55 protein-coding genes (2 of these 55 running past the window's edge) are annotated in these 57025 nt (G+C 64.3%); 23 read left to right on the forward strand and 32 right to left on the reverse strand.

What is annotated here, in order from left to right; translation table 11 throughout:
• The 6 genes from SO180_RS06010 to SO180_RS06035 all read left to right on the forward strand — a co-directional run.
• Positions 1-294, forward strand: the end of a protein-coding gene (locus tag SO180_RS06010; RefSeq protein ID WP_449377900.1) for a glutathione S-transferase family protein. Its footprint begins 297 nt before the window's first position; 294 of the gene's 591 nt are visible here — the last part of the coding sequence; its start codon lies off the left edge, out of view; its stop codon occupies positions 292-294.
• A 14-nt stretch (positions 295-308) separates the two neighbouring features.
• On the forward strand, positions 309-776 hold the full coding sequence (locus tag SO180_RS06015; RefSeq protein WP_449377901.1) for a GNAT family N-acetyltransferase: 468 nt from the start codon (positions 309-311) through the stop codon (positions 774-776).
• A 159-nt stretch (positions 777-935) separates the two neighbouring features.
• Entirely contained in the window at positions 936-1133 is a 198-nt protein-coding gene (locus SO180_RS06020) for a hypothetical protein (RefSeq protein ID WP_449377902.1), read from the forward strand.
• Between the two features lie 79 nt (positions 1134-1212).
• Positions 1213-2385, forward strand: a complete 1173-nt coding sequence (locus SO180_RS06025) for a phosphoserine transaminase (protein ID WP_449377903.1) — start codon at positions 1213-1215, stop codon at positions 2383-2385.
• Between the two features lie 126 nt (positions 2386-2511).
• A complete protein-coding gene (gene serA, locus SO180_RS06030) occupies positions 2512-4101 on the forward strand; it encodes a phosphoglycerate dehydrogenase (RefSeq protein WP_449377904.1) in 1590 nt (529 codons plus the stop codon).
• Between the two features lie 300 nt (positions 4102-4401).
• On the forward strand, positions 4402-5571 hold the full coding sequence (locus SO180_RS06035; RefSeq protein ID WP_449377905.1) for a thiolase family protein: 1170 nt from the start codon (positions 4402-4404) through the stop codon (positions 5569-5571).
• Here the strand turns inward: SO180_RS06035 and SO180_RS06040 are convergent, their stop codons facing one another.
• A complete protein-coding gene (locus SO180_RS06040; RefSeq protein WP_449377906.1) occupies positions 5572-6639 on the reverse strand; it encodes an AraC family transcriptional regulator in 1068 nt (355 codons plus the stop codon).
• Positions 6640-6842: 203 nt separating this feature from the next.
• Between SO180_RS06040 and SO180_RS06045 the strand changes: the two genes are divergently transcribed.
• Complete coding sequence (locus tag SO180_RS06045; protein WP_449377907.1) at positions 6843-7451, forward strand: response regulator transcription factor; 609 nt, start codon at positions 6843-6845, stop codon at positions 7449-7451.
• A gap of 202 nt (positions 7452-7653) precedes the next feature.
• Positions 7654-9333: a mucoidy inhibitor MuiA family protein gene (locus tag SO180_RS06050; RefSeq protein WP_449377908.1), complete on the forward strand. Its 1680-nt coding sequence runs from the start codon at positions 7654-7656 to the stop codon at positions 9331-9333.
• A gap of 161 nt (positions 9334-9494) precedes the next feature.
• On the opposite strand, the gene SO180_RS06055 is transcribed toward SO180_RS06050, so the two are convergent.
• From SO180_RS06055 to SO180_RS06075, 5 genes are all read right to left on the reverse strand, one after another.
• A complete protein-coding gene (locus tag SO180_RS06055; protein ID WP_449377909.1) occupies positions 9495-10850 on the reverse strand; it encodes an esterase-like activity of phytase family protein in 1356 nt (451 codons plus the stop codon).
• Positions 10851-10935: 85 nt separating this feature from the next.
• Entirely contained in the window at positions 10936-11832 is an 897-nt protein-coding gene (locus tag SO180_RS06060; RefSeq protein ID WP_449377910.1) for a carbohydrate ABC transporter permease, read from the reverse strand.
• The gene (locus tag SO180_RS06065) at positions 11825-12781 is read right to left on the reverse strand and encodes a carbohydrate ABC transporter permease (protein WP_449377911.1); all 957 of its coding nucleotides are present in this window, start codon (positions 12779-12781) and stop codon (positions 11825-11827) included. The genes SO180_RS06060 and SO180_RS06065 overlap by 8 nt, the downstream gene beginning before the upstream one ends.
• Positions 12782-12907: 126 nt before the next feature.
• On the reverse strand, positions 12908-14245 hold the full coding sequence (locus tag SO180_RS06070) for an ABC transporter substrate-binding protein (protein ID WP_449377912.1): 1338 nt from the start codon (positions 14243-14245) through the stop codon (positions 12908-12910).
• A gap of 112 nt (positions 14246-14357) precedes the next feature.
• A complete protein-coding gene (locus SO180_RS06075) occupies positions 14358-15401 on the reverse strand; it encodes a C-terminal binding protein (protein WP_449377913.1) in 1044 nt (347 codons plus the stop codon).
• 261 nt (positions 15402-15662) lie between these two features.
• Between SO180_RS06075 and SO180_RS06080 the strand changes: the two genes are divergently transcribed.
• On the forward strand, positions 15663-17348 hold the full coding sequence (locus SO180_RS06080) for a methyl-accepting chemotaxis protein (RefSeq protein ID WP_449377914.1): 1686 nt from the start codon (positions 15663-15665) through the stop codon (positions 17346-17348).
• 305 nt (positions 17349-17653) lie between these two features.
• On the opposite strand, the gene SO180_RS06085 is transcribed toward SO180_RS06080, so the two are convergent.
• The 3 genes from SO180_RS06085 to mgtA all read right to left on the reverse strand — a co-directional run bounded on the left by SO180_RS06085 (position 17654) and on the right by mgtA (position 22374).
• Positions 17654-18589: a DMT family transporter gene (locus SO180_RS06085; RefSeq protein ID WP_449377915.1), complete on the reverse strand. Its 936-nt coding sequence runs from the start codon at positions 18587-18589 to the stop codon at positions 17654-17656.
• A gap of 191 nt (positions 18590-18780) precedes the next feature.
• Positions 18781-19713 carry a DMT family transporter gene (locus SO180_RS06090; RefSeq protein ID WP_449377916.1) on the reverse strand — a complete coding sequence of 311 codons (933 nt, stop codon included), beginning with the start codon at positions 19711-19713 and terminating at the stop codon, positions 18781-18783.
• A 162-nt stretch (positions 19714-19875) separates the two neighbouring features.
• Complete coding sequence (gene mgtA, locus SO180_RS06095; RefSeq protein ID WP_449377917.1) at positions 19876-22374, reverse strand: magnesium-translocating P-type ATPase; 2499 nt, start codon at positions 22372-22374, stop codon at positions 19876-19878.
• Positions 22375-22743: 369 nt separating this feature from the next.
• Between mgtA and SO180_RS06100 the strand changes: the two genes are divergently transcribed.
• Together SO180_RS06100 and SO180_RS06105 are read left to right on the forward strand one after the other, a co-directional pair.
• A complete protein-coding gene (locus SO180_RS06100) occupies positions 22744-24036 on the forward strand; it encodes an adenylosuccinate synthase (protein ID WP_449377918.1) in 1293 nt (430 codons plus the stop codon).
• A 37-nt stretch (positions 24037-24073) separates the two neighbouring features.
• Positions 24074-25705 carry a hypothetical protein gene (locus SO180_RS06105; protein ID WP_449377919.1) on the forward strand — a complete coding sequence of 544 codons (1632 nt, stop codon included), beginning with the start codon at positions 24074-24076 and terminating at the stop codon, positions 25703-25705.
• 132 nt (positions 25706-25837) lie between these two features.
• Here the strand turns inward: SO180_RS06105 and SO180_RS06110 are convergent, their stop codons facing one another.
• The 4 genes from SO180_RS06110 to SO180_RS06125 form a co-directional block, all read right to left on the reverse strand.
• Positions 25838-27142, reverse strand: a complete 1305-nt coding sequence (locus SO180_RS06110; protein WP_449377920.1) for a Vgb family protein — start codon at positions 27140-27142, stop codon at positions 25838-25840.
• An 86-nt stretch (positions 27143-27228) separates the two neighbouring features.
• Positions 27229-27501 (reverse strand): hypothetical protein, encoded by a 273-nt coding sequence (locus tag SO180_RS06115; protein WP_449377921.1) that lies wholly within the window; start codon positions 27499-27501, stop codon positions 27229-27231.
• 254 nt (positions 27502-27755) lie between these two features.
• Positions 27756-27962, reverse strand: coding sequence for a hypothetical protein (locus tag SO180_RS06120; RefSeq protein ID WP_449377922.1), 207 nt, complete (start codon positions 27960-27962; stop codon positions 27756-27758).
• Positions 27963-28118: 156 nt separating this feature from the next.
• Entirely contained in the window at positions 28119-28361 is a 243-nt protein-coding gene (locus SO180_RS06125) for a hypothetical protein (protein WP_449377923.1), read from the reverse strand.
• A 146-nt stretch (positions 28362-28507) separates the two neighbouring features.
• On the opposite strand from SO180_RS06125, the gene SO180_RS06130 reads away from it, so the two are divergent.
• Together SO180_RS06130 and SO180_RS06135 are read left to right on the forward strand one after the other, a co-directional pair.
• Positions 28508-28933 carry a DUF5413 family protein gene (locus tag SO180_RS06130; RefSeq protein ID WP_449377924.1) on the forward strand — a complete coding sequence of 142 codons (426 nt, stop codon included), beginning with the start codon at positions 28508-28510 and terminating at the stop codon, positions 28931-28933.
• A 79-nt stretch (positions 28934-29012) separates the two neighbouring features.
• Positions 29013-29552 carry a DUF4112 domain-containing protein gene (locus SO180_RS06135; RefSeq protein WP_449377925.1) on the forward strand — a complete coding sequence of 180 codons (540 nt, stop codon included), beginning with the start codon at positions 29013-29015 and terminating at the stop codon, positions 29550-29552.
• Between the two features lie 63 nt (positions 29553-29615).
• Here SO180_RS06135 and SO180_RS06140 read toward each other — a convergent pair whose 3' ends face one another.
• The 4 genes from SO180_RS06140 to msrA form a co-directional block, all read right to left on the reverse strand.
• A complete protein-coding gene (locus SO180_RS06140; RefSeq protein ID WP_449377926.1) occupies positions 29616-29903 on the reverse strand; it encodes a hypothetical protein in 288 nt (95 codons plus the stop codon).
• Positions 29904-30103: 200 nt separating this feature from the next.
• The gene (locus SO180_RS06145; protein WP_080586674.1) at positions 30104-30268 is read right to left on the reverse strand and encodes a DUF3309 family protein; all 165 of its coding nucleotides are present in this window, start codon (positions 30266-30268) and stop codon (positions 30104-30106) included.
• A 105-nt stretch (positions 30269-30373) separates the two neighbouring features.
• Positions 30374-30793 (reverse strand): peptide-methionine (R)-S-oxide reductase MsrB, encoded by a 420-nt coding sequence (gene msrB / locus SO180_RS06150; protein ID WP_449377927.1) that lies wholly within the window; start codon positions 30791-30793, stop codon positions 30374-30376.
• Between the two features lie 30 nt (positions 30794-30823).
• Complete coding sequence (gene msrA / locus SO180_RS06155) at positions 30824-31534, reverse strand: peptide-methionine (S)-S-oxide reductase MsrA (RefSeq protein WP_449377928.1); 711 nt, start codon at positions 31532-31534, stop codon at positions 30824-30826.
• Positions 31535-31778: 244 nt separating this feature from the next.
• Here msrA and SO180_RS06160 point away from each other — a divergent pair, with 244 nt between their 5' ends.
• The gene (locus SO180_RS06160) at positions 31779-33464 is read left to right on the forward strand and encodes a caspase family protein (protein ID WP_449377929.1); all 1686 of its coding nucleotides are present in this window, start codon (positions 31779-31781) and stop codon (positions 33462-33464) included.
• Between the two features lie 108 nt (positions 33465-33572).
• Here SO180_RS06160 and SO180_RS06165 read toward each other — a convergent pair whose 3' ends face one another.
• The 6 genes from SO180_RS06165 to napE all read right to left on the reverse strand — a co-directional run bounded on the left by SO180_RS06165 (position 33573) and on the right by napE (position 39072).
• Entirely contained in the window at positions 33573-34688 is a 1116-nt protein-coding gene (locus SO180_RS06165) for an ATP-dependent DNA helicase (protein ID WP_449377930.1), read from the reverse strand.
• 191 nt (positions 34689-34879) lie between these two features.
• Positions 34880-35545: a NapC/NirT family cytochrome c gene (locus tag SO180_RS06170; RefSeq protein ID WP_449377931.1), complete on the reverse strand. Its 666-nt coding sequence runs from the start codon at positions 35543-35545 to the stop codon at positions 34880-34882.
• Positions 35542-36012 carry a nitrate reductase cytochrome c-type subunit gene (locus tag SO180_RS06175; RefSeq protein ID WP_449377932.1) on the reverse strand — a complete coding sequence of 157 codons (471 nt, stop codon included), beginning with the start codon at positions 36010-36012 and terminating at the stop codon, positions 35542-35544. Before SO180_RS06175 ends, SO180_RS06170 begins: the two co-directional genes overlap by 4 nt.
• 2 nt (positions 36013-36014) lie before the next feature.
• Positions 36015-38519 carry a nitrate reductase catalytic subunit NapA gene (gene napA, locus SO180_RS06180; protein WP_449377933.1) on the reverse strand — a complete coding sequence of 835 codons (2505 nt, stop codon included), beginning with the start codon at positions 38517-38519 and terminating at the stop codon, positions 36015-36017.
• 30 nt (positions 38520-38549) lie between these two features.
• Complete coding sequence (locus SO180_RS06185) at positions 38550-38864, reverse strand: chaperone NapD (RefSeq protein ID WP_449377934.1); 315 nt, start codon at positions 38862-38864, stop codon at positions 38550-38552.
• 25 nt (positions 38865-38889) lie between these two features.
• Entirely contained in the window at positions 38890-39072 is a 183-nt protein-coding gene (napE, locus tag SO180_RS06190; protein WP_027523184.1) for a periplasmic nitrate reductase, NapE protein, read from the reverse strand.
• 272 nt (positions 39073-39344) lie between these two features.
• On the opposite strand from napE, the gene SO180_RS06195 reads away from it, so the two are divergent.
• From SO180_RS06195 to SO180_RS06235, 9 genes are all read left to right on the forward strand, one after another.
• Positions 39345-40553 (forward strand): LLM class flavin-dependent oxidoreductase, encoded by a 1209-nt coding sequence (locus tag SO180_RS06195; protein ID WP_449377935.1) that lies wholly within the window; start codon positions 39345-39347, stop codon positions 40551-40553.
• Between the two features lie 235 nt (positions 40554-40788).
• On the forward strand, positions 40789-41955 hold the full coding sequence (locus SO180_RS06200; protein ID WP_449377936.1) for a cytochrome P450: 1167 nt from the start codon (positions 40789-40791) through the stop codon (positions 41953-41955).
• Positions 41956-42170: 215 nt separating this feature from the next.
• Complete coding sequence (locus tag SO180_RS06205; protein ID WP_449377937.1) at positions 42171-43121, forward strand: sulfonate ABC transporter substrate-binding protein; 951 nt, start codon at positions 42171-42173, stop codon at positions 43119-43121.
• 37 nt (positions 43122-43158) lie between these two features.
• On the forward strand, positions 43159-44112 hold the full coding sequence (locus SO180_RS06210; RefSeq protein ID WP_449377938.1) for a sulfonate ABC transporter substrate-binding protein: 954 nt from the start codon (positions 43159-43161) through the stop codon (positions 44110-44112).
• Entirely contained in the window at positions 44109-45287 is a 1179-nt protein-coding gene (gene ssuD / locus SO180_RS06215; protein ID WP_449377939.1) for an FMNH2-dependent alkanesulfonate monooxygenase, read from the forward strand. Before SO180_RS06210 ends, ssuD begins: the two co-directional genes overlap by 4 nt.
• On the forward strand, positions 45284-46090 hold the full coding sequence (locus SO180_RS06220; RefSeq protein ID WP_449377940.1) for an ABC transporter permease subunit: 807 nt from the start codon (positions 45284-45286) through the stop codon (positions 46088-46090). The genes ssuD and SO180_RS06220 overlap by 4 nt, the downstream gene beginning before the upstream one ends.
• A gap of 7 nt (positions 46091-46097) precedes the next feature.
• Entirely contained in the window at positions 46098-46922 is an 825-nt protein-coding gene (locus tag SO180_RS06225) for an ATP-binding cassette domain-containing protein (RefSeq protein ID WP_449377941.1), read from the forward strand.
• 31 nt (positions 46923-46953) lie between these two features.
• Complete coding sequence (locus SO180_RS06230) at positions 46954-47535, forward strand: flavin reductase family protein (RefSeq protein ID WP_449377942.1); 582 nt, start codon at positions 46954-46956, stop codon at positions 47533-47535.
• 88 nt (positions 47536-47623) lie between these two features.
• Complete coding sequence (locus SO180_RS06235) at positions 47624-47779, forward strand: hypothetical protein (RefSeq protein WP_027523194.1); 156 nt, start codon at positions 47624-47626, stop codon at positions 47777-47779.
• A gap of 166 nt (positions 47780-47945) precedes the next feature.
• Here the strand turns inward: SO180_RS06235 and SO180_RS06240 are convergent, their stop codons facing one another.
• The 9 genes from SO180_RS06240 to SO180_RS06280 all read right to left on the reverse strand — a co-directional run.
• Positions 47946-49094 carry a M20 family metallopeptidase gene (locus SO180_RS06240; RefSeq protein WP_449377943.1) on the reverse strand — a complete coding sequence of 383 codons (1149 nt, stop codon included), beginning with the start codon at positions 49092-49094 and terminating at the stop codon, positions 47946-47948.
• Positions 49095-49428: 334 nt separating this feature from the next.
• Positions 49429-50814, reverse strand: coding sequence for a sigma-54-dependent transcriptional regulator FlbD (gene flbD, locus SO180_RS06245; RefSeq protein WP_449377944.1), 1386 nt, complete (start codon positions 50812-50814; stop codon positions 49429-49431).
• Positions 50815-50861: 47 nt separating this feature from the next.
• Positions 50862-51212, reverse strand: coding sequence for a flagellar motor switch protein FliN (fliN, locus tag SO180_RS06250; RefSeq protein WP_449377945.1), 351 nt, complete (start codon positions 51210-51212; stop codon positions 50862-50864).
• A 3-nt stretch (positions 51213-51215) separates the two neighbouring features.
• Positions 51216-51836, reverse strand: coding sequence for a FliH/SctL family protein (locus SO180_RS06255; protein WP_449377946.1), 621 nt, complete (start codon positions 51834-51836; stop codon positions 51216-51218).
• Positions 51836-52930, reverse strand: a complete 1095-nt coding sequence (gene fliG, locus SO180_RS06260) for a flagellar motor switch protein FliG (RefSeq protein WP_449377947.1) — start codon at positions 52928-52930, stop codon at positions 51836-51838. Before fliG ends, SO180_RS06255 begins: the two co-directional genes overlap by 1 nt.
• 18 nt (positions 52931-52948) lie before the next feature.
• Complete coding sequence (fliF, locus tag SO180_RS06265; protein ID WP_449377948.1) at positions 52949-54571, reverse strand: flagellar basal-body MS-ring/collar protein FliF; 1623 nt, start codon at positions 54569-54571, stop codon at positions 52949-52951.
• Between the two features lie 179 nt (positions 54572-54750).
• The gene (gene sciP, locus SO180_RS06270; protein WP_002714638.1) at positions 54751-55026 is read right to left on the reverse strand and encodes a CtrA inhibitor SciP; all 276 of its coding nucleotides are present in this window, start codon (positions 55024-55026) and stop codon (positions 54751-54753) included.
• A gap of 230 nt (positions 55027-55256) precedes the next feature.
• Complete coding sequence (locus SO180_RS06275) at positions 55257-55976, reverse strand: flagellar hook assembly protein FlgD (protein ID WP_449377949.1); 720 nt, start codon at positions 55974-55976, stop codon at positions 55257-55259.
• A 12-nt stretch (positions 55977-55988) separates the two neighbouring features.
• Positions 55989-57025: the 3' portion of a flagellar hook-length control protein FliK gene (locus SO180_RS06280; RefSeq protein WP_449377950.1), read on the reverse strand. The gene runs 559 nt beyond the window's last position; 1037 of the gene's 1596 nt are visible here — the last part of the coding sequence; the start codon falls outside the window, past its right edge; the stop codon is at positions 55989-55991.

Genomic DNA, 57025 nt, shown 5'->3' on the forward strand with positions numbered 1-57025 from the left:
AGCCACGAGCCCTATGTCGCGGTGTGCCGTTTCCAGATGGTCTATCTCGGCAAGGACGTCTCCGAGCTCGACCCGGAGAAGATCAAGCGCGGCTATGCGGCGCTTGACCGCATGGAGCAGCATCTCGTCACCAGCCGCTGTTTCGTCGGCGAGTCGACCTCGCTCGCCGACATATCGCTGCTGGCCTATACCCGTCTCGCCCATGAAGGCGGTTTTGATCTCGGCCGCCATGTTGCGATCCGGCGGTGGATTGCGGAGACCGAGAGCTGTCTTGGTCTTCCGCCGGCACGCTGAGCTCGGAGCCCGTCATGACCGCCGATATCATCTCGATCCGCCGCGCTCGCCGCGAAGACGTTGCCGCTGTTGTCGCGATGCTCGCCGACGATCATCTCGGCCGCGCACGCGAGCGCCTGGAGGAGCCGCTGCCCGAGTCCTATTTCAGGGCGTTCGATGCGGTCGACAAAAATCCCGGTCTGAGGCTCGTGGTCGCGGTGGACGGCACGGGCAGGGTGGTCGGCTGCCTGCAGCTCGCCATCCTGCCGGGCCTGAGCTCGCAAGGCGGTTCGCGTGGCCTCCTGGAAGACGTGCGCGTCGCCTCGGACTGCCGCAGCCGCGGCATCGGCGAGCAGCTCGTGCAATGGGCGGTGGCGGAGGCGCGCGCGAAGGGATGTAACCTGGTCGAGCTGTTGACGCATCAGAGCCGCGCCGATGCGCAACGCTTCTATAAGCGGCTCGGATTCACCGCGAGCCACGTCGGCATGACTGTCCGTTTTTGACGCACCTTCCGCGCGGCCGTTGCATCGTCTGCAAAATCTGCCTGCACATCCGTTTCGGTTAAGGGCTGATAAACTACCGGGCGTTCGTTCATGTTCGTCGGGGAACGATCGGTGCTAGGTTGCGTCTTGACACCGGGCTCGGTCGGTTCGGGGATTTCAATGACAAGCTATTCATTGATCAAGGTCGGCAACGACTACGTTGTGCAGGCCGACGACAAATGCATTTTAAAAGTCGCCAGCCGGCGCCGAGCGGCGCAGCTGATCAGCGAGGCGACGGGCTTGCTGAATGCCGTGGAAGCTCCTGAGAAGACGACGGAAACGGCATCACTCCACCGTGAGACGCCTAAACTTCCTTGACGATTCTGTCTGTTTCCCGTATTAGCCGCGGCGGGACACCTCCCCCCAACGGGAGGCTTACTATCTGGAAGGGTAGATCATGACTGCAGCGAAGCCCGCTTCGCGGCCCCTCGTGCCGCATTTCTCCTCCGGCCCCTGTGCCAAGCGCCCCGGCTGGACCGCCCAAAATCTCAAAGACGCAGCTCTCGGCCGTTCGCATCGTGCGAAGATCGGCAAGACCAAGCTCAAGCTCGCGATCGATCTGACGCGCGAAGTGCTCGAAGTGCCGGCCGATTATCGCATCGGCATCGTTCCGGCCTCCGATACTGGCGCGGTCGAGATGGCGCTGTGGTCGCTGCTCGGCGCACGCCCCGTCACCACGCTCGCGTGGGAATCGTTCGGCGAAGGCTGGGTCAGCGACATCGTCAAGGAATTGAAGCTCAAGGACGTCACCAAGCTCAATGCGGCTTATGGTGAGATCCCGGATCTTTCCAAGGTCGATCCGAACAGCGACGTCGTCTTCACCTGGAACGGTACCACCTCTGGAGTGCGCGTGCCGAACGCCGACTGGATCAGCGCGACTCGCGAAGGCCTGACCATCTGCGACGCCACCTCGGCCGCGTTCGCGCAGCCGCTCGATTGGTCCAAGCTCGACGTCGTCACCTTCTCCTGGCAGAAGGCGCTCGGCGGCGAGGCGGCGCATGGCATGCTGATCCTCTCGCCCCGCGCGGTGGAACGTCTCGAGACCTACAAGCCGGCTTGGCCGTTGCCGAAGATTTTCCGCATGACGAAGGGCGGCAAGATCAATGAAGGCATTTTCGTCGGCGAGACCATCAACACGCCGTCGATGCTCTGCGTCGAGGACTATCTTGACGCGTTGAACTGGGCCAAGTCGATCGGCGGCCTGAAGCCGCTGATCGCGCGTGCCGACGCCAACACCAAGGTGCTCGCCGACTGGAAGGCGAGGACGCCCTGGATCGACTTCCTGGCGAAAGACGCTTCGATCCGCTCCAACACCTCGGTGTGCCTGAAGTTCACCGATCCCGCGATCACCTCGCTCTCGTCCGACGCGCAGGCCGAGTTCTGCAAGAAGCTCGTCGCACTGGTCGAGAAGGAAAATGCGGGCTTCGACTTCGCGTATTATCGCGACGCGCCCGTGGGTCTGCGCATCTGGTGTGGCGCCACGGTGGAAGCGAAGGACGTCGAGCTCCTGACCCAGTGGATCGACTGGGCCTTTGCCGAGACCAAGGCCGCGCTGCCCAAGGCAGCGTAAACGCCTCGGCCCAATCATTGTCATGGCCGGATTTGATCCGGCCATCCATCGATCAAGAGAGATGGACCCGCGGGTAAGCCTGCGGGCGACACTCCGTAAATGCAGCTCGCACCACGGAACATTCCCATGACCAAACCGAAAGTTCTCATTTCCGACGCGCTCTCGCCCGCCGCCGTGCAGATCTTCAAGGATCGCGGCGTCGAGGTCGACTTCCAGCCCAACCTCGGCAAGGACAAGGACAAGCTGGCCGAGATCATCGGCAATTATGACGGCCTTGCGATCCGTTCGGCGACGAAAGCGACCGCCAAGATCATCGAGAAGGCGACCAACCTGAAGGTGATCGGCCGCGCCGGCATCGGCGTCGACAACGTCGAGATCCCGGCGGCCACCGCCAAGGGCATCATCGTGATGAACACGCCGTTCGGCAATTCCATCACGACCGCCGAACACGCCATCACCCTGATGCTGGCGCTGGCGCGCGAAATTCCGCAGGCTGACGCCTCCACCCAGTCCGGCAAGTGGGAGAAGAATCGCTTCATGGGCGTCGAGATCACCGGCAAGGTGTTAGGGGTGGTCGGCTGCGGCAATATCGGCTCGATCGTCTGCGACCGCGCGCTCGGCCTGCGCATGAAGGTCGTGGCCTTCGATCCCTTCCTGTCGCCGGAGCGCGCCAAGGACATCGGTGTCGAGAAGGTCGATCTCGATGACCTGCTCAAGCGCGCCGACTTCATCACCCTGCATACCCCGCTCACCGAGAAGACCAAGAACATCATCGACGCGGCCGCGATCGCCAAGATGAAGAAGGGCGTACGCCTGATCAACTGCGCCCGCGGCGGTCTGGTCGACGAGCAGGCGGTGGTGGATGCGCTGAATGCCAAGCACATTGCCGGCGCTGCCTTCGACGTCTTCATCGAGGAGCCCGCGACCTCGAACGTGCTGTTCGGGCATCCCAACGTGATCTGCACGCCGCATCTTGGTGCCTCCACGACCGAGGCGCAGGAGAACGTGGCGCTTCAGGTCGCTGAGCAGATGTCGGACTATCTGTTGTCAGGCGCGATCTCCAACGCCATCAACTTCCCCTCGATCACCGCCGAAGAAGCGCCGAAGCTGAAGCCCTTCATCGCGCTTGCCGAGAAGCTCGGTTCCTTCGCCGGCCAGCTCACCGAGACCGGCATCTCGAAGGTCACGATCACCTATGAGGGCCATGTTGCCGAGATGAAGATCAAGGCTCTGACCTCCGCCGTGCTGTCCGGCCTGCTGCGGCCGATGCTGGGCGAGGTCAATGTGGTGTCCGCTCCTGTCGTCGCCAAGGAGCGCGGCATGGTGGTGGATGAAGTGACCCGCGCCGCGCAGAGTGACTATGAAAGCCTGATCAGCGTGACGGTCGCGACGGAGCGCCAGGAGCGCTCGGTCTCCGGCACCGTCTATCACGACGGCAAGCCGCGGCTGGTCGACATCAAGGGCATCCGCGTCGATGCCGAGTTCGGTAAGTCGATGATCTACGTCACCAACGAGGACAAGCCGGGATTCATCGGCAAGTTCGCAAGCCTTTTGGGCGATGCCAAGATCAACATCGCCACCTTCCATCTCGGCCGTGTCGAGCAGGGTGGCGATGCCATCGCGCTCGTCGAGGTCGACGGTGCGGTGCCGGCGGAGCTGCTCGCCAAGGTGCAGGCGCTCCCGCAGGTCAAGCAGGCGAAGGCGCTGACGTTCTGACGATCACACCGGCGTCATGGCCGGGCATAGCCGTCCGAAGGACGGCGTGGCTTGCGCTCGCCTATGCCTGGCCATCCACGCGCCTCCATGCGTGCGGAAGGACGTGGGTGCCCGGGACAAGCCCGGGCATGACGAGTGTGGAGACAGTTCAGGCACGAAGATATTCCGATCTACGGAACAGACGCCGCCTCGCTTGCGAGTGCGGCGTTTTTCTTGGCACGCGCTGCCCTTTATTTCCCCGCGACCTTCGAAGTTTGTGTACCAATTGACCAACCAAGTCGTCCGACCAGGGAGAAAACAATGCGTGAAGCCGTCATCGTTTCCTATGCGCGCACGGGGCTGGCGAAGTCCGCTCGCGGCGGGTTCAACATCACTCCGCCGATGTCTCTCGCGGCCCACGCCATCCATCATGCGGTCGATCGTGCCGGCGTGGAGAAGGACTATGTCGAGGATTGCTATCTCGGCAATTGCGCCCACGGCGCTCCGAACATCGGCCGTCAGTCCGCGCTTCTCGCCGGTCTGCCGAAGACGACCGCCGGCGTCTCGGTGAACCGATTCTGCTCGTCGGGACTGCAGACCATCGCAATGGCCGCCAACTCGATCCGCTCCGATGGCGCCGACTGCATTGTCGCCGGCGGTGTCGAGAGCATCTCGATTCCTGGCGGCGGCTCGCCAAAGGAATCGATCGATCCGGAACTCTTGAAGGTTGCGCCCGACATCTTCATGGCGATGATCGACACTGCCGATATCGTCGCCGAGCGCTACAAGCTCAGCCGCGAATATCAGGACGAGTTCTCGCTGGAATCGCAGCGCCGCATGGCGGCCGCCCAGCAGGCGAACAAGTTCAAGGACGAGATCGTTCCGATGAAGACCAGGATGAAGGTGGTCGACAAGCAGACCAAGGCCGAGTCGATCGTCGATTACGTCGTCGATCGCGACGAGTGCAACCGGCCGGAGACCACGATGGAAGGTCTCGCCAAGCTCGAGCCGGTCAAGGGCCCCGGCAAGTTCGTGACCGCCGGCAACGCCAGCCAGCTCTCCGACGGAGCTGCGGCCGTGGTGCTGATGGAAGCCAAGGACGCGGAGAAGCGTGGGCTTCAGCCGCTGGGCCGCTTCGTTGCCTGGGCGACCGCCGGCTGCGAGCCGGACGAGATGGGCATTGGCCCGGTCTTCGCGATCCCGAAGCTGTTGAAGCGCACCGGCCTGAAGATCGACGACATCGATCTCTGGGAGCTCAACGAAGCCTTCGCCAGCCAGTGCCTGTATTGCCGCGACAAGCTCGGCATCGATCCCGCCAAGTACAACGTCAACGGCGGCTCGATCGCGATCGGTCATCCCTTTGGCATGACCGGCGCGCGTCTCACTGGTCACCTCTTGCAGGAAGGTCACCGCCGCAAGGCGAAGTGGGGCGTGGTGACCATGTGCATCGGCGGTGGCCAGGGCGGCGCCGGCCTGTTCGAGATCTATTAGCTAAGCAGACACCGCGGCACGCGACGACGAAGGCATGACGCTCCCGGGCGCCGTGCCTTTTTCATGCATCGCTGGCCGCACGCCCTTGCGCCAGTCGGTGATGGAGCAGCCGAAGCGGTGGCGGAACCAGCGCGCCATGGCGCTCTGCGCGGAAAAGCCGAGCTGCTCGGCGATCGCAGAGAGCGGCCGGCCGGGTTCTTCGATCAGCTGGGTGACGAGTTCGGCGCGCTGCGTGTCGAGGATCTCGGAAAAAGTGGTGCCGCATTCGGCAAGATGCCGATGGATGGTGCGGCGGGTGCAGGCCAGATGCTCGGCCACGCGCTCGACCGTGCATTCGCCACTCGAGAGCAGCGAGCGCACGACTTCGTCGACCTTCTCGTCCCAGCTCGCAGGCCGCGCATCGAGAGCCTCGATACGCTTGCGCAGATAGCTCGCGACCAGGGGATGCGCGCTGGGGATTCGGCGCTCCATGTCGTGGGCCGATAGCAGCAGCGCGTTGGCTGCGGCATTGAAGGTCACCGGGCAGCCGAAGAATTCGCGATAGCGCTTGCGGTCGCGGGGCGGCGGATAGTGGAGGTGAACCTCCAGCGGCCGCCAGTCGCTGCCGAACAGCGACTGGATGATGCGGTGGACGCTGCCGAGCGCCATGTCGATGGACTGGCGCGGCGCACGCGGACGCCGTCCGCGCAAATGCATCGTGATGGTCACGATCTTCTTGTCGCGCGTGACGTCGAGCCGCATGCCATCGTGGTGGATATGGATGAAACGCGACAGCGCCTGGATTGCATCACCAATGGTGGCCTGCTCGCGAACGATGAGCCCGACCGGCCCGAGATTGGTCAGGCCGCCGAGCTCGGCGAGGCGCAAGCCGAAATCTTCGGCACCGGAGGCTTCCGCCGATGTTTCAAGCAGGCGGCGAAGACCCGCGACGGCGATGCGAACGTCGGGCTTTTCAAGGCAGGCCAGCGGAAGCCTGACCTTGCGCATCATCTGCTTAGGATCGAGGCCCAACGACCGGGCGACCTCGGGATAGTAGGTAAGGCCTGCGCTGCGAATGAGATCGGTCATGCGAACCGCTCCTGCCAGCCATTCCCGCAGTTGTCCCGAAATGTAAAATTTCTGTCCCAATCAGTCAAATCCCGGAACCAGGCTGAACATACATATCGAAAACCGAAGCACCGGCGTGGATGCCGGTTCATGACGGCGCGGCAAGGCGATGCAGCCTCGACGCCGTCTCGGCCCTTTTGACCAAGACATTGCTGAGCAGGATGATGCCGGGAAACACGCTTTCCAAGGGTGAGGTATTCGTCATCGATACTGACGCGTCCTTCCGCGAACAACTTTCTATGGCGCTCGAGCAGCAGGCCTATGAGGTCATCTGCTTTGCCGATGGTGCGTCTCTCTTGTTGGAGGCGAAGGTGCGCATGCCGGCCTGTGTTCTGCTTGAGATGCAGGCGCCGGATCAATCCGGCCTCGACGTCCTGAAGCGACTGCGCGCGGAAAATTGCATGGCGCCGGTCCTGGTGACGTCTGCCAATGGCAGCATCGCCATGGCGGTCGATGCCATCAAGAGCGGTGCGTTCGATTTCATCGAGAAGCCGTTCGAGAGTCATGAGATTGTCGGCCGGATCGATGCCGCCATCGATGAATTCGCCCAGCCGGATGCGAACCGGCAGCGCTGGCTTGCCGGTTGCGAGCCACTCACGGGGCGCGAAAGCGAGGTGCTGCAGCACCTTGCGGCCGGTTACACCAACAAAGAGATCGCTCGGGCGATGCGCCTGAGCGCGCGGACGGTTGAGGGCTACCGCGCCAGCATTCTGAGAAAGGCCGGCGCGAAGAACGTCACGGATATGCTCCGCCGGATCTACGGCCAAGGGTGAATCAAGCGTGAACCAAGGCTGAACCGGAGCTGTGCGCTGACGCGGCCAGATGACGCGTTCCGCGGCCATGGGGCGGCCGCGGTGCCGCCGCACGGAAACCCCAATCGAACCGGTTCCTTACCTGCTGCGTCTCACCACGATGGCGAGGCGTTTTTCGCCGCATCCGGCTGGCGATGTGGCGACATTGGCAGGAGGGAAATTCATGCGAACGATCGCGAAGAGTCTGGCGACGACGAGCCTGGTCCTGGTCACGTCGGCGATTGCGCTGCCGTCATGGGCGGCCGATCTGGATGCGACGTCGGCCATCGATGCCGTCACGGTCTACCCGGACGGCGCGAGCGTCACCCGCGTCGTCACGCTGGACCTGCCGTCGGGTGACTCGACGCTGGTCGCAAAGGATTTCCCGCTCGGCCTCGACACGTCCTCCTTGCGGGTTGAGGGCGAGGCGGGTGCAAAGCTCACCATCGGCACGATCGACGCGCGGCCGCCACGCCTAGCACCTCCGGTCAATCTGCCGGAACTCGACAAGCGCATCGAGACCTTGAAGGACGAGCGCGCGGATTTGCAGGGCGCGATCGATGCCGCCAATGCCCGACGCAAGTTTGCCGAACGCTTTGCCGAGGCCTCTCCCGCCGGCATCGGCGAGAAGGGCGAGGCCCGGCCGATGACCGAGTGGCGCGCGGCCTTCTCCGCGGTTGCCGAGGAAATCGCCACTGCCGATACCGCGATCCGCGATGCCATGCGAAAGCAGCGTGAGATCGATCGCCAGATCGCCCAGCTCGAAGCCGATCGCGCGGCCAAGCCGCCGAGCAAGCTGGAGGTGCGGGCCGAAATCGCCTCCGCAGCCGCGACGAAGGCGACGCTGCGGGTGACCTACAACGTGCGCAATGCGCGCTGGGCGCCGCTCTACGACGCCCGCCTCGACACTGGCGCCAGGGACCACAAGCCGCAACTCGAACTGGTACGCCGCGCGGAAATTACCCAGTCGACCGGCGAGGACTGGTCGAATGTCAGCCTCGGAGTCTCCACCGTTCGAGTCAGCCGCGGCGGCAGCGCGCCGGAGCTGAATTCGCTGGTCGTCCGCTATCCGCAGCTTCCGAAGCCGCTGGCCTTGGGAGGGCGGTCCGACGTGGCGATGCCTGCGCCGGACATGACGCGGCAGGCGCAGTCGCCGGCAATGGCCAAGGCCATAGAGGCCCCGGAGCCCCGCGAGCGTGCGGATGAGCAGCAGGCCAATGCCGAGATCGGCGATTTCCAGGCCGTCTACCAGATCGCGGGCCGCGTCAGCCTTGGGGCCAACGAAGGCGCCAAGAGCCTGCTCATCTCCACCATGACGGTCACGCCGGACCTCGCCATCCGCGCCGCGCCGGTGGTGGATCCGACCGCCTATCTCGAGGCCTCGTTCAAGCTCTCCGACGACACCAATCTTTTGCCCGGCAAGGTCGCGATCTTCCGCGACGGCGTGTTCGTCGGCCGCAGCAAGTTCTCCACCGCCGCGCGGACGGAGGCGATCCGCCTCGGCTTCGGCGCCGACGACAAGATCAAGATCGAGCGCGCGGTGATTCGGCAGAACGAGGGCACGGCGGGCGTGATCTCTTCGTCAAAGACCGACGCGCGCTCGTTCCGGACCGTCGTGCGCAACGGTCACGATTTCCCAATCCGCATCGCGATCGAGGATCAGCTCCCGGTCAGCGAGAACGAGGACATCGCGGTCGAGATGCTGTCCGCGACCACGCCGCCCACGTCGACCAATCTGCGCGACAAGCGCGGTGTGCTGGAATGGGCGTTCGACGCCAAGCCCGGCGAGGTGAAGGAGATCAAGTTCGGCTGGCGCGTGCGCTGGCCCAAGGACAAGGGCATCGTCATGGTGCCGGCGGGCTGAGGCGTTCTTAACCTCGCCCCGCACTCTCTGTTTGTCATGCCCTGGCTTGACACGGGCATCCAGTACGCCGCGGCTTCTCGATTCAAGCTCAGGCGTCTCTGGAATACTGGATCGCCCGGTCAAGCCGGGCGATGACAGCTTGGGTGTGGAGATGGCAAACCTCACTTCGCCTTCAGGAACTCGCCGACCTCGAGCAGCACGAACTCGTCGTCATCGGCCTTGTTCGGCTCGCGGCTGGAGGAGAACGGCAAATTGTTGTCGTTGCCGACGATGATATGCGTCTCGTCCACGCGATCGACATTCTCGATGGTGAAGAACGGGAAGGTGAGGACGCCGTCATTGAGCGGCTTCCGCGCCTTCTTTTCGGGATCCTTGATCTTCATCAGGTCGATATAGCCGATCTTGCGCACGGGCTTGCCGACATTGGCATCCGAGAGCTCGATCTTGTAGACGCGCTTGAACTTCGCGACGTCGGGGAAGCAGTTCTCGCCGCGCACGCCTTGCGGGCAGGCCTTGTCGGCGGTGCCTTCGCCATTGTCGCGTTCGATGACGAGACCGCTGGCCGGGTCGATCATGTTGAAGTCGCCGATGGCGTTGCCGTTCTGCTCGAATACATATTGCCAGTAGCGGCCGGTGAACTTCTCCGCGCCGACGTCGAATTCGAGGATGCGCGAGGCTTCCTTGCCGTCGACCTTCTCCCAATCCTTCTTCTCGGCGTCCCACAGCGGGCCTTCCAGCAGGCCGTAGAGGAACTTGCCGTCCTTCGACGACGCAAAGCCCTCGAAGCCCTTGGAGCGGCGCAGATTGACGTTGGTGTAGCTCGCGCCCGGCGCACCAGGGGATTGCACCGCCCAGTGGTCCGGCGAGCGCACCGGCTTGCCGTCAGCGATCGTCTCGAACACGCCAAGGATCTTGCCGGTCTTGTCGGCCTTCAGGATGTAGGGGCCGAACTCGTCACCGATCCAGAAGGTGTCGCCAATGATCTGGAAGCCTTCGGTGTCGAAGTCGGAGCCGGTGAGATAGCGCTTCTCGGTGTCCTCATGCACGATGCGGAAGGGCACCTTTTTGTCGGGATCGTGCAAAAACACCGTTTCCTGCCGCTCGATCTTGCCGCTGGTCCAGTCGATCTTGTAGTGGTTCAGGTACAGCATCGAGTCCGTCGAGTTGTAGCGCGAGCCCATGCCATTGTCGGTGATGACCCAGAAGGTGCCGTCGCCCATCGACTTGATGCCGGAATGGCCCTGGAGCGGCTGGCCTTTGAACGGCAGCGACACGCCGGTCGAACGCTCGGCGGACTTGCCCATGACGGTACCGAGCGCGTCGACGCGCTTGCCGGTGGTGTATTTGCCTGACGTTTTGAGGTCGGCGGGCGCGTCAGTCGGCGCATCGATGAAGGACTCGGCCGGCATCACTGCGTGGGCAGTCAGCGTCGCCGGGAATTCGCCCTCGTTTTGGGCAAGCGCGGCACCCGCGGTGAAAATGATCGTTGCGACGGAGGCAAGAAAGGTCGCGCGCATATGCGTCTCCTGTTAACGGACGCACGCCTTATGCGGACCACATATTGCAGTTTTGTGAAGCCGGGCAAAACCCCGCAGGCGCGGTTTACTCTTTTACCGCGCCGGTGAGCGAGGATACGTAGTAATCCACAAACAGTGAATAGAAGATCGCAACCGGCAGCGAGCCGAGCAGCGATCCCGCCATCAGCGCTCCCCATTGATAGACGTCGCCGGTGACGAGCTCGGTCAGGATCGCAACCGGCACCGTCTTGTTGGCGCCGCTCTGGATGAAGGCGAGCGCATAGATGAACTCGTTCCAGGACAGGGTGAAGGAGAAGATGCCGGCCGAGATCAGGCCGGGCACCGCTAGCGGCAGCGTGATCCGTCGCAGGATCTGCAGTCGCGTCGCGCCGTCGACCAGCGCGCATTCCTCGAGCTCGTAGGGGATCGACTTGAAATAGCCGATCAGGAGCCAGGTGCAGAACGGCACCAGGAAAGTCGGATAGACCAGGATCAGGGCAAGGGGGCTGTCGAACAGGCCGAACTGCACCACGACGGTTGCGAGCGGAATGAACAGGATCGACGGCGGCACCAGATAGGCGAGGTAGATGCCGAGGCCGACATAGGGGCTGCCGCGAAAGCGCAGGCGCTCGATCGCATAGGCCGCCAGCGTGCTCGCGAATAGCGACAGCGTGGTCGCGCCGATCGCGACGAACATCGTCGTCTTCAGCCAGCGCGGATAGGCCGTGTCGAACAGGAGGTGCTTGATGTGGGCCAGCGTCGGCGAGGTGATCCAGAACGGATTGTGCGCCTTGTAGTTCATCAGCTCGGCGTTCGGCTTGAACGCGGTGATGGCCATCCAGTAGAACGGAAACAGCAGGATCAGCACGAAGCAGCCGAGCGGCAGATAGATCATCATCACCCGCCGCGCGCGGGAATCCCAGGCCATCGTATCGGGCGTTGCGTTGGCAATGGCGGACGGGTGGGCGACAGCGTCAGTCATTGGCCTCTCCCTGCTGCCATTTGCGCCGCGCCAGGCCAAAATAGGAAAACAGCGTCGCGAACACCAGGAACGGGATCATCGAGACCGCGATTGCCGCGCCTTCGCCGAGCTCGCCGCCGGCGATGCCGCGCTGGAAGGCCAGCGTCGCCAGCAAATGCGTCGAGTTCACGGGGCCACCGCGTGTGATGGCGTAGACGAGCTGGAAGTCGGTGAAAGTGAAGATGATCGAGAAGGTCATGACGATGGCGAGGATCGGCATCATCATCGGGAAGGTGATGTAGCGGAAGCGCTGCCAGGCGCTGGCGCCATCGAGCATCGCGGCCTCATAGAGCGCGGGCGAGATGGTCTGCAAGCCCGCAAGCAGCGAAATCGCGACGAAGGGAATGCCGCGCCAGATGTTGGCTGCGATCAGCGAGAAGCGCGCCGGCCAGGGCGTGCCGAGGAAGTCGATGTTGGTGGTGCGCCAATGCAGCACGTCGACCAGCAGATACGAGATGATCGAAAATTGCGGATCGTAGATCCACCAGAAGGCGAGTGCGGAGAGCACCGTCGGCACGATCCAGGGCAGCAGCACGATTGCGCGTAGCACGCTCTTGAACGGGAAGTGATTGTTGAGCAGCAGCGCCAGCCAGAAGCCAAGCGCGAATTTCCCGAACGTCGCGACGGCCGTGTAGAAGATACTGTAGAACACGGCGCCCCACCACAGGGGATCGGTGAGCAGATACTGGAAATTCTCAAGACCGACGAAGACGCCGCGCCGGCCGATCGTGGTGTCGGTGAAGGCGAGCCAGATGCCCAGACCCAGCGGATAGGTGAGGAAGACCGCAAGCAGCCCGATCGCCGGTGCGAGACACATCACGATCAGGAACGGTTTGTAGTCGAACAGGCGCACGAGCCGTGATTGCTGCCGGTGGGCAAGCGCGGCGGAGGGCAGTGTGGTCACGGACATTGGCTGACTGTCCTCTCTCGAACTGTCACCACACCGTCATTGCGAGCGAAGCGAAGCAATCCAGTCTGGCTCCCCGGATGCAGTCTGGATTGCTTCGTCGCTTCGCTCCTCGCAATGACGGTCTTGCTACCTGCGGAAATACCGCTTCGCCCGGCGCTCGGCTTCCGCAGCAGCTTGCTCCGGTGTCGCGGCATCGGTTGCGACCGAGGCGAACATCTGCACCAGCACGTAATCGGCACGGATTGCGCCGGTCGCGGTCGAGATCGGGCCCTCGTAACCGTCCCAGTACCGGTTCGACATCGTGTCCTTGAAGATCTTCAGCTTCGGATCGCCGGACCACACCGCGGACTCCGCGTAATTGGCGAGCGGCTGCGCCCAGTAGCCGCTGTTGGCGATCAGCCAGGGGTCGTACTGCTCCTTCTCCATCATGAATTGCAGGAACGCCTTCGCCGCGTTCGGATACGGGCTGTGCTTGAACACCATCGCGTTCAGCGTCAGGCCGCCCATGGGCGATGACTTGGCGACCCCCTTCGGCAGGAACTGATGTTCCGTGTCCTCGGCGATCTTCGCGGTCGCCGTGTCGTTCTTCAGCGAGAAGTACAGTGAAATGCCGTTCGCCGTCAGCGAGATTTCCTCGGACGAATAGGCACGGTTGTTGCTGACGTCGTTCCAGGACGCCGTGCCTGCGATGAACGTCGGAAAGAGCTGCTTCACATATTTCAACGCTTCCACGGTCGCCTTGCTGTTGATCGTGAGATTGCCGTCGGCGTCGAGCAGTGATCCGCCGAACGACCACAGCATCCAGCTTGCGAAACCGTTGCCGTCGCCGACGGCATTGCCGAGCGCGAACCCGGCCGGCTTGCCCGCCTTGTGGAGCTTTTGGCAAAGATCGAGGAAGCCGGCGTGATCGTCCGGCACCTTGTCGAAGCCGGCGGCCTGGATGATCGACTTGCGATAGACCAAGGGGCCGCCAGTCGCGCCGAACGGCAGGCCGATCCAGTTGTTGCTCTTGGCTCGCTTGCCGTACTTCTCCGCCAGGAACAGCCAGCCACCGTAGCGCTTGCCGAGATATTCGGCGACGTCGGACAACTCGATCAGCTTGTCGACATAGATGTGCGGGGCGTCGGAAAAGCCGATGATGATGTCGGGGCCGGCGCCGGAGTTGGCGGTGACCGCGGTCTGCTGGTTGATGTCCTCCCAGCCGACAAAATCGACCTTGACTTCGACGCCGGTCGCCTCGGTGAAACGTCTTGCGTTGGCACGGAACACGTCCTCATCCGGCTGCACGAAGCGCACCGGCCGCAGCATGCGCAAGCTTGCGCCCTTCTCGATCGGCAGCGACGGCGCTGCGACGTCGGCAGCCTTGATGCTGGATGGCGTTTGCGCTGCAGCGCCGGCGGCTGCAAACGCCGCAACGGACAGCCCAAGCCCGAGGGCATCACGACGGGTGATGTCATTCCTCATCAGTTCCTCCCTTTTTGTCCCTTCCCGGCGTTGATCGCCGGTGAAGGGTCTTCCATGTGGCTTATTCTTTCACGCGAACCGGTCTCCATTCATCCGAAGGTGCATCGCAGGCTTAGCTGTTCGGACCGCGATCCATGCTGAAGGGTTGCCAGCGTCGCAGCGCCGTGTTCTGCAGCACCGACGGATTGACGCAGCTTACCGGCCACATCCCCTGAAGCACCAGTGACAATTCGTAGCCCACGCGCCGCTTGCGCGCTTCGTCAAACCGTGCCGAAGCCGATGCAACGTGCGCGGTCAGGGTCACGTTCTCCATGCCGAGCAGTGGGTTGTTGTGCGACGGCGGTTCCTTCTCCAGCACGTCGAGCGCGGCATGCGCGATCCAGCCTTCCTGCAGGGCCTTGATCAGGCTCTGCTCGTCCACGGTGGCGCCGCGCCCGGTGTTGATGAAGATCGAGCCCTTCTTCATTTGCCGGAAATGCTTCTCGGTCAGCATGTGGTGGACCTCCGGCCGGGCCGGCGCGTGCATCGAGACGAAGTCCGATTGCGCCAGCACCTCGTTCAGCGTCGCCGGCATCACGCCGTGATCGTACATCAGCGTTTCCTGGATGAAGGGATCAAAGGCCATCATCCGCAGGCCGAAGGGTGCGGCGCGCTTGGCAACCGCGCGTGCGACGCGGCCGAAGGAGATGAAGCCGAGCGTCTGGCCCATCAGCCGCGGAATTTTCAACAGCGCCGGCCGGCCTTCGGCCCAACGCCCCTCGCGCACCATCCGGTCCTGCTCGACCAGGCGGCGGAAGCCCGCAAGCAGCAGCATCATGGCGTGGTCGGCGACCTCCTCGATGAAGGTATCGGGGATGTTGGTCACGGGAATGCCGCGGGCAGTTGCTGCCTTTACGTCGACGCTGTCGACGCCGACGGAGCCGAGCGTGATCGCCTTGCAGTTTTCCAGCGCGTCGATGATGGCTTTGGTGATCGGGATGCCCTTGGCGTAGATCGCATCGGCGTTGCGGGCTGCGGCGATGAACTCGGCCTCGTTGGCCGGCGCCTCGACGATCTCCGCATCGATCGGATCGAGCGCCTCCCGCTCGAGGGAATAGTCGCTTCCCGCCACCGTGAAGCTCGCGCCCTTCGGCGTCACCACCCTGAATTTCGGCATTTCCTGCTCCGATTTGGTTTGTCGGTTCTTGTTGTCTGATCCGGCCTTGGCGCCGGGTCCTTGCGTCTTTTACGCGAAATCGAGCTTGGCGCGTACAATCGTCGGTTGTCGAAAGCTGCGGCGTTTGCGGGTTTTTGGCCTCCTCTGCGGACTTCTACGGAGGCATCGTAACAAGTTGCTAATGGGTCCCACACTAAAAGTTGATTCAAATTCGATCGATCCACCCGCGTGCCGTTTCCTCTTGTCCGCCGGAGCCGCCTCGTGAAGTTGAGCAATCTGAAGATCGCCCCCAAGCTCGGCATTGTTGTCGGCGTCACCCTGTTGGGGCTCTGCATCTCCGGGGTTCTGGCCGGATATCTGATGAAGCGCGATATGGTGAGCGCGCGCATCGACCAGACCAAGGCGATCGTCGACATGGCCCGCAACTATGCTGCCGCGTTGATGAAGCGAGTGAATGCCGGAGAGATGACCAGGGATGCCGCATTGGCGGAACTCCGCCGTTACGGCAATGCGATGACCTACGACAAGGGCTCTGGCTACCTGTTTGGCACGACCTCTGACGGCATCACGCAGCTTGCGCCTGATCCCAAGCAGGTCGGCACCAATCGCATGGAGGTCGAGACCAACGGCCGCAAGCTGTCGAAAGAGTTGATGGACGGCGTCAAGGCCAATGGCGAGATCCTGCTCTTCTACGAATACGTGAAGCCTGGCCAGGAGAAACCGATCCGCAAGCTCGGCTATGCCGTCGCCGTTCCCGGCTTCGACATGTATCTCGGGACCGGCGCCTACCTCGACGACATCGATGAGAAGATGGGCCCGGTCTACTGGTTGCTCGGGCTCTCTATGCTCGGCATCGTCATTGTCGCCGGCAGCGTTGCCTGGCTGCTCGGCCGTAGCATCAGCCTGCCGCTGAACAGGCTCGGTACGCGCATGAGCGAACTCGCGGACGGCAAGCTCGAGGGCGATATCCCCGGCGTCGGTCGTGGCGACGAGGTCGGTGCGATGGCCTCGACCGTTCAGATATTCAAGGACAATGCGATCCGCATCCGCGATCTCGAGAAGACCGAGGCGCTTGCAAAGGAAAGCGCCGCTACAGAACGTCGCAGCGCGATGGAAGGCATTGCCAGCGATTTCGAGCGCAGCGTGAACGGTATCGTGCGTTCGGTTTCTTCGGCTGCTGCCGGCATGCAGACCACGGCGCGGTCGATGACCGCGACCGCGAGCGATGCCAGCGCGCGCGCGGCCACCGTCGGCGCCGCCTCGCAAAGGGCATCCGGCAATGTCGGCACGGTTGCGGCCGCCGCCGAAGAGCTGTCGAGCTCGGTCACCGAGATCTCGCGTCAGGTGACGCGCTCCACCGAGGTCGCGAGCAGGGCGGTCAGCGATGCCGAGCGTACCAACACCACCGTGCAGGTGCTGTCCTCCGGTGCCGAGAAGATCGGCGAGGTCGTCAAGCTCATCCACTCGATCGCGGCGCAGACCAATCTGCTCGCGCTCAACGCGACCATCGAGGCGGCGCGCGCCGGCGAATCCGGTCGCGGCTTCGCGGTCGTCGCCTCCGAGGTCAAGGCGCTCGCCAACCAGACCGCGAAGGCGACCGAGGAAATCTCCGCCCAGGTCGCGGCGATGCAGACCTCGACCAGCGACGCGGTCGCCGCGATCGCCGGCATCACCCAGACGATCGCCGAGATGAGCGAGATCACCGCAGGAATTTCCGCGTCGATCGAGCAGCAGGGCGAGGCGACGCGCGAGATCGCCCGCAACATCCAGTCGGTCGCAGCCGGCTCCAGCGAAATCAACGCCCATATCGGCAGCGTGACCTCGGCGGCCGAGGCGACGGGTACCGCAGCCTCCGACGTGCTGTCGAACGCACGCGAGCTCGACAACCAGTCCGGCGCACTGCGAAGCGCCGTCGATGGCTTCCTCGCCAAGGTGCGGGCGGCGTAACATCCGCGATGAATTCGTAGGGTGGGCAAAGGCGCGTGAGCGCCGTGCCCACCTTTTCTTTTGAAGTCGTGGTGACTCTGCGGTGGGCACGCTTCGCTTTGCCCACCCTACGGCGCCGCCACGCGTGGCAGCTCTAGCACTGCTGTCATGCCCTCGCGAAGGCGGGGCATCCAGTACGCCGCGGCTTCTCGGTTCAAGCTGCGCTGCCTCTGGAATACTGGATCGCCCGCTTTCGCTTTCGCGGGCGATGACAGCCTCCTAGGTGGCCCCTTACTGCTTGGCGCGCTCGCGCCAGCAGCGCAGAATCATTGCGACGCCGAGCCCTGCCGCGATGCGATCACGACGCCGGCGAGCACCAGCGCGTAGCCGACGAGATGGAAAAGTTGCAGCCGCTCGCCGAGCAGGAGGATCGCCATCGCCGAGCCGAACACCGGCACCAGATGAAAGAACGGTGCGGCCCGGTTCGGTCCGATCAGCGCCACGCCGCGGTTGAAGAAGAGATAGGCAAGGGTCGAGGGGAAAATCAGGATGTAGGCCAATGTCGCTAGCGTCGTTGCGTCGGGCTTCAAGACGTTGCCCGCGGAAAATTCCCACACCGCGGCCGGCAGCAGCATCATCGCCCCGCAGCAGGTGGTGAAGGAGAGGAAGGAGAGTTGATGGATTTTTGGCCGGCGCGGGATGAAGGCGGAATAGAGCCCGAACGCCACCAGCGAGGAGGCGAACATGATGTCGCCCCGGTTGAAGCTGATGCCGGCAAGCGCTGCGAGATCGCCACGCAGGATGATGATGAGGACGCCGAGCAGCGAGATCGCGATGCCGGCGAATTGCGCAGCCGTCAGGCGGACGCCGAACAGCACCAGCGACCATAGTGCCACGAACAAAGGTCCGGCCGACTGGATCAGCAGCGCGTTCAGCGCCTCGGTATATTGCAGGGCCCAGAACGAGATCGCGTTGTTGAAGGCGAAGCCGACCAGCGACAGGAACAGCATCAGCGGCAGATGCGCGCGCAATGCCTTCCAGTCGCGCCTCAGATACGGCCACGAAAACGGCAACAGGATGAGGAAGACCCCGAACCAGCGGATCGTGGTCAGCGTGAGCGGCGGCACATGCGCGCCGACATGGCGTGCGAGCACGATGTTGCCGGCCCAGAACAGCGAGCTCAGGCTCAGGAGCAGATAGGGTTGGTTGTCGAGCCAGCCGGCCGGATTCGAGGCCGGTGGCGCGGGCGAAGCGATCGTCATTGGTTTTCGTGAGGAAGCTTGCGCCGGATCGCGGCTGCGCCACAAGTCCCACCGCCGCAATGCTACAATGCAACGGAGATCAGGCAGGCTGCTTTGACGGTCAATATGTTGAACATCGGCGCGCGATCTCATCGTTTCCGCTTACAAGGGGGAGAACGGATGGGTGCGGCGCGCTCGGATGAATGCGCCATTCAGGTCGCCTGCTTGCGCGAGGCGACGAACACGCCCGACAGTACCAGCGCAAAGCCGACGAAATGGAAGGCCTGCGGCAACTCACCGAGAAAGATCATCGCCATGATCGAGCCGAACACCGGCACAACATGGAAGAACGGCGCGGCGCGGTTGGCGCCAATCAGCGCGACACCGCGGTTGAAGCAGAGATAGGCAAGCGTCGAGGGAAACACCGCAACATAGACCAGCGTCAGAACGTTCGGCAGATCGAGCTTCATCACCGGGCGGGCCGATAACTCCCAGATCTCCAGCGGAACGAGGCACGCCGCGCCGCAGCCGAAGGTGAAGGCGAGGAACGACAGGCCGTGGATCGCTGGCCGCTTCAGGGTCAGCACCGAGTAGAGCGCGAAGATCACCAGCGCGACCATGAAGATCAAATCGCCCTTGTTGAACTCGATGTTGGAGAGCGTGGTGAAATCGCCGTGCAAGAGGATGGTCAGCACACCGCAAAGCGAGAGCAGCACGCCGAACGCCTGCGCCGCGGTCAGCCGGACGCCCAGGATGATCAGCGACCACAGCGCGACGATCAGCGGCGCGGCCGATTGCAGGAGCAGCGTGTTCAGCGCCTGGGTATGTTCGAGCGCCCAATATTGCAGCGTGTTGAAGGCGCCGATGCCGGTGATCGACAGCACGATCATCAGGTAGAGCTTGCTGCGGATTGCCGGCCAGTCCTTGATCAGATGCTTCCAGGCGAATGGCAGCACCAGCAGGAACGCGAAGGACCAGCGCAGGAAGGACAGTGTCACCGGCGGGATGTGGCCAGCGGCGAGCCGCCCGACGACGGCATTGCCGGCCCAGCACAGCGCGGTGATGCTGAGCAGGAGATAAGGCTGGTTGGCGATCCATTGCTGCCCCGGTGCGGCAAGGCGCGTGGTCTGGTCGGCGGCGGACATCGTGATTGTTATGGCCCCGGTTCATGCACCGAGCCGCCCAGCCCGGCGGCGGCCGGGCCGGCTCAAACCCGGCGTGTCCACAGACACGGAAATCGGCCTGATATCAATGGCGCGCGACGCATCGCGTCCATGCGCCCGTCCAATGCGACGGGAACCCTGTCTTCAAGTCTTCTGCTTGGTGCGGATCGCAAGCGGCTTCAACAACTCGGCACAGCCGAGATAGACGACGACCAGGGCCGCGATGCCGGCCAGCATCAGCGGCGGCGGAGCGACGAAGCCGAACCAGGCGCCGACCGGCGTAAGCGGCACGATCATCGCGACCATGAGGGCGATCAACGAGGAGACCGACAGCACGGGATCGGGCCAGTTATGCCAGGGACGTCCATTGGTGCGGATGATGAAGATCACGAGAATCTGCGTCGCCATGGATTCGACGAACCAGGCGGTGCGGAATTCGTCCGGCGTGGCGTTGAACAGGAACAGCAGGGCGCCAAAGGTCAGGAAATCGAACACCGACGACAGCGGTCCCATGATCGCGGCGAAGCGCACGAGGCGCGACATGCTCCATACCTGCGGCTGGGCGGTTGCCTGCGCCGAGACGCGGTCGAAGGGGATGCCGAGCTCGGAGAGATCGTAGAGCAGGTTGTTGAGCAGGATCTGCGTCGGCAGCATCGGCAGGAATGGCAGCGCGATGGAGGCGATCGCCATCGACAGCATGTTGCCGAAATTCGAGCTCGCGCCCATGCGGACATATTTGAGAATGTTTGCGAAGGTGCGCCGGCCCTCCTCGACGCCATCGGCGACGACTTCGAGATCCGAGGCAAGGAGGATCATGTCGGCTGCGGCCTGCGCCACGCCGGTGGCGCCTTCGACCGAGAGTCCTATATCGGCGACCTTCAGCGCCGGTGCGTCGTTGATGCCGTCGCCGAGGAAGCCGACGACTTCGCCGCCTGTTTGCAGCGCCTTCACGATGCGCGACTTCTGGTCCGGCGCGAGCCGCCCGAAGGCGTCGGCGGATTGCACCCGAACCGCCAGCGCCTCGTCGCCGAGTTCGGCGATATCAGGCCCTGAGAGCACGCGCTCGGCGTTCAGCCCGACGAGGCCCGCGAGCCGCTTCACCACCACGGGATCATCGCCCGAGAGGATCTTGAGCTTGATGCCTCCGGCGGCGAGCCGGGCGATCGCGGCCGCAGCGGTCGGCTTTGGCGGGTCGGCGAAGGCGCAAAAGCCTTCGAAGGTGAGATCGATCTCATCATCGGTCTCGACCTCGCGCATCGCGCCTGTCCACCGGCGCGAGGCAATGGCGACGGTGCGCAGGCCCTCGGTCGCGAGCTGACGCACGCGCGCCATTGCCGCCGCACGTGTGTCGTCGTCGGTCGTGCAGAGTTCGAGCACGGCCTCCGGCGCGCCCTTGACGATCAGCATGGCGCCTTCGGGGCCGTTCGCCAGCACCGATCCCAACCGCCGCGAGAAATCGAACGCCTGGCGGCCCGCGAGTGTCCAGCCCTGCGTGGCGCCGGCGCAGCCTGCGACCAGCGCCGCATCGAGCGAGCCGCGGTCGCCGCCGAGCGCGGCCGCGATGGCGCCGAGCCTTGCAGCGCGCGCATCTTCCTTGCCGCTGGCGTCGAGACTCTGCGCAAGCGTGATCTCGGCCGAAGTCAGCGTGCCTGTCTTGTCGGTGCACAGGACCGTCATGGCGCCGAGATCGTGGATCGCCGCGAGGCGTTTGACGATCACCTTGCGGCGGGCCATGCGTAGCGCACCGCGCGACAGAGTCACCGTGGTGATCATCGGCAGCAGCTCCGGCGTCAGCCCGACCGCGAGCGCCACCGCAAACAGCAGCGAGTCCAGCACCGGGCGGCCGAACACCACGCGGATGGTCAGCACGACCAGCACCAGCGCCAGCGTCGCGCGCGCGATGACGAGGCCGAATTCGCGCAAGTCGCGCTCGAACGGCGAGGGCGCCCGCGCTTCCGCAAGTGCGGAGGCCGCAGCGCCGAACACCGTGTCGCGGCCGGTGCGCACCGCGAGTGCGATCGCCTCGCCGGTCTGCGCCACCGCGCCGCGGAACAGCGCATTGGACGTGTCGTCCGGGACATCGGCGGCGCCGGCGCGCTTCTGCACGGGGTAGGGCTCGCCGGTGAGCGCCGCTTCGCCGGCGGTGAACGCCGTGCTCTCGAGGATCAGCGCGTCCGCCGGAATGATGTCGCCGGCGCGGATGCGCAGGATGTCGCCGGGCACCACCTGTTCGACGTCGATCTGGCAGAACGTGCCATCGCGCTTGACCTCGGCCTTCAGCGCCACCGAACGGCGCAGGATTTCGGCGGCCCGGACCGCATGTCCTTCCTGGACGGTGTCGAGCCCGATCGACAGCGTCAGGATCAGGACGATGATGAGTCCGCCGATGTCGTCCCCCGTCAGCATCGAGATGATGCCGGCGACCAGCAGGATCAGCGACAAGGGCTCGAAGAGCCGCCGCAGGATCGCGCGCAACGCGCCCTCGATCCGCGGCGGCGCGTCGCTGTTCCGGCCGAAGCGGCTGAGCCGCTCGGTGGCATCACGCGTGGTCAGTCCCTGCAAGCCGCATCCGAGCTGCCCGGCGAGCGCGTCGGCTGAAAGGCACCAGAACTGGCTGGCCTGGTTTCCCGAGGGTTCGGTCACGGCATGTCCGAAAAGGGTCTTGCGGCCCGCAGAAGGTAAAGGGTGGAGGTGACAGCCATCCCTTAGGCAACCCGGCGAACGAGGTGGTTGATGCGTATCAAATCCACGGTTCCAAAGGTTGCCTGCGCGGTCCCGAACCTTTCCGGATTTTAAGGGTATATCAAAGGCTTGGATCGCGCGTTAGGCCTCGAAAAGGCCCCGTTCTTGCTTGCCTAGAGAGGCCGCTTCCGTTATCCGGTTGGCTGCCTCGCATGCGAGCGGCCCCGGCCGTGGATTGGGCTGGGCGCCGGCATGATCCCGGAAAAGTGGGTACCGGTTTTCCGCTAGGATCATGCCACTTAAAGACATCTGCATAGGGAATACCCGCGAATGGCCAATGTTGTCGTCGTCGGCGCCCAGTGGGGCGACGAGGGAAAGGGCAAGATCGTCGACTGGTTGTCGGAGCAGGCCGACATCGTCGTCCGTTTCCAGGGCGGCCATAACGCCGGCCATACGCTGGTCATCAATGGCGAGACCTACAAGCTCGCGCTGTTGCCCTCCGGCGTGCTGCGCGACCAGAAGCTGTCGGTGATCGGCAATGGCGTGGTGTTCGACCCGCAGGCCTTCCTCGACGAGGTCACCAAGCTCAGGTCGCAGGGCGTCGCAGTCAGTCCGGACAATCTGCGCGTCGCCGAGAACGTCACCCTGATCCTGCCGCTGCATCGTGAGCTCGATGCGCTTCGCGAATCCTCCAATGCAGCGACCGCGATCGGCACCACTCGCCGCGGCATCGGCCCCGCCTATGAGGACAAGGTCGGCCGCCGTGCCATCCGCCTCATGGACCTCGCCGATCTCGACACGCTGCCGCACAAGATCGATCGACTCCTTGCTCACCACAATGCATTGCGCCGCGGTCTCAATCTGCCGGAGTTCGACGGCAAGGTTATCCTTGCCGAGCTCAGCGCGCTGGCGCCGCAGTTATTGCCCTATGCCGAGACGGTGTGGCGGCTGCTCGACATCAAGCGGCGCGAAGGCAAGCGCATGCTGTTCGAGGGTGCGCAGGGCGCGCTGCTCGACGTCGACCATGGCACCTATCCGTACGTCACCTCGTCCAACACCGTGGCGGCGCAGGCCGCGACCGGCGCTGGCCTCGGGCCCGGCGCGGTCGGCTATGTGCTGGGTCTGTGCAAGGCCTACACGACCCGCGTCGGCCAGGGGCCGTTCCCGACCGAGCAGGACAACGAGATTGGCCGCAAGATCGGCGAGCGTGGCCGCGAGTTCGGCACCAACACCGGCCGTCCGCGCCGCTGCGGCTGGTTCGACGCCGTGCTGGTCCGCCAGGCGGTCAGGACCTGCGGCATCAACGGGCTGGCGCTGACCAAGCTCGACATCCTCGACGGTTTCGATTCGATCGAGGTCTGCACCGGCTATCGGCTGGATGGCAAGGAGATCGACCATTTCCCGGCCGGCGAGGGCGCGCAGGCCCGGGTCGAGCCGATCTACGAGACCATCGAAGGCTGGAAGGAGCCGACCGCGAACGCCCGCTCCTGGGCGGATTTGCCGGCTCAGGCCATCAAATATGTGCGCCGGATCGAGGAACTGGTGGGCTGTCCGGTCGCGCTTCTTTCCACGAGCCCCGAACGTGAAGATACTATTCTGGTACAAAACCCGTTTGAGGCTTAACGATATCTTACCGGGACAGGCGCATAGTTGAGTTGAAATGGCTGATTACTATCCGCTGATCGCCCGCGCTATTGCCGCCCTGGATCCTAACGCTCCCGGCGAAAGCCGCCGCGCGCTCTATGAACGGGCGCGCACGGCGCTGATCGCGCAGCTCCGCAGCGTGCAGCCGCCGCTCTCCGAATCCGAGATCACCCGCGAACGGTTGTCGCTCGAAGAGGCCGTCCGCAAGGTCGAATCGGAAGCCGCCCAGCGCGCCCGCGAGGCCGCGCGTCCCGGCGGAGGCTCCCGCACCGGCAGCGGCAGTGGCAGTGGCGATGCCTTCCGCCGGGCCAGCGCCCGCGCCACCGAAGGCACTCCGCCGGCCGCGCCGCCTTCGGCCTCGTCGCCGGCCCCGCGCGCCGCGCGTCCCCCCGCGCCGCCGCCGTCGCGCAACGACCGACCTCCGCTTGTTGGGGACGAGCTCGGGGACCGCGACGCCCAGCGTCAGGCCCGTCCTTCTCGTCCGCAGGCACCGCCTCCGCCGCCAATGCCGGAGCCGCCGGCAGCGCGCGATCGTTCCGCCTCGCGCCGTCCGCCTGAAGGCGCCCCACCGCCGCCGTCACTGCCGCCGCAGGCGCCGGGCGTCCGCGGCTTTCGCGACATCACCGCGGATGCCGACGACCTGGGCCGCGCCGCGGCGCAAGCCAACCGCGCGGCGCGCCGGACCTACGCCAACGTGCCGTCGCCCTCGCCTGAGTTCGACCGGCTCGAGCCGAATCTGGAGAACCGCGGCGGCGAACCGCCGGACGCCCCGTATTCCTATGACGAGTCGATCGAGGAGGCTGAGCGCTATGCGCCCCGGCCGGCGGCACCGCGCCCGCACATCCCCGTCCTCGACCGCGACACCAAGAAGCGCCGCTCCGGCTCCGCCTTCCCGTTCAAGAGCGCGATCGCCGTCGGCATCGTGCTGATCCTGGTCGGCGCCGGCATCCTCTGGGGCAAGCAGGCGTTGCAGACCGTGAGCGGTCTGTTCAAGCCGTCCCAGACGCAGGTCGTGGAGGCGCCGAAGGATGCGTCGCAGCCGGCGCCAAAGCCGAAGATTCCGGATCGCGTCGGCCAGCCCTCGTCGACCGAGCAGCCGGCCGCGCCGGTGGCGCAGAAGGTCGTGCTCTATGACGAGGATCCGTCCGATCCCAAGGGCAAGCAATATGTCGGCTCCGTGGTCTGGCGGACCGAGCCGATCAAGGCCTCGGGCAACCAGAAGGCTGACGTCGCCGTGCGCGCCGACATCGAAATCCCCGACCGCAAGTTCAAGATGACGATGTCGTTCCGCAGGAACACCGATTCATCGCTGCCGGCGAGCCACACCGCGGAACTGACCTTCATCCTGCCGCCGGACTTCCCCGGTGGAGGTGTCGCCAACGTGCCTGGCATCCTGATGAAATCGAACGAGCAGGCACGCGGCACGCCGCTCGCGGGCCTCGCCGTCAAGGTCACCGACGGCTTCTTCCTGGTCGGGCTTTCCAACGTCGATGCCGACCGCGCGCGCAACGTCCAGCTCCTGAAGGAGCGCTCCTGGTTCGACGTGCCGTTGGTCTACACCAACCAGCGCCGCGCCATCATCGCCATCGAGAAAGGCGCTCCCGGTGAGCGCGCCTTCAACGACGCGTTCGCGGCGTGGGGAGAGTAGGTCTCCCATCCCTGCCGCCGTCATTCCGGGATGCGCGAGAAGCGCGCAGGTCCTGAAATTCATTTGGCAGCGCGTTGAATGGTGAGATGGATTCCGGGTTCGCGACTTTCGTCGCGCCTGTGAACGACGACATCAGTGTGTGGTTCCACCCACCTCGATCACGCCGACCTTGTTGACGAGACTGTTGGCCATCACCGGGTTGCCGTTGCGGTCGATGTCCATGTTGCGGACGATGTCGCCGCCGCCGGGGATCGCCCAGCTCTGGAATTTTTCGCTTTGGGGATCGAAGCGGACGATGGTGTTGGGTTTGGCAGCAGACTCGCTGTACCAGATCGCGCCCTTGGTGAAGACGATGCCGTAGGGCTGTGACTTTGGCCCGCTCGGTGAAGCCCATTCCTTCACCGAGCCCGTCGCCGGATCGAGCCGGCCGAGAAAGCCGCGAGCGAAATCGACATACCAGATCGCATCGTCGGAACCGACGGCGAGGCGGCGCGGCCGGGCGGCTGCATCCGGCAGCAGGTACTCGCGGATCTCCATGGTCTTCGAATCGATGGTCGCGATCTTCGGCGCGCCGAACTCGACGAACCAGACGGTGTTCTTCGCATTCACCACGATGCCGTAGGGCCGCGCATTTGCCGTCGGCGGCGTGACGAGTTTGATCTCGCCGCTTGCGGGATCGAGGCGGCCGACCTTGTTGCCGGCCTGCACGGTGAACCAGATGATGCCGTCATGGTCGAAGACGAGCGTGTGCGGATCCCTGGCCGACGCATCCGGCAGCCGATACTCCTTCACGTCGCCGGTCCTTGGATCGAGCCGGCCGATCAACCCGGCGAAATTGCCGGTGAACCAGATGTTGCCGTCCTTGTCTTCCTTCAGCCCGTGCGGGCCGGTCTGCGGATTGAGCTTGTATTCGCGGATCGCGCCGGTGGCGGGATCGAGGCGGCCGAGCACGTTGGCCAGTTGGCCCGAGTACCACACCGATCCGTCGTGGGCGGCGAGGGGATCGTGCGGCCGCGAGCCTTCGGTTGCGACCGGCCACTCCTTGATATCGATCTGCGTGTCGCCGGCGATCAGCACTGCTGCGGGACGCGGCCGTTCGGGAAAGCTCTTAATGAGATAGTCAGTGATCCCGGCGACTTCCTCGGGCGGGATCGGCGCGCCAAAATTCTGCATCATGCGGATCACAGTGTGCCAGCCGTCGGGCGTGTAGCCCGCCGTGAGCCGGCTGATGTCATGGCAGGAGCCGCAGATGCCGACGACGGTGCTCTTACCGGGGCCATCCGGAAGGTTGATGCCGACCTGCTGGGCGGGCGCCGCGCAAGGCGCCAGTGCCAGCAGGGCGGCTGTGCTCGCGGGGATAAGGGGTTGCCGCCAGCCACCCGCGATCAGGATCCTCGCCGAAATCCTCGCCAAAAACCTCGCCAAAATCCTCGCCATGTCTGTTGCTCCAGCTCTCTTGGCCGGGCCGCAGCATAGCGTCGATCACGGCAGGACGCCGCTCAACTTGCAGTGCGCGCGATGGATCAGTTCGCGGCAGCTTCCCGCTTGCGCGCGGCAGCGGCCTCGCGGTCCATCACGGCGCGGCAGCCCGGGCTGACATGGTGCTTGTTGCGGACCATGCAGGCAGTGACCCGCGAGATGTCGGGGATTTCGTTGGCGCACAATCGCATGGCGTCGCCGGTGCACATCTGTTGCGCCTCGGAGGAGAAGGCGAAGCAGGGTGTGACGTGAAGCACGGTGACAGTTGCGGCAATGGCGGCAAGAGTGGCGATCTTCCCGATCCGGTAACTAAACATGTGAGATGCATCCCCAAGGTTTTGGCGGTGTCGGCCGCTTGTGTATTGGAGGCGCCGCACGCGGCTTGCGCTGCCGCACGTCAGATCCAGCACGCGGGGAGATGCCCCCGGTGTGGTTGCTCGATTACGCTTGAGATTTCGAATCGAAAGTGCTGCGCCGCCCCGATTCGGATTATGCGCGAATGTCGCGAAGCTTCAATGGTTCGCGTGAACGATTTCACAATTGTTGCGCGTTCGTCACGGCAACAGTCGCCTCACGCGTTAGTCGAGGGCGCATCGGCGAGAGCGGCAGCACGCTCCTCGATCGCCGTGACACCTTTGGGCGTCAGCTCGAACAGGTCTCCGTCCTTCATGACGTAGCCTTCGATGATGAGTTCCTCGATCTCGCCATGGCGGTCGTCCGCGAACGCGATGGACTGGCTGATGTCCTTGAGGATCGCGAGTTGTTCATCGCGCAGCATGGTGGCATCTCCGTCTCAAAGCGCGATGAGGTCCGGATGAATGGTCGTCGCGCTTTAGGTTATTGTTTGCGCATGATCTTTCCGGAAAGCCGCTTCACACTTTGCGCTAACGCGGCCCTTCGGGTCCGGATCATGCTCGAGGGCGCCGCAAGCGCCTCACATGCCGTGGCTCTCGAACACCTTGCGGCAGGAACGCGACAGCCTGGCGCGGTTGGCCTGGAGGCAGGACTGGACCGCGCCGTCATTGCCGAGATCCTTGCGGCACAGGCGTTCGGCGTCGCGCGAGCAGGCCTGCTGCTCCCCCGGGGTTCCGGCATGGCCTTGTGCGAGCGCGGGCAGGCTTGCGAGACCGAATGCGGTGAGCGTGATCGTCGCCAGGAAAAGGGTCATCCAACGCATGGCCAAATCCAATCTCGTGAAAGGGCACACATGATCCGTTCACAGAACCCGGCTGGCTGCCACTTGTTCCCCGGCCGTCCCATCCGGCTATCCAAGCTTCTCGAGGCGCTGCTATAACGGGCGGGACTTAAGGTGAGGGGTGCTTGATGAAACGCTATCTGGTTTTTGCGCTGGTGGGTCCGTTTGTCGGTGGATTCCTGCTGCTGCTGACGACGACCTACCAGTCCGGCTATTGGACCCAGACCAACTGGGGCGAGGTCGGCAAGCTGTTCGTGGTGTTCTTCAAGACCCTGCAATACAGCTATCTGTTCGGCTTCCTGCCGTCGTTGATGATCGGTGCGGTCGACGACATCCTGTTTCACGTCAAGCGGATCGGGCCCGTGCTGCGCATGCTGCTGGTCGGCCTGTTCGCGTTCATCCTCGCCGCCATCACCTATGGCTCGCGCGGGGCTGACACCGGCGCGGTGCAATGGGTTCTCTACGGCCTCGTCGGTTTCGTGCCGAGCGTGATTTCGTCCTGGCTCGTGCATAAGTATGTCGAAGAGCCGCAACCGGCTCCGGCGCCGACCTGAAAGCAGGGGCGGCGTTTGGGCGCGGTGCAGCAACCGAAGCGAGCCATGCGCGTTTGCCTCAAGCGATGACGCTCAACCAATGACGATGTCTGACGACGATATTCTTGCAACGCGCCGTCCCCGTTCGGGGAGGACCTCGCGCGCGGCCTTCTCGGGTGATGAGGCGCGTGGGCCGATCATCGATCAGGACGGCCGCGAGATCCGCCCCGAGACGCTTGGAGAGGGTTTTCGCCAATTCGGTTTCGAGTTCGGTAGCGCCAATCCCTTCGGCAAGCTGACGCGCGAGCAGCGGCTGGCGCGGTTCGAGGCGATCGCAAAGCTGCTTGATGTCGCCTTCATCATGCCCGGCACCAATATCCGCTACGGCATCGACGGTCTGATCGGCCTGATTCCCGTCATCGGCGACATCATCACCACGGCGATCTCGCTGTGGCTGGTGCGAGAGGCCCGCGCGCTGGGCGCGCCCTGGTACATTACGGCGCGGATGCTCGGCAATGTCGCGGTCGACGGCGTGGTCGGCATGGTGCCATTCGCGGGCGATGCGTTCGACGTCATGTTCCGCGCCAACATGCGTAACGTCCGCCTGTTGCGCCGCTGGCTGGACAAGCAGCCGCGTTAAACGCGAAAAGCGCGGTAACCTTTCGGCTACCGCGCTCATTGCGCATCGGAGGATGAAAAAAGCTTACGCCGCGTCGGCGTCGGTGTTCGCGGCCGGCTTGCGGCGGCGCGGCAGCGGGAACGACTCGCTCTCATAGAGAGAGCGGATGCCGTTCTGGTCGAAGCGAGCTTCCTCGACCTGCAGGTAGGCGCCGTTCAGCGAGTCCGTCGGCAATTCCTCGATCGCAAAGCGCACGGCTTCGGCCGCGGTGCCAAACCGCCGATAGGTGAAGCCCGCACGCTTCTTCTTGCGGATCGCGGCGGGGAAAAGCTCGGCGGAGGTGTTGAAGTTGAACGGACGCAGTGGACGCATGGTCAAAGACCTCGTGATCTTCTTCGGTTTCGGCGTGTGGGGTTTGTGAGCGAGGGCCGCAACCAGGCGGCCATGTCCTTTTCGCCCTCTAATATAAGCCGATTTGACGGAAATGCGACCCCTGCGAACGGAGATCGTGAATCCGCGCATGGCAGCCCCGCGATGGAAATAAGTCTATTTAATTCAATGCCTTATGTGGTTTACAGCTTGCCAAGAAGCAGCAGCACGATCAGCACCACCAGAACCACGCCGCCAATCCCCATGCCGGAATGGCCCATGCCATAGCCATAGCCACCAAACCGGCCGGACATGCCGCCCAGCAGGTAAATGATCACGAGAATGATCAGAATGGTTCCGAGGGTCATGGCGTCCTCCCTGGCGGTCCTCCGGAATGCATCCTCCGGCCGCACCGTCAGAAGAGAAAAGCACAGCCGGCCGCCGGGTTCCACGCTGGAACCCGGCTCTTGCCATTATCTGGGCTTGAGCTTCAGCGCCGCCGAGTTGATGCAGTAGCGCAGGCCCGTCGGCGCCGGGCCGTCGGGGAAGACATGGCCGAGATGGCCGCTGCATTTGGAGCACAGCACCTCGGTGCGGATCATGCCGTGGCTTTGGTCCGTCTCCTCGTCGATATGGCTCTCGGCCGCGGCTTGCGTGAAGCTTGGCCAGCCGCAGCCGGAATCGAACTTGGCATCGGACTCAAACAACACGTTGCCGCAGCCGGCGCAGACGTAAGTGCCAGCGCGGTGGTCGTGCTCGTATTCGCCCGAGAAGGGACGCTCGGTCGCTTTTTCGCGGAGTACCGCATACTGCATCGGCGTGAGCTCGCGCCGCCACTGCTCCTCGCTCTTGATGACCTTGGTTTCGTTCGTGGGTGTCTTGGTGTCGGGCATGGATCTCCCGTTTAGCTGGTGATTTTGCAATCAGTTGGTGACCTTGCTGGCGCTGACCAGCGTCGGCTTCTCGATATAGTTATCCCCGAACAGCTTTTTCAGGTTTTCGACCTTCGGGATGTCGTTGTAGGCGATGTAGGGCTGGTTTGGGTGCAGCGTCAGATAGTCCTGGTGATAGCCTTCCGCCGGGTAGAATGCTTCCAGCGCGCCGATCTTGGTCACGATCGGCTTGCCGAAGACCTTGGCCGCATTGAGCTGCGCGACATAGGCGTCCGCGATCTTCTTCTGCTCGTCGGAGGTGGTGAAGATCGCCGAGCGATATTGCGTGCCGGTGTCGGGACCCTGGCGGTTGAGCTGGGTCGGATCGTGCACGACCGAGAAGAAGATCTGGAGGATCTTGCCGTAGGAGATCTTCTTCGGATCGTATTTGATCTCGACCGACTCCGCGTGCCCCGTCGTGCCCGACGAGACGGTGTGATAGTCGGCCGTCGCCTTGGTGCCGCCGGCATAGCCGGAGACCGCGTTGACGACGCCGGCAGTGTGCTGGAACACGCCCTGCACGCCCCAGAAGCATCCGCCGGCAACAACCGCGGTCTGGATACCGCTTGCGGCCGCAGCGTCAACAGTGGGGGCGGGGATCACCACGGCATCTTCCGCAGCCCGTGAGGGCGCGGCGAAGGCCAGCGTCAGCGCGGCGGTGACGGCGAGGACGGGAAGAGAGTGGAAGGTGGGGCGGCTCATGGCGGATCCTCGTTCGGTCGGTGCGACAGTCTAGGGTGGTTGGGGCCGGGCGAACAGCCCGCCAGGTCCCGCATCCGGGCCTTCCCAAAATACGGGCGGACGGGCCGGATGTTACGCTCTGCCAGACACGAGCCCGTGAAGAAGGCATGCTAGCGTCGCCGGAACGGGGAAAACCCGGCCGGGATGAACCCCTCCCTTGAAGTACCGACATAGAATGAGTGGCGCTGGAGCTTGTTCGACGAAGATGCTGCGCTTTGTTTCCCTAATCCTTCTCGTCCTGCTGTCATCTGCTCCAGCCGTTCTGGCCGACCCCCAGCTTGGCGATGATCTCGAGACTTGCCGCGAGCGCAAGCTCGACTTGCCGGCGCGGTTCGCGGCCTGCGAAAACCTGCTCAGCTCGGATCGTGTGGCTGGGAAGGACAAGTCAGTTGCGCTGACCGTGCGGGGCTTCTCGCTGCTGAACAAGCGCGACTTCGACCATGCCCTCGAAGCGTTCGCCGCGGCGCGCGAGGCCGATCCCGACAACATGGTCGCGCTCGACGGCCAGGCCCAGGCCCACCAGCGCAAGGGCCAGGACGACCTGGCGATGGCCGACTACAATCTCGCCCTCCAGAAGCGCCCCAACTATGGCGGCGCGTATAATGACCGCGGCACGCTGTACTTGCGCAAGGGCGCGCTCCAGAGCGCGCTCGACGATTTCAACCTCGCGATCAAATACACGCCCAATCTGCTGGTCGGTCACACCAACCGCGCGCGGACGCGGACCTTCTTGAAGAATTATGACGGCGCTCTCGCCGACTTTGCCGATGCGCAGAAGATCGATCCGAATGCGCTGCAGATTCCCAACCATCGCTGCGTGACCTTTGCCGCGATGCGGCGCTTTGACGAGGCGCTCGCCGATTGCAACGGCATTTTGGAGAAGCAGCCGAAGAGCCAGTATGCGCTCGCCAATCGCGCCGATGCCTACGTCGCCAAGGGCGACCTCGACTCCGCGCTGAAGGATTACAACGCCATCCTCGAGATGAATCCGAACAACGTCCGCGCCCATGCCGGCCGCGGCCAGGTGTTCGAGCGCAAGCAGGATCTCGCGCAGGCGCGCGCCGACTACCGCGCTGCCGCCTTCGCGCTCACCCCGTTCGACGAGATCGACGTCGCGCTGGCGCGCACCGGCGCGCGGAGCCGCCTGGCCGTGCTCGAACCCAAGACGCCTTCGACGCGCTCAACGCTGCGCCGGGTGGCGCTGGTGATCGGCAACGGCGCCTACCGCAACGTTCATGCGCTCTCCAATCCGCCGCGCGACGCCAAGCTGATCGCCAGCGCGCTACGCGACGTCGGCTTCCAGGCCGTCACGATCTCGACTGATCTTTCCCGGGACCAGTTCTTCGAGACGCTGCGCAGCTTCGCGGCCGATGCGGAGAAGGCGGATTGGGCCGTGGTCTACTATGCCGGCCATGGCTTCGAGATCGGCGGCGTCAACTATCTCGTGCCGGTCGATGCAAGACTCGCGGTCGACAAGGACGCGGAGACGGAAGCCGTGGCGCTGGAGCAGGTGATCGCGGCAGTCGGTGGCGCGCACAAGCTGCGGCTCGTGATCCTCGACGCCTGTCGCGACAATCCCTTCGCGCCGACCATGCAGCACACGCTGGCGCTCAAGTTGGTCGACAAGGGATTTTCCAACATCGAGCCTTCCCTTGGCTTCATGGTGGTCTACGCCGCCAAGCATGGCGAGACCGCGATGGACGGCGATGGCAATGACAGCCCGTTCGCGCTCGCGCTCGCCCGCGACGTGCGGCAGCCGAATGTCGAGGTCCGCAAGCTGTTCGACATCGTCCGCGACGACGTCTGGCTCCAGACCAAGCACGTGCAGCAACCCTTCACCTACGGCTCCCCGCCGGGCAGCGAGGATTTTTACTTCGTGGCGGGGAAGTGATGGGAGCGCGGATTTCGTAGGGTGGGCAAAGCGAAGCGTGCCCACCATCTCTCCGCGAAATTGGATAGATGGTGGGCACGGCGCTTCGCACCTTTGCCCACCCTTGGATCACACCACCACGCTCAGCCGTTTCGCCGCCCTGGTGATCCCCGTGTACAGCCACCTCGCGCGGCTGTCCTGGAACGCGAAGCTCTCGTCGAACAGCACGACGTCGTCCCATTGCGAGCCCTGCGACTTGTGCACGGTCAGCACGTAGCCGTAGTCGAACTCGTCATAGGGCTTGCGCTGCTCCCAGGCGATCTGCTCGACCCCGCCCTCGAAGCAGTCGGCGCGAACCGAGACCTTCGTCACCTTGTGACCGAAGTCCTCGTCTGGCGACAGCCGCATGCTGAGGATGCGCGACTTCGAGCGCGAGGTGTTGCGCGATTTCACACGCCACAGGCCGCCGTTGAACAGGCCCTTCTTGCGGTTGTTGCGCAGGCACACAAGCTTGTCGCCCGCGACCGGAAACTGGTCCTCGATATTCTGGCGCTGGCGCACGCGCATGTTGTAGGCGCGGCGGGTGTTGTTGCGGCCGACCAGGACCTGGTCGGCGCTCATGACGCGGTCAGGATCGAGCTCCTTGCGCGAGACGACCTCGCTCTCGCCATAGCGGCCGATTTCGAGCTCGCGGCCCTCGCGGATGTCCATCGACATCCGCACGATCGGATCGTCCTGCGCCTGGCGATGTACCTCGGTCAGCATCGCGTCGGGCTCGGTATTGGTGAAGAAGCCGCCGCCCTGGATCGGCGGCAACTGTGCGGGATCCCCGAGCACCAGCAAGGGACAATCGAACGACATCAGGTCGCGGCCCAATTCGGCATCGACCATCGAGCATTCGTCGATCACGATCAGCTTCGCCTTCGAGGCCGGCGCATCGTCCCACAGCTCGAAGCTCGGCTGCTCCTCGCCGGATTCTCGGGCGCGGTAGATCAGCGAGTGGATGGTGGAGGCGTTGTCGCAACCCTTGTTGCGCATGACGAGCGCCGCCTTGCCGGTGAAGGCGGCAAACTTGACCTCGCCGTCGACACCGTCCGCGATGTGCCGCGCCAGCGTGGTCTTGCCGGTTCCGGCAAAGCCGAACAGGCGGAAGATCGGCGGCGTGCCGTTGCGGCCGGGCTTTGCCTTGAGCCAGTCGGCAACGGCGTTGAGGGCGGCGTCCTGATGCGGGGTAAATGTCGGCATTTTCGTCTTGAGTAAGGGCGAAAATGATCGATTCGCCGTCCCCAAAACTAACCATTCCCCCCGCCGGTTCAAGCGGCAGCACATGATCCGGAAAAGTGCGCAGCGGTTTTCCCTCGCGACAAACGCGGAACGCGTTTGCGCGGAGATCATGCTCAAACAACGACTAAAGCGCGATGACATCGCGCTTTGCCCTATTGCCAGCCGGGAACGCCGCGCATGTCGGGCAGGTGGTGGGCGATGCCCTTGTGGCAGTCGATGCAGGTCTTCTCGCCCGTGAACAGGAAGCGCTGATGCGCGACGGAGGCCCGCGGCGACTGCTTGGTGATGTCCATGGAATCGGCGCTGTGGCAGTTGCGGCATTCCAGGGAGTCATTGGCCTTGAAGCGCGCCCATTCATGCGCCGCGAGCTCGAGCCGGTGGTCGAGGAATTTCTCGCGGGTGTCGATCGTGCCGAAAATCTTGCCCCAGACTTCCTTGGAGGCCTGCATCTTGCGCGCGATCTTGTCGGTCCAGTTGTGCGGGACGTGGCAGTCCGGGCAGGTGGCGCGCACGCCGGAGCGGTTGCTGAAGTGAATGGTCGATTTCAGCTCGGCGTAGACGTTGTCCTTCATCTCGTGGCAACCCGTGCAGAATTTTTCGGTGTTGGTCAGCTCCAGCGCGGTGTTGAAGCCGCCCCAGAAGATGACGCCGGCCACGAAGCCCGCGAGCACCAGCGTTCCCAACGCGAACACCGTGCTCGGCCGCGTCAGCGTGCCGCACAGCTCGAGCGCGAAATCCCAGCTTCGGGCGAGAAAGCCGCGCTTGGCCTTCGGATCTGTATTGGGGTCTACATTAGGGTCGTCGGTGGTCGTCGTCATCTGCGGCCACCCGGGCTTGAACGCGAGAGCAGCGTGTCGATGTCAGTGAAGTCGTTGCTTACAGGCGGCGTGGCGCTGTTCTGTGGAACGTGGCATTCCGTGCAGAAGAAGCGCCGAGGCGAGATCGAGGCCAGGAACTGACCGTCACGGTCCATGAAGTGCGTGATCGAGACCATCGGTGCCTGTGATTCCGCCGTGCGCGAGCGCGCATGGCAAGACAGGCACTTGTTGCTGTTGAGGTCGATCTGGTAGCCGTCGATCGAATGCGGGATCACCGGCGGCTGCTCCGGATAGTTGCGTGCCTCCCTCTCGGAGGTGTTGCGGTTCGGCAGCATCGGCGGCGCCGGCCCTTCGTCGTTGAGCGGGGTCGGCCCGCGCAGGCCCGAGGTCACCGTCTGCGCGGTCAGCGAGCTCGCGCCCGCGGCAATGGCGAGCGCCAGAAGGACGATACCGGATCGTTTCATCATGGTCACACCCGCTCGATGCGCACGGCGCATTTCTTGAAGTCGCTTTGCAGCGAGATCGGGTCGGTGGCGTCCAGCGTCACCTTGTTGATCAGCTTGGACTCGTCGAACCAGGGTACGAACACCAGCCCGCGCGGCGGCCGGTCGCGGCCACGCGTCTCGACGCGGGCGCGGATGTAACCGCGGCGGGACACGACCTTCACTTCGTCGCCGCGGCGCAGCTTTGCGTCCTGCGCGTCGTCGGGATGCATGAAGCAGACAGCCTCCGGGAAGGCCTTGTAGAGCTCGGGCACGCGGCGCGTCATGGTGCCGGAATGCCAGTGCTCCAATACGCGGCCGGTCGAGAGCCAGTACGGATAGTCATTGTCCGGCGACTCCGCCGCCGGCTCGAAAGGCAGCGCGAAGATGCGCGCCTTGCCGTCGGGGTAGCCGTAGAACTGCACGTCCGTGCCCTGCTTCACATAGGGATCGCTGCCCTCGCGGAAACGCCATTTGGTCTCCTGGCCGTTGACGACGGGCCAGCGCAGGCCGCGCTCGCGGTGATAGCTTTCGAACGGCGCAAGGTCGTGACCATGGCCGCGGCCGAAGGCGGCATACTCCTCGAACAACCCCTTCTGCACGTAGAAGCCGAACGCCTTGGACTCGTCGTTGGCGTAGCCCTCCTCGATCTCCGAGGTCGGGAATTTGTCGACTTGCCCGTTCTTGTACAGCACGTCGAACAGCGTCTTGCCGCGATATTCCTGCTTCTTGGCGATCAGCTCCTCGGGCCAGACCTCCTCGATCTTGAAGCGTTTGGAGAATTCCATGAGCTGCCAGAGATCGGATTTGGATTCGCCGGGAGCCGAGACGAGCTGGTGCCAGAACTGCGTGCGCCGCTCGGCGTTGCCGTAGGCGCCTTCCTTCTCAACCCACATCGCCGTCGGCAGGATGAGGTCGGCCGCGAGCGCCGTCACGGTCGGGTAGGCATCCGAGACCACGATGAAATTGTCGGGGTTGCGGAAGCCCGGATAGGTTTCCTCATTGATGTTGGGTCCCGCTTGCAGGTTGTTGTTGACCTGCACCCAGTAGGCGTTGAGCAGGCCGTCTTTCAGCATCCGGCTCTGCAGCACGGCGTGATAGCCGGGCTTGTCGGGGATGGTACCCTCGGGCAGGAGCCAGATGTGCTCTGTCTTGTCGCGATGCTCCTTGTTGGTCACGACCATGTCGGCCGGCAGGCGATGCGAGAAGGTGCCGACCTCGCGTGCGGTGCCGCAGGCTGATGGCTGGCCAGTCAGCGAGAACGGGCTGTTGCCGGGCGAGGCGATCTTTCCGGTCAAGAGGTGAATGTTGTAGACGAGATTGTTGGCCCAGACGCCGCGGGTGTGCTGGTTGAAGCCCATGGTCCAGAACGAGACCACTTTGGTCTTGGGATCGGCGTAGAGCTCGGCGAGCGCCTCGAGCCGATTGAGTGGCACGCCGGACATCTTTGCGGCTTTCTCCAGCGTGTAGTCCGACACGAATTTTGCGAACTCCTCGTAGCTCATGTCGGTGGAGTCGTTGGCCTTCGCCGCGCCGGTCGCCTTCTTCTGAAGGGGATGATCGGGCCGCAGGCCATAGCCAATGTCGGTCTGCCCGCGCCTGAAGATGGTATGCGCAGTGACGAAATCCTTGTTGACGCGACCGGTCTTGATGATGTGGTTGGCGATCGCGTTGAGGATGTAGAGATCGGTCTGCGGCACGAACACCATGCCGATATCGGCAAGGTCGAACGAGCGGTGCTCGAAGGTCGAGAGCACGGCGACGCGGACATGTGGTGCGGAGAGGCGGCGGTCGGTCAGCCGCGTCCACAGGATCGGGTGCATTTCCGCCATGTTGGAGCCCCACAGCACGAAGGCGTCGGTGGCCTCGATGTCGTCATAGCAACCGGCCGGCTCGTCGATGCCGAAGGTGCGCATCATGCCGGCAACCGCCGAAGCCATGCAGTGGCGCGCATTGGGATCGATGTTGTTGCTTCGGAAGCCGGCCTTGTAGAGTTTCGAGGCCGCGTAGCCTTCCCAGATCGTCCACTGCCCGGAGCCGAACATGCCGACGCCGCTGGGCCCGCGCTTCTTCAGCGCGTCCTTCCACTTCTCGGCCATGATGTCGAAGGCTTCGTCCCACGACACGGGCGTGAACTCGCCGTCCTTGTCGTATTTGCCGTTCGTCTTGCGCAGCATCGGCTGCGTCAGGCGATCATGGCCGTACATGATCTTGGAGAGGAAGTAGCCCTTGACGCAGTTGAGGCCGCGATTGACCTCGGCCTTGATGTCGCCGTGGGTGGCGACCACGCGGTTGTCCTTGGTCGCGACCATGACGGAGCAGCCGGTGCCGCAGAAGCGGCAGGCGGCCTTGTCCCATTTCAATTCGCTGCCGTCACGCTCGGTGACGAGGTTTGCGGCGAGCGCCGGCGCCGGCATGCCCGCGGCGGCCGCTGCGATCGCGGCGGCCTCCAGCTTCAGCATCTGGCGGCGGTCGATCTTCGGTGAGGTCATAACGGTTCTCCCGGCGTCAAGGACGCGGTCTCAGGCAGTTTCGATGGCGTGAAAGACGAGCGCCGCCGAATAGACGTGCGGCATGGACTGGATGTCGTTGAGCATGGTGCCGAGCCTGCCGGCATCCGGCGCCTCGACAACGACGACGAGCTTGCCGCGCGCGTCGCGGCCGTGGATTTCGCAACCGGGCAACGCGGCGATCGCAGCCTCGACGTCGGCGAGACGCTCCGGCCGCGCCTGCACCAGAATGCTTGCGATCTCGCCTCCAGGCGGCGGGATGATGCGTTCGGCGCTGAGCACCCTGCCGGTGATCAATGCGCGGCGATTGAGTGTGGCTTGGGCCATGATCTCGGTCTTTCGCTGCGGGGTTTCAATGTGGGGGAGGCGGGCCGGGAGGGCCTGCGAACATCTGGTAGATCCACACGGCGAGCCCGTAGCTGCCGACCGTTCCGACCGCGAGGGCGGGCATCACAACCGCGGTCAGGAACAGGAACGCAAAGATCTCCATGCGCTTGCGGCGCACGCGCCCAGTCGTGTCGTCAGGGGCCGACATATTCGGTCTCTCTGAAATTTAGGAATTGGACGGCTTCCGGGCCGTTACCTCGACGAACCATAGGTATCGGGCGGCAGATCACCTTGATCTGAATCAACGGTTCGCGTCTGCGGGCACTTGGCCGCACGGCCGCGACGGGAAGCTGTCGGCTACTTTGCATGGGGTTGTTTTCGATATTTTTGTCCTCCCGTCCGGCGGAATTGGGCCGCCATGGACAGTCCGGTCCCGCTCAATAAAATGCTCGCAATAAAAACAATCTCGGGAGAGGGGTCATGAAGTTCGGCATCTTCTATGAGCTGCAATTGCCGCGTCCGTGGGTGGCGGGCGACGAGCTCCGGCTCTACCAGAATGCCCTGACGCAGATGGAACTCGCCGATCGCCTCGGCTACGACCACGCCTGGGTGGTCGAGCATCACTTCCTCGAAGAATACTCCCACTCGCCGTCGCCGGAATCCTTCCTCGCCGCCGCGAGCCAGCGCACCCAGAATATCCGGCTCGGCCACGGCATCCTCCAGCTCACCACCAACCATCCCGCGCGCGTCGCCGAGCGCGTCGCGGTGCTTGATCTCCTCAGTAACGGCCGCTGCGAGTTCGGCATGGGCGAAAGCGCCTCCATCACCGAGCTCGAGCCGTTCGGTCGCGACATGGAGACCAAGAAGGAGATCTTCGAGGAGGCGGTGCGCGCGATCTTCCCGATGTTCAAGGATAGTGGCTGCGAGCATCACGGCAAGTATTTCGACATGCCCCTGCGCAACGTCGTGCCGAAGCCGGTGCAGAAACCGCACCCGCCGCTGTGGATGGCCTGCTCGCAGCTTCCGACCATCGAGCGCGCCGGCCGTCACGGCTTTGGCGCGCTCGGCTTCCAGTTCGTCAGCGCGGATGCCGCGCACGCCTGGGTGCATGCCTATTACAACGCGATGACCAAGCGGCTGCACAAATTGGCAGACTACGAGATCAACCCGAACATGGCGCTGGTGTCGTTCTTCATGTGCGCGAAGACCGACGAAGAGGCGCGTGCGCGGGCCGATGGCGCCACCTTCTTCCAGTTCGCGCTGCGCTTCTACGGCGCCTCGCAAAACCGCCAGCGGCCGGCGCCCGGCACGGTCGACATGTGGGACGAGTACAACAGATGGAAGCGCGATAATCCGGAAGCGCAGGAGGCCGCGCTGCGCGGCGGCCTGATCGGCTCGCCCGAAACGATCCGGAAAAAGCTGCGGCGCTTCCGCACCTCCCGTATCGACCAGGTGATCCTGCTCAATCAGGCTGGCAAGAACAGCCATGAGCACATCTGCGAATCGCTGGACCTCTTCGCGCGTGAGGTGATGCCGGAGTTCCAGAATGATCCGGAGCAGGAGGCCTGGAAGAAGGGCGTAATGAGCGGCGAGATCGAGCTCGAGGAGATCGACACGCAGGCCTTCACTGACCGCTACGGCAAGCTCGCGATCAACGTCGCGCCGGCGACGGCGGTGGCGGCGGGGTAGGGTGCTCAACGTTTTGTGGCCTAGGCTCCGGCTCAGCAGCGCACCGTTTTACGCTGCGCTGCGTCCGGGGCACGAGACTGTCCAACAACACGCTTCCTCTCTTGTCCCGGACGCGCTGCAGCGTGCAACGCTGCTGCGCAGAGCCGGGACCCATGTGGCATTGGAACGGCTGGCTTCCGGTACGGAGCCCTTATATCCTCCGAGAGAGGCAAACAAGAATCCCGAGGAAACAAGCTTGAGCACCGCGCCGCGCATCGACATCGACCCTGCCTCGTTCTGGCAGGATCCCTATCCGATGCTTGCGAAAATGCGCAAGGAGGCGCCGATCGCCTTCGTGCCGCAGCTCGGCTCGACGCTGCTCGTGAGTCGCGACGACATCTCGATCTCCGAGAAGCAGATCGACGTGTTCTCCTCGCACCAGCCCGAGGGGCTCATGAACAGGCTGATGGGCCACAACATGATGCGCAAGGACGGCGAGGCGCACCAGGTCGAGCGCCGCGCGCTGTTTCCGGCGGTCTCGCCGAAAACGGTGAAGGCGCACTGGACCGCGCAGTTCCAGGCTCACGCCGATCGCATCGTCGGTGGCCTCGAGCCGGGCACGCGGATCGATTTCATGCGTGAGTTCGCGCTGCCGTTCTCCGGCGAATGCCTGAAATCGATCACCGGCCTCACCAATATCGACTTTGTCGAGATGGACGCCTGGTCGCAGGCGATGATCGATGGCATTGCAAATTATGCCGGCGATCCCGCCGTGGAAGCACGCTGCCATGCGGCGACCGCCGGCATCGACGCGGCGATCGACGACATGCTGCCGGTCATGCAGAAAAATCCGGACCAGAGCTTGTTGGGCGTGATGGTCGCGTCCGGCATGCCGATGCAGAGCGTGCGCGCCAACGTCAAGCTGGCGATCTCCGGTGGCCAGAACGAGCCGCGCAAGGCCATCGCCGGCACCGTCTGGGCGCTTCTCACCCATCGCGACCAGTTCGACCTCGTCCGGCGCGGCGAAGTGTCCTGGCTCCAGGCCTTTGAGGAATATGCCCGCTGGATTTCGCCGATCGGCATGTCGCCGCGCCGAATTGCAAAGCCGTGGACCATCCGCGACGTCTCGTTCGAGGCCAATGAGCGCGTGTTCCTGATGTTCGGCTCGGCCAACCGCGACGAGAAGCATTTTGAGCACGCCGATCAGTTCGACGTGCGGCGCGACACATCGAAGAGCGTCGCCTTCGGCGCCGGCCCGCATTTCTGCGCCGGCGCCTGGGCTTCGCGCGCCATGATTGCGGATGTCGCACTGCCGACGGTGTTTGCGCGTGTCAGGCGACTCGAGATCGCCGATGACGAGCCGGTTCGGATCGGCGGCTGGGCGTTCCGCGGTCTTCTGAATCTGCCGGTGCGCTGGAACTAGCGCGTGAGACTGCCTCAGGAAGCGGCAGCCTCACATTCGCGTGCAGAAAAATTCCATCCTCATTCGCTTCGCCGTTTGAAAGATTAATCATGCGCATTGCCAAGGCAGCAGTGCGCGCATCGCTATTTTCTCGGCCTTCTCGACAGCTTTCGCGGCCCGCACCATCATTCTCCAAACATGGATGAATGACGGCCGCAGGCGGCCGGGAGCTTGGTATGCAGCGTCGGGACTTTCTCAAATTATCGGTTGGAACGGTGGCCGCCGCTGCGTTCGCCTCACGCGCCAGCGCGCAAGGCGCGGTGAAGGAAATTCGTATCGGCTACCAGAAGACCGGCGTGCTGGTTATCACGCGCCAGCGGGCGACCTTGGAAAAACATTTCGCTCCGCAAGGCATCGACGTGAAATGGGTGGAATTCTCCTCGGGGCCGCCGATGATGGAGGCGATGAATGTCGGCAGCGTCGATTACGGCGCCGTCGGCGATTCCCCGCCGGTGTTCGCGCAGGCGGCCGGAGCGGCAATCGTCTATGCCGCCGGCCAGCCCATCACCAACGGCCAGGGCATTCTGGTGCCGAAGGATTCGTCGATCCGCTCCATCGCTGACTTGAAGGGGAAGCGCGTTGGCTTCACCAAGGGCTCCAGCGCCCACAACGTCGTTGTGCAGACGCTGGAGAAGGCCGGCCTGACCTACGCCGACATCACACCGGTTTATCTGACGCCGCCGGATGCCGGTCCCGCCTTTGCCAATGGCAGCATCGAGGCCTGGGCAATCTGGGATCCTTATTTTGCGATCGGCGAGACCAAGCAGAACGGCCGCATCCTGATCAATGCGCGCGAGGTCACTAAGACCAACTCGTTCTACATCGCCAACCGCGAGTTCGCGAAGAACCACGGTCCGATCCTGCAACAGATCGTCGACGTGACGACCGCCACCGGTCAATGGGCCGAACAGCACCGCGACGAGGTCGCTAGGTCGCTGGCCGCGATCACCGGCGTCCCGCTGGACATCCAGGCCGTCGCGGCCGACCGCGCGAATTTCGTGATCGGCCCCGTCACCGACGATATCGTCGCGACCCAGCAGGGTGTCGCCGATCGCTTCTACAAGCTCGGCCTGATCCCGAAGCCCATCGTGATCAGGGACATCGTCTGGCGCAACACGGCAGCCTGACGTGCCGACCAGCCTTCCCATTTCTAAAGGTTCGAACATGAGGCGTATCGTTCAACGTGTGATCGCGGCCATCGTCCTGTCGCTCGGCATCGTGGCGGCTGCTGTCGGGACATCCTACGGCCAGGACAAGGTCGTTCGCATCGGCTACCAGAAATACGGCAAGCTGGTGCTCCTGAAGAGCAAAGGCACGCTGGAGCCGAAGCTCGCGGCGGAAGGCTACAAAGTGGTGTGGACGGAATTCCCGTCCGGCCCGCCGCTGCTCGAAGCGCTCAATGTCGGCGCGATCGATTTCGGCAACACCGGCGAAGCCCCGCCGATCTTCGCGCAGGCCGCCGGTGCGCCGATCCAGTATGTCGCCTATGAGCCGCCGGCGCCCAAAGGCGAGGCGATCCTGGTGCCGAAGGATAGTCCGCTGAAATCGGTCGCCGATCTCAAGGGCAAGAAGGTCGCGCTCAACAAGGGCTCCAACGTCCACTATCTCCTGGTCAAGGCGCTGGAGAAGGCCGGTGTCAAATATTCCGAGATCGAGCCGGTGTTCCTGGCACCCGCTGATGCCCGCGCCGCCTTCGAGCGCGGTTCGGTCGATGCCTGGGTGATCTGGGATCCGTTCCAGTCGGCCGCCGAAGCCGCGACCGGTGCGCGGACGCTCGCCGACGGCACCAACATCGTGGCGAACTATCAGTTCTATTTCTCCTCGAAGAAGTTCATCGAGGCCAATCCAAAGATCGTCGACGCCGTGCTCGATGAGCTGCGCGCGGTCGATGACTGGGCCAAGGGCGACATTCACGCGGTCGCCGAGCAATTGGCGCCGTCGATTGGATTGTCGGTGCCGGTGGTCGAGGTCGCGCTCAAGCGCCAGTCCTACGGCATCAAGCCGATCACCGACTCTGTGATCGCCGATCAGCAGCAGGTTGCGGACGCGTTTTTCGCGCTCAACCTGATCCCCAAAGCAATCAAGATTTCCGACGTGGCGCGGAGGCCAGGAACGTGAGCAAGGTCAAGAGCAAGCAAGGTAACGCCAACATACTCTGGTTCCTGCCGACCCACGGTGACGGCCGCTATCTCGGCACCGGCATCGGCGGCCGCGAGGTGAATTTCAACTACCTGCGCCAGATCGCACAGGCGGCTGACCAGCTCGGCTACTACGGCGTGCTGCTGCCGACGGGACGATCTTGCGAGGATTCCTGGATTGTGGCCTCGGCGGTTGCCCCGTTCACCGAGCGGCTGCGCTATCTCGTGGCTGTCAGGCCGGGTCTGCAATCGCCGAGCGTTGCCGCGCGCATGACCGCGACGCTCGACCGCGTCACCAACGGCCGGCTCCTGGTCAACGTCGTCACCGGCGGCGATCCCGTCGAGAACAAGGGCGATGGCATCTTTCTCGCCCATGACGAGCGCTATGAGGTCACCCGCGAGTTCCTCAACGTCTATAGTGACCTGCTTGCCGGCAAGACCGTAAATGTCGAGGGCAAGCACATCCACATCGAGGATGGCAAGCTGCTGTTCCACCCGGTTCAGTCGCCCCATCCGCCGCTTTATTTCGGCGGCTCGTCGGATGCCGGCATCGATGTCGCCGTCGACGCCGTCGACAAATACCTCACCTGGGGCGAGCCGCCGGCGCAGGTCGCAGAGAAGATCGCCAAGGTGAGGGAGGTTGCGGCGCTACGCGGGCGAAAACTTTCCTTCGGCATCCGTTTGCATGTCATCGTCCGCGAGACCAATGAAGAGGCCTGGCAGGCTGCCAACGAGCTGATCAAGCATGTCAGCGACGAGACCATTGCGCTGGCGCAGAAGAACTTTGCGCGCATGGATTCGGTCGGCCAGCAGCGCATGGCGCAGCTGCATGGCGGCAGGCGCGACGAGCTCGAGATCAGCCCGAACCTCTGGGCCGGTGTAGGTCTCGTGCGCGGCGGCGCTGGAACGGCTCTGGTCGGTGACGCCCAGACCGTGGCGGCCCGCATCAAGGAATACCAGGATCTCGGCATCGATACCTTCATCCTGTCGGGTTATCCGCATCTGGAGGAAGCCTATCGCTTCGCCGAGCTGGTGTTCCCGCTGCTCTCGCTCGAGCTGCCGAGCAACGTGACGAAGCTTCACTTCAATGGCGGTCCGTTCGGCGAGACCGTCGGCAGCGATTTCCGCCCGCAGAAGCAGGTGTCGCAGTCATGAGCCTTATCGACAGTATTTCCCTTCCGCGCAGCGTCCGCCTGCCGCGCGCCGACGGCCTGATCCAGTGGATCGTGCCGCTCGCCATCATCGTCGTCTGGCAGATCGCCTGCGTTGCCGGTCTCGTGCCGACACGGGTGCTGCCGGCACCGAGCGATGTTGCGCTCGCGGGCTGGAAGCTGCTGCTCTCCGGCGAGCTCGTGCGCAACATCTGGGTCAGCTTCTGGCGGGCCTCGATCGGCTTTCTGATCGGTGGCAGCATCGGCTTTGCCTTTGGTTTGGCCAACGGTCTTTCGCAGCTTTCGGCAAAGCTGACCGACACGACGCTTCAGATGGTACGCAACGTGCCACATCTGGCGCTGATCCCGCTCGTCATCCTGTGGTTCGGCATCGACGAGAGCGCAAAGCTGTTCCTGGTGGCGCTCGGCGTGTTCTTCCCGATTTACCTCAACACGCTGCATGGCATTCGCACCGTCGATCCGCAGCTCATCGAAATGGGCCGTATCTACGGCATGAGCGACGGCGAGCTGTTCCGCCGCGTGATCTTTCCGGGCGCTCTGCCCTCGATCTTCGTCGGCATCCGCTTCGCGCTCGGCATCATGTGGCTGACGCTGATCGTCGCCGAGACCATCGCGGCGTCCTCCGGCCTCGGCTACATGGCGATGCAGGCGCGCGAGTTCATGCTGATCGACGTCGTCGTGCTGTCGATCCTGATCTACGCGTTGCTCGGCAAGCTCGCCGACAGCGCCTCGCGCGTTCTCGAGCGCCTGACGCTCGCCTGGCACCCCGCCTTCCAGAAACATTGAGACCGACATGCAGACAGCCCTTCTTCTTCCCGAGGCCGAACGTGCCGAGCGCGCCAGCTTCGCCCCGCAGGCACGCGTCGCGCGCCAGGACCAGCCGACACCCGGCCTGTCGCTCACCATCCGCGGCTTGCGCAAATCGTTTGGCGACAACGAGGTGCTGCGCGGCATCGATCTGCACATTCCCGCCGGCCAGTTCGTTGCAATCGTCGGCAAGAGCGGTTGCGGCAAGAGCACGCTGCTGCGGCTGATCGCCGGTCTCGACAAGATCGATGCCGGAGCCATCAGCTTCGGCGAGGCAGCGCGGCCCGAGGATATCAGGGTGATGTTCCAGGAGCCGCGGCTGTTGCCCTGGGCGCGCGTGTTGTCGAATGTCGAGGTTGGCCTCGGGCGCGATCGCGCCTCGTCGGATGCGCATCCGCGCGCCGAGCGCGCGTTGAGCGAGGTTGGGCTCGCCGACAAGCGCGACCAGTGGCCTTCGGTGTTGTCGGGCGGCCAGAAGCAGCGCGTGGCGCTGGCGCGCGCGCTCGTTAGCCAGCCCCGCGTGCTCGCCTTCGACGAGCCGCTCGGCGCGCTGGACGCCCTGACCCGCATCTCGATGCAGCGACTCCTGGAGCGAGTCTGGCGCGACCAGGGTTTTACGGCGATCCTGGTGACGCATGACGTCGCGGAAGCCGTTGCGCTGGCCGATCGCGTGCTCGTGATTGAGGAAGGTCGCATCGCGCATGATGTCACGGTCAATGCGCCGCGGCCGCGCGAGCGCGGCTCGGTGGAGCTCGCGGGCCTCGAAGGCTCGATCCTGCGCCATCTTCTCTCGGCGGACGATCGTACCTAGATAACAGGAGCCCTGATTCAGGGAGCATGCCATGAACGTGATTGCCCGCCATATCATGACCGACACCAATATCTCCTCCGCCGATTTCCGCGGCGCCATGCGTCACCTCACTGGTGGCGTCAGCGTCATCACGGCCGGCCGCGGCAGGGACATCACCGGCATGACGGTGACTTCGGTGACGTCGCTGTCGGTCGATCCGCCGACGCTGCTGGTCAGCATCAACCGCGACGCCTCCTCGTTCCCGCTGATCAGGCGTCACGGCGCTTTCGGCGTGAACATCCTTAACGCCGACCAGCTCGACATTGCCGAGCGCTTTGCCGGCAAGGGCGGGCTGAAGGGCGCCGACCGCTTCGCCGGCAGCGACTGGGTGACGGCCGTCTCCGGCGTCCCGCTGCTCGCCGGCGCGCTGAGCGCCCTTGATTGCGAGGTCGAGGAGATCGTCGAGCGCCACTCGCATGGCATCGTCATCGGCCGCGTGCGCGATATCAGGAGCTCGAGCCGCAGCGCGGCGCTCGCCTATTGGCACGGACAGTACGTCGCGGTCGACCTGGATGAGGACGCGGCGAGGCTCGCCGAGGTCAGTGTTCCCACGCGGGGCCGGGGCGTCATCTGACCGCCCGGCGGCCTTCCGGGCTGGCCTTTTCGTTTCTCTCGATCTAGAAGCCCTGCCAGAGCCTCCCGTAGGAGGCGATGGAGCCGGCATGAAACGCGTTGCGACCTGGGCCTTCTATGCCGTCGGCGCGCTCGCGATCGCGTATCTCGCGCTCTACGCCTATGCGATGTTCACCGGACGGCACATCGTGCCCGGCGACCCCATCCACATCTTCCGCAATCCCGACGCGCCGAGCTATTCGTGAGGAGGATCTCGTGGGCAAAGCCACCGGGTCGCGCGAATGCGCGCCCGATGACAGGCTCCGCGTGCCCACCTCTTCTTTCGCAAATCATGGAGAGATGGTGGGCACGGCGCAAGCGCGCCTTTGCCCACCCTACGAGAGCTAACCCGCCTTACGAACTGCGCAACCATCAACTCCGCAAGATCGCCAGCGCCAGCGCCTGCGCGCGCGGCACGATGCTGTCGAGCTCGAGATATTCCTCCGGCGTGTGCGCAAGTCCGCCGACCGGGCCAAGGCCGCAGATCGTCGGCGTGCCCACGGCGGCGGTGAAGCCTGAATCGGCGCAGCCGCCGGAGAACTCGCCGGTGAGCGTGGTCAGCCCGACGTCACGTGCGGCACCCTGGTAACCGTCGAACAGCGTCTTCGACGCCTCGCTCTGAACCGCCGGCACGAACTCGCCCTTGATCGTCAGGGTGGCGCTCGTGCCAGGCACGTAAGAGGTGGCGACGATCTTCTCGATCGCGGCCATCACCGCGTCGCGATCTCTCGGCTCGACATAGCGCAGATCGATCTGGCCCTCGGCATAAGGCGCCGTCGTATTCACGGACTGTCCGCCAGAGATCAGCCCGACGTTGAGGGTGATTCCCTTGGTCAGATCGGTCAGCGCGTGGATATGAACGATCTTGTGCGCGAGCTCGCCGATCGCGCTGACGCCGGCCGCAAAATTCGCTCCGGAATGCGCGGCCTTGCCGGTGACCGCAAGGTGCATGAAGATGCCGCCCTTGCGGCTGGTCACGATGTTGCCGGTCGGTCGTCCCGGCTCGGAATTGTAGACGGCGCGCGCGGACCGTCCCTCGCGCTCGATCACTGGCCGCGACGAGGGCGATGCGATCTCCTCGTCCGAGGTGATCAGGACCTTGATCGGGTGCGGGCTGCCGCCGAATTTCTGGAAGGCTGCGGCCACGAACACGTTCATGACGAGACCTGCCTTCATGTCGGCGACCCCCGGGCCATAGGCGCGGCCGTCCTTGATGGTGAAGGCGCGTCGTTCGGCTTCGCCCTTGCCGAACACCGTGTCGCGATGCCCCATCAGCAGGATCGGCTTTTCGTTGCTGCCGGGCTTGGCCACGATCGCATGAAGCGCGTCGCCATAGGTGTCGTTCGGCTCGCGCCAGCTCGAAATGCCGTGCTCGGCAAAATGCCGCTCGAAGCGCGCGCCGACCGCGTCCACGCCGGCCTTGTCGTAGGATCCGGAATCGATGTTCACGACCTCGCGCAACAGGTCGATCATCGCCTGCTTCTGCGATGCCAGCCAATCCGTGATTTGACCCTCAGACATTGTCACCTCGCGTGGTTCTCGTGCGCGGTTATAGGGCCTGTCGCACCGATGACCTAGTCGGAGAACGCGGCCCCGCCATGATGGCGGTGATTGAAGCGCGGTCTCCCCCGACGTCGTCCTGGCGAAGGCCAGGACCCATACCGCGGAATCTATCGATTGTGCGGGGTGGGCGTACCGAACGACGAGTCTTCGCCAAACTCCTCCCTGGGATATAATGGGTCCTGGCTTTCGCCAGGACGACACCGTGAGCGTGGCGCGCGGGTTGCCTTACACCCAAGAAGAAATGCCCGGGACTTGGCCCGGGCATCTACGTCGTCAGCAATTGAAAGCTCTCTCACACCCCCATTGCCGGCATCCGTGGGTATTCGCCCGGTGTGCCGGCGGGCGGGATCGGGATGCCGCCGTCGGCATATTCGTTGAGCTTGTTGCGCAGCGTGCGGATCGAGATGCCGAGGATGTTGGCGGCATGGGTCCGGTTGCCCAGGCAATGCTTCAGCGTCTCCAGGATCAAATCGCGCTCGACGTCGGCGACGGTGCGTCCGACCAGCGACCGCGTCACCTGTTCGGCGGCCATCGTGGCGTGTGCCACCGCTGGCGCGGTGCGCGCGACGTCGAGGCGGTCGCCGTCCGGCGTGATGATGGCGTCAGCGCCGATTTCGTCGCCCTGCGCCATCAGCACCGCCCGGTGCATGGTGTTCTCGAGCTCGCGGACGTTGCCCTGCCAGCGGTTGGTCGAGAGCACGCGGCGCGCTTCCGCCGAAATGGGGCGCAGCGGCACGCCGTTGGCCTCGGCATATTTCTTCACGAAGTGCTGGGCGAGCTCCAGGATGTCGGCGGGGCGCTCGCGCAGCGGTGGGATCTTCAGGTTCACGACGTTGAGGCGGAACAGCAGATCCTCACGGAAGGTGCCTTCACGCACCGCTTCCGCAAGGTTGCGGTTCGAGGTCGCGATGATGCGGATGTCGACGGGGACAGGCTTGGTGCCGCCGACGCGGTCGATCACGCGCTCCTGGATCGCGCGGAGTAGTTTTGATTGCAGGCGGACATCCATCTCGGAGATTTCGTCGAGCAGCAGCGTGCCGCCGGTCGCCTCCTCGAACTTGCCGATGCGGCGGGCGACCGCGCCGGTGAAGGCGCCCTTCTCGTGACCGAACAGCTCGGATTCCAGGAGATGCTCGGGAATCGCGGCACAGTTGATGGAGATGAAGGGGCGTTTGGCGCGGGCCGAGCGTGTATGGACGTAGCGCGCCAGCACTTCCTTGCCGGTGCCGGATTCGCCGGTGATCATCACCGAGGCGTCCGAGCCCGCGATCTGCTGGGCGAGCTTGACCACGCGCGCCATGGCGTCGTCGCGATAGATCAGGTCACGGGAATCGTTGGCGACCGCGGCGAGCACGGCGGCGATCAGCTCCGGCTCCGGTGGCAGCGGGATGTATTCCTTGGCGCCGGCGTGGATCGCGGCGACCGCGGCGCGAGCGTCGTTGGTGATGCCACAGGCGACGATGGGAGCGTGGATGTGCTCGGCTTCCAGCCGCATCACGAGATCGCGGATGTCGAGGGCGACGTCGACCAGCAGCAGGTCGGCGCCTTTGCCGCCGCGCAGCACGCGCATCGCCTGCTCGTGGTCCTCGGCGTGGGTCACGGTGGCGCCGTTCTCCATCGCGATCTTGGTGGCGGTGGTGAGCTGGCCCTTCAGTGTGCCAACGATGAGAAGCCGCATGTCAGTCTCCTGTCCGTCTGTTCGCGCTGCCGCGCGTCATTCCCCGATTAGCTGCGTTCGGTCCTGATGATCTCGGTCATGGTCACGCCGAGCTTGTCCTCGACCAGCACCACCTCGCCGCGGGCGACGAGGCGGTTGTTGACGTAGATGTCGATGGCCTCGCCGACGCGCCGGTCGAGCTCGAGCACGGTGCCGGGACCGAGCTTCAACAGCTCGCCGACGTCCATCTTGGAGCGGCCGAGCACGGCGGAGACCTGCACCGGCACGTCGAACACGGCCTCGAGGTCGGCGGCGACGCGGGCTGCGTATTCGTCCTCGTTGTAGCCGACATCGGTGCCGGTCGGCGGCATCGGGCCGTTGAGATCGGGAAGCGGGACCTGCCCGTCGGTGTCACTCATGGCTTAGTTCCCCTTGCGGGACGCGATATAGCGTCCGACGAGTTCGTCGATCTTGCCGAGAATGGCGCCGCGCTCGAGCACGACGCCGCCATCGGCCCATTCGATCCGGCAGTCGCCGGTCGCAATCTCCGGCTCGGCCAGGATCACCAGCCGGCCCTCGAAGCCGCTCTGCTTGGCGAGCCGTTCGATCCGATCGCGTGCACTCTCGTAGAGCGCGTCGTTGATGCGGACGACCAGGTGCGGCGTCGCGACGAGGTGCGAGAAGCAGTCCTTGACCAGCGCGACGATCTCGCCGAGCGGCTCGGCGGCGATCAGGTCAGCGCACAGCTTGCGCGCCACCGCGACCGCGACGTCGACCGCCTCGGTCTCCATCCTGGCCTCGATATTGCCGATGCCCGAGGCGATGCCCCTGACCGAGATGTTGATCTCCTCCATGGCAAGCGCGACGCGGCGGTCGCTCTCGGCCTTGGCCTCGCGCTGTCCGGCGTCGAAGCCGGCCTGGTAGGCGCGCGCCTCGGCGGCCGCGATCTTCTGCGCGACCTCGGCTGCGCTCGCGGCCTTCTCGCGCGTCCGGTCGGGCGCGGAGAAGTCGTTGTCGAACAGGAATTTCGCAGGCGCCGCCATCAGTACACCAATTCGTCGTCAGCGCGGTTCTTGGTCAGCATGATCTCGCCCTTGGCAGCGAGATCCTTGGCGAGATTGACCAGCAGCGCCTGCGCCTCGTCGACGTCGCGCAGGCGGACCGGTCCCATCGCCGCCATGTCGTCCTGGAGCATCTTGGCGGCGCGGGAGGACATGTTGCCGAAGAAGAAGTTGCGGACGTCCTCGTTGGCGCTCTTCAGCGCGACGGCGAGCTTGTCCTTGTCGACGTTACGCATCAATGTCTGGGCGGAGCCGGAGTCCAGCTTGACGAGGTCGTCGAAGGTAAACATCAGGGCCTTGATGCGCTCGGCCGATTCCCGGTTCTCCTCTTCCAGCGAGGTGATGAAGCGGGTTTCGGTCTGGCGGTCGAAATTGTTGAAGATTTCCGCCATCACCTCGTGGGCGTCGCGGCGGCGGGTCTGCGACAGGTTTGACATGAATTCGACGCGAAGCGTCTTCTCCACGCTCTCGATGACCTCCTTCTGTACCGCCTCCATCTTCAGCATGCGGTTGACGACATCGAGCGCCAGCTCCTCGGGCAGGATTCCGAGGACGCGCGCGGCATGCTCGGGCTTGAGCTTGGACAGCACCACCGCGATGGTCTGCGGGTATTCGTTCTTGAGGTAGTTGGCGAGCACCTCTTCCTGCACGTTGGAGAGCTTCTCCCACATGTTGCGCCCGGCAGGGCCGCGGATCTCGTCCATGATGCCGTTGACACGCTCCGGCGCCAGGTATTGCTGCAACAGTCGCTCGGTGGCGTCGAAATTGCCCATCAGCGCGCCGGAAGCCGACATGCGCGAGACGAATTCGAGCAGCATGTCCTCGACCGTGTCGACCTCGACCGTGCCGAGGGTGGACATCTCCAGCGAAAGCTGGCGCACCTCCTCGTCGTCGAGCAGCGACCAGATCTTGCCGCCATATTGCTCGCCGAGCGCCAGCATCAGGATTGCGGCGCGCTTCGGTCCCGCTAGCGGCTCGGACCTGCCGTCCTTGGCTCGGTTGCCGGCGCGCTGTGCGAGCGTCGAGATCACGCTGGTGATGTCGTTCGAGTTGGCGTTTTGCAAGGAGGCGGCCATGTCAGTTCACTTCTCGAATCATTTCGCGGGTTCGCTCAGCCATTGGCGGATGATGGCGACGGTTTCGTTGGGGTTGCGCTCGGCGAGCTCGCCGACGCGATGAACGGACTGGGCGTGGACCTGGCCCTGGATGGTGGCGACGTCGATCGCGCTCGCCGTGGCGTTGCCGCTCGGGACCAGCGCGTGGCCGCCGCCCGAGGCGGAAGCGGATTCGTTGGTCAGCGCAGGGGCGCTCAGCGCGCTGGTCAGGGCTGCGACCTCGTCCGAGGCAAGGATCCGCTTCACCAGCGGCCGGATCACCATGAACATCACGACGAGGCCGAGCAGCATCATCACGCCGAGCTCGACGAAGTACATCACGTCGTCCTTGGTGAACTGGAGCGTGCCAAGGAAGCCCGATGGTTCGGCGATCGGGGCAGTCGAGGGCGCGTCGGCAAAGCGCAGGTTGACGACCTCGACCTGGTCGCCGCGCTTCTGGTCGAAGCCGATCGCCGAGCGCACCAGCGTGGCGATACGGTCGAGCTGCTCCTTGGTGCGGTCGGTGTAGGCGAGCTCGCCCTTGTCGTTCTTGGTGTAGATGCCGTCGACCAGCACCGCGACCGAGATGCGGTTGACCCGGCCGGCCTCGGTCACCTCGGTCTTGGTGGTGCGAGAGATCTCGTAATTGTTGGTCTCTTCGGTCTTCTTGCTCTGGTCCTTCGCCGCGACGCCGCTGTTCTGCTGGTTGCCGGGGAGCTCGTTATTGACAGTGACTTGGCCGTTGTTGTCGGCGGTCATGCTCTGCTCTTCGCGGGTCTGGCTCGAGCGCAGCACGCGGCCTTCAGGATCGAACTTGTCGGAGGTCTGGGTGATCTTGTTGAAGTCGAAATCGGCGGAGAGCTGCACCCGGGCGCGGCCCGAGCCGACCACCGAGGAGACGATGTCCTCGACCTGTTTGCGCATCCGCTTCTCGAACGCGGTGCGGCGCTCGTCGCCGAGCGCCTGGTCGGGATCGGTCGCCGCGCCATCGGCGAGCAACTGACCGGACTCGTCGACGATCGAGACGCGCTGCGGCTTCAATCCGTTGACGGCGGAGGCGACGAGATGGCGGATGGCTCGGATCTGCTGCGCTTCCAGCGAGCCGCGGACCCGCACCACGATCGAGGCCGACGGCTCCGGCGCCTCGCGCGAGAACAACGGACGCTCCGGCAGGACGAGGTGGACGCGGGCGGCCTGGATCCGGTCGATGGCGCGGATGGTGCGGGCGAGTTCACCCTCCAGCGCGCGCAGATGATTGATGTTCTGGACGAAGCTGGTGGTGCCGAGCGCGTCCGACTTGTCGAACACCTCGTAGCCGACGCCGCCGCCCTTGGGCAGGCCGCCCTCGGCGAGCTTCATGCGCAGCCGCGTGACCTTGTCCTTGGGCACCATGATGATGGTGCCTTCATTGCGCAGCTCGAACTGGATGCCCTGGCGTTCCAGATCCTTGATAATGCTTGAGGAATCTTCAACGCTGAGGTCGGTGAACAGCGTCGTCATCTGCGGCGTGGTCACGCGCATGATGACGAAGGCAAAGAAGCCGATGAGCGCGGCGGTGACCGCGATCATGGCCCCGAACCGGGCGGCGCCGATACCTTTCAGGAAGTCCAACAGACCTTGCAAGCAATCGCCCCGCCAGATTCGGCCTGCAACCGGCAAGCCGACTGGGCAATTATTGCCTAGGTGATGGTTTCGATATGGTTAACGAAGATTAAGAGGTGGGACAAAAGTGGCGACATGAAAAAAATCGGCCTCGCAGAGCGAGGCCGATTTGCGTCAAACTTGGCGAATTTCCAGATCGCCTACTGGCGATACTGCTGGATGCGCGTGGTGCGCAGTCCGGCAAGACCATGCTGGTCAATGGAAAACTGCCAGGAGAGGAATTCGTCGACTGTCAGGGTGTAACGGCTGCAGGCTTCCTCGAGGGAAAGGAGGCCTCCGCGGACCGCGGCAACAACTTCGGCCTTGCGTCGGATGACCCAGCGTTTGGTCCCCGGTGCAGGCAGGTCCGCGATCGTCAAAGGGCTGCCGTCCGGCCCGATGACGTATTTCACCCTCGGGCGATGGGGTTCTGTCATGGCGTACTCACAAACTCTCAACCACTGAACTCACGCCGAAACCCTACGCCGGTCGGCTTAAAAATTGGCTAAGCCTAAGGCTTCAATACAATTCTCGTTGAAAATGGCTGGAACACGATCGGCCCGGCGGGCTGAAAACACGTTTTCAGACGGCCGGGCGGGGGTCTTCGTAAATACTTTACTAACGAACGAGGCGCGCAACCACGACGCGTCAGGCGAAGCGCGCCGCCTTAGTTGCTCGTGCTGCTGGTCGCGACGATGCTCTTCACCTGGCTCAGCGTGTAGCTGTTGCCGTCGATCGAGAGCAGCGGCGGCGACTGGGTCAGGTCGACGGAATTCACCGTGCCCTGCACCTGCGCGGCGACGCCGACATTGTTGCCCGAAGCGTCCTGGCCGGTCGCCGAGATCGTGTACTTGCCGTCCGGCCACTGCGTGCCGTCATTGCCTTGACCGTTCCAGGTAAAGGGAATGTCGGCGCCGGCGCCGGCCGTATATTTGCCGGTGAACACGGTTTGGCCGCTGGAGTTGGCGATCGAAATATCGACCGTGGCGCTGGAGGGCACGTTGAGGTGCCAGGTCGCCGACGAGTTCGTCATGGTCGCGGTGGTGCCATCGACCACGGCGGTCTTGCCGACGAAGCCCAGCGCCTGCGTTGCCTGCGTGGTCTGTTGCAGGGTGACGAGCTGGGACAGCGAATCGTTGGTCTTGAGCTGCTGTTCGACGCCGGCGAACTGCACCAGCTGCTGGGTGAACTGGTTGGTGTCGAGCGGATCAAGCGGATTCTGGTTCTGAAGCTGCGTGGTGAGCAGCGTCAGGAAGGTCTGGAAATTGCCCGCCAGCGTCGATCCCGTGGTCGAGCTCAGGCTGGAGCTCGACGAGGATGACGAGGATGACGTCTGGGTCGTGCCTGAAACCACTGACGGGGCGGTGGCGGCATTCGTTGTGGTCATGTCGAATACTCCTCACACTCTGATATCGACGCCGCTGCTCGATCCGTGCATGCGGCCGTAGCCGCGTCCCACGGGTGCGGCCTGCACTGCGTCCTCGTCGCTGATGATCAGCCGGCGGGCATTACTGCCATTGTCGTTGTTGTTGCTCGAGTTCTGCCCGGACGAGTTCTGGTCGCGCAGGCTGAATGACAGGCCGTTGCTGCCGGTCTTCAGGCCGGCATCGTCGAGCGCGCGCTGCAATTGCGGCGCATCCTGCCGCAGCATCGAGAGCGTCTCCGGCTTCTCGACGGTGAGATGCGAGGTAACCTGTCCGTTGCGGTCGACGTTGATGCGCACGTCGATGCGGCCGAGCTCGGCCGGATCGAGACTGATGTCGAACCTGGTCTTGCCGGCGCGCGCGGCCGCGGCGATCTCGACCGGCACCCCGCTGATCGGCACGGCTGTGGAAGTGGCGGCGGTCGCGGTCAGCGTCGCCGTCGATGCGCCTGCGACCGAGGTCGTCGTGGTCTGCGGCGCCTGCACGGCGGCAGCGGCCTGGGCGCCGGTGTCCGTCGTGCTGGTCAGCGCCTGAGTGCTGGCCGCGTGGTCGTGCGTCGGTGCCGTGCCTGGTGCAGCCGAAGCGGTCTTGTCCGATACGTCGGCCTTGGCCTCGGTCGTGTTGCCCTCGACCTGCGGCTTGGCGGCTTGAGGATGCGCGGCCGTGGTTGCAGTTGCCGGCGCCTGGTTGGACGCCGTGCCGGTCGTGCTCGTCTTGCTCGTATCCTGCCCGAGATTGGAAACGTCGGTGTTCTGCTGCGTCGTGGCGGCGGCCTTGAATGACGTCTTGGGCGTCGCCTGTGCGACAGTGGCGGTCAGCGCACCCTGGGTTTGCGGATCGGTCGGCGAAGCACCGGCCGTCTCGCTGGCGGCCGCATCCGTCAGCGCCGCTTTCGCTGCGGTGCCGGCATCGGCGGTCTTGTTGCCGGTTGCGTCGGTCTGGACGGCCGGCGCAGTGATCTGCGCCGCGGTCGAGGCGCTCGCGGCGATCCCAGCGGCGGCGATCGTCAGCG

The organism is Bradyrhizobium sp. UFLA05-112 (assembly GCF_053572325.1).

Coding starts and splice junctions, on each gene's coding strand:
- SO180_RS06035 (WP_449377905.1), top strand. CDS start 4,402: ATGCGTGAAGCCGTCATCGTTTCCTATGCGCGCACGGGGCTGGCGAAG.
- napE (WP_027523184.1), bottom strand. CDS start 39,072: ATGTCGGCCCCTGACGACACGACTGGGCGCGTGCGCCGCAAGCGCATG.
- SO180_RS06160 (WP_449377929.1), top strand. CDS start 31,779: ATGCTGCGCTTTGTTTCCCTAATCCTTCTCGTCCTGCTGTCATCTGCT.
- SO180_RS06135 (WP_449377925.1), top strand. CDS start 29,013: ATGACGATGTCTGACGACGATATTCTTGCAACGCGCCGTCCCCGTTCG.
- SO180_RS06275 (WP_449377949.1), bottom strand. CDS start 55,976: ATGACCACAACGAATGCCGCCACCGCCCCGTCAGTGGTTTCAGGCACG.
- SO180_RS06055 (WP_449377909.1), bottom strand. CDS start 10,850: ATGCGCGCGACCTTTCTTGCCTCCGTCGCAACGATCATTTTCACCGCG.
- SO180_RS06210 (WP_449377938.1), top strand. CDS start 43,159: ATGAGGCGTATCGTTCAACGTGTGATCGCGGCCATCGTCCTGTCGCTC.
- SO180_RS06195 (WP_449377935.1), top strand. CDS start 39,345: ATGAAGTTCGGCATCTTCTATGAGCTGCAATTGCCGCGTCCGTGGGTG.
- SO180_RS06065 (WP_449377911.1), bottom strand. CDS start 12,781: ATGTCCGTGACCACACTGCCCTCCGCCGCGCTTGCCCACCGGCAGCAA.
- serA (WP_449377904.1), top strand. CDS start 2,512: ATGACCAAACCGAAAGTTCTCATTTCCGACGCGCTCTCGCCCGCCGCC.
- SO180_RS06140 (WP_449377926.1), bottom strand. CDS start 29,903: ATGCGTCCACTGCGTCCGTTCAACTTCAACACCTCCGCCGAGCTTTTC.
- SO180_RS06235 (WP_027523194.1), top strand. CDS start 47,624: ATGAAACGCGTTGCGACCTGGGCCTTCTATGCCGTCGGCGCGCTCGCG.
- msrA (WP_449377928.1), bottom strand. CDS start 31,534: ATGAGCCGCCCCACCTTCCACTCTCTTCCCGTCCTCGCCGTCACCGCC.
- SO180_RS06045 (WP_449377907.1), top strand. CDS start 6,843: ATGCCGGGAAACACGCTTTCCAAGGGTGAGGTATTCGTCATCGATACT.
- SO180_RS06130 (WP_449377924.1), top strand. CDS start 28,508: ATGAAACGCTATCTGGTTTTTGCGCTGGTGGGTCCGTTTGTCGGTGGA.
- SO180_RS06100 (WP_449377918.1), top strand. CDS start 22,744: ATGGCCAATGTTGTCGTCGTCGGCGCCCAGTGGGGCGACGAGGGAAAG.
- SO180_RS06205 (WP_449377937.1), top strand. CDS start 42,171: ATGCAGCGTCGGGACTTTCTCAAATTATCGGTTGGAACGGTGGCCGCC.
- SO180_RS06105 (WP_449377919.1), top strand. CDS start 24,074: ATGGCTGATTACTATCCGCTGATCGCCCGCGCTATTGCCGCCCTGGAT.
- SO180_RS06060 (WP_449377910.1), bottom strand. CDS start 11,832: ATGACTGACGCTGTCGCCCACCCGTCCGCCATTGCCAACGCAACGCCC.
- SO180_RS06050 (WP_449377908.1), top strand. CDS start 7,654: ATGCGAACGATCGCGAAGAGTCTGGCGACGACGAGCCTGGTCCTGGTC.
- SO180_RS06255 (WP_449377946.1), bottom strand. CDS start 51,836: ATGGCGGCGCCTGCGAAATTCCTGTTCGACAACGACTTCTCCGCGCCC.
- msrB (WP_449377927.1), bottom strand. CDS start 30,793: ATGCCCGACACCAAGACACCCACGAACGAAACCAAGGTCATCAAGAGC.
- SO180_RS06040 (WP_449377906.1), bottom strand. CDS start 6,639: ATGACCGATCTCATTCGCAGCGCAGGCCTTACCTACTATCCCGAGGTC.
- fliN (WP_449377945.1), bottom strand. CDS start 51,212: ATGAGTGACACCGACGGGCAGGTCCCGCTTCCCGATCTCAACGGCCCG.
- fliG (WP_449377947.1), bottom strand. CDS start 52,930: ATGGCCGCCTCCTTGCAAAACGCCAACTCGAACGACATCACCAGCGTG.
- napA (WP_449377933.1), bottom strand. CDS start 38,519: ATGACCTCACCGAAGATCGACCGCCGCCAGATGCTGAAGCTGGAGGCC.
- SO180_RS06220 (WP_449377940.1), top strand. CDS start 45,284: ATGAGCCTTATCGACAGTATTTCCCTTCCGCGCAGCGTCCGCCTGCCG.
- SO180_RS06070 (WP_449377912.1), bottom strand. CDS start 14,245: ATGAGGAATGACATCACCCGTCGTGATGCCCTCGGGCTTGGGCTGTCC.
- SO180_RS06085 (WP_449377915.1), bottom strand. CDS start 18,589: ATGACGATCGCTTCGCCCGCGCCACCGGCCTCGAATCCGGCCGGCTGG.
- SO180_RS06225 (WP_449377941.1), top strand. CDS start 46,098: ATGCAGACAGCCCTTCTTCTTCCCGAGGCCGAACGTGCCGAGCGCGCC.
- SO180_RS06185 (WP_449377934.1), bottom strand. CDS start 38,864: ATGGCCCAAGCCACACTCAATCGCCGCGCATTGATCACCGGCAGGGTG.
- sciP (WP_002714638.1), bottom strand. CDS start 55,026: ATGACAGAACCCCATCGCCCGAGGGTGAAATACGTCATCGGGCCGGAC.
- SO180_RS06075 (WP_449377913.1), bottom strand. CDS start 15,401: ATGCCGAAATTCAGGGTGGTGACGCCGAAGGGCGCGAGCTTCACGGTG.
- flbD (WP_449377944.1), bottom strand. CDS start 50,814: ATGCGGCTTCTCATCGTTGGCACACTGAAGGGCCAGCTCACCACCGCC.
- SO180_RS06015 (WP_449377901.1), top strand. CDS start 309: ATGACCGCCGATATCATCTCGATCCGCCGCGCTCGCCGCGAAGACGTT.
- SO180_RS06165 (WP_449377930.1), bottom strand. CDS start 34,688: ATGCCGACATTTACCCCGCATCAGGACGCCGCCCTCAACGCCGTTGCC.
- SO180_RS06090 (WP_449377916.1), bottom strand. CDS start 19,713: ATGTCCGCCGCCGACCAGACCACGCGCCTTGCCGCACCGGGGCAGCAA.
- SO180_RS06120 (WP_449377922.1), bottom strand. CDS start 27,962: ATGCTGCGCGATGAACAACTCGCGATCCTCAAGGACATCAGCCAGTCC.
- SO180_RS06240 (WP_449377943.1), bottom strand. CDS start 49,094: ATGTCTGAGGGTCAAATCACGGATTGGCTGGCATCGCAGAAGCAGGCG.
- SO180_RS06025 (WP_449377903.1), top strand. CDS start 1,213: ATGACTGCAGCGAAGCCCGCTTCGCGGCCCCTCGTGCCGCATTTCTCC.
- SO180_RS06115 (WP_449377921.1), bottom strand. CDS start 27,501: ATGTTTAGTTACCGGATCGGGAAGATCGCCACTCTTGCCGCCATTGCC.
- SO180_RS06020 (WP_449377902.1), top strand. CDS start 936: ATGACAAGCTATTCATTGATCAAGGTCGGCAACGACTACGTTGTGCAG.
- SO180_RS06110 (WP_449377920.1), bottom strand. CDS start 27,142: ATGGCGAGGATTTTGGCGAGGTTTTTGGCGAGGATTTCGGCGAGGATC.
- SO180_RS06175 (WP_449377932.1), bottom strand. CDS start 36,012: ATGATGAAACGATCCGGTATCGTCCTTCTGGCGCTCGCCATTGCCGCG.
- SO180_RS06230 (WP_449377942.1), top strand. CDS start 46,954: ATGAACGTGATTGCCCGCCATATCATGACCGACACCAATATCTCCTCC.
- SO180_RS06170 (WP_449377931.1), bottom strand. CDS start 35,545: ATGACGACGACCACCGACGACCCTAATGTAGACCCCAATACAGATCCG.
- SO180_RS06125 (WP_449377923.1), bottom strand. CDS start 28,361: ATGCGTTGGATGACCCTTTTCCTGGCGACGATCACGCTCACCGCATTC.
- SO180_RS06145 (WP_080586674.1), bottom strand. CDS start 30,268: ATGACCCTCGGAACCATTCTGATCATTCTCGTGATCATTTACCTGCTG.